Origin of the sequence: Burkholderia sp. Se-20373 (assembly GCF_017104705.1) — a bacterium.
Classification (GTDB): domain Bacteria; phylum Pseudomonadota; class Gammaproteobacteria; order Burkholderiales; family Burkholderiaceae; genus Burkholderia.
Window position 1 is genome coordinate 1 of sequence record NZ_JAAGPH010000020.1, and the last position, 56612, is coordinate 56612.

The 56612-nt window shown below is 65.7% G+C and carries 53 protein-coding genes (1 of these 53 running past the window's edge); 20 read left to right on the forward strand and 33 right to left on the reverse strand.

The window, feature by feature from the left end:
- Positions 1–212 precede the first annotated feature (212 nt).
- Complete coding sequence (locus G3N96_RS09795; RefSeq protein ID WP_206137049.1) at positions 213–1439, reverse strand: amino acid deaminase/aldolase; 1227 nt, start codon at positions 1437–1439, stop codon at positions 213–215.
- 430 nt (positions 1440–1869) lie between these two features.
- Between G3N96_RS09795 and plcR the strand changes: the two genes are divergently transcribed.
- Together plcR and G3N96_RS09805 are read left to right on the forward strand one after the other, a co-directional pair.
- Positions 1870–2601 (forward strand): phospholipase C accessory protein PlcR, encoded by a 732-nt coding sequence (gene plcR / locus G3N96_RS09800; protein WP_206137050.1) that lies wholly within the window; start codon positions 1870–1872, stop codon positions 2599–2601.
- A 66-nt stretch (positions 2602–2667) separates the two neighbouring features.
- Positions 2668–4044 (forward strand): pectin acetylesterase-family hydrolase, encoded by a 1377-nt coding sequence (locus tag G3N96_RS09805; RefSeq protein ID WP_206137051.1) that lies wholly within the window; start codon positions 2668–2670, stop codon positions 4042–4044.
- Between the two features lie 106 nt (positions 4045–4150).
- Here G3N96_RS09805 and G3N96_RS09810 read toward each other — a convergent pair whose 3' ends face one another.
- The 4 genes from G3N96_RS09810 to G3N96_RS09825 all read right to left on the reverse strand — a co-directional run bounded on the left by G3N96_RS09810 (position 4151) and on the right by G3N96_RS09825 (position 9816).
- Positions 4151–4474 carry a DUF4148 domain-containing protein gene (locus G3N96_RS09810; protein ID WP_206137052.1) on the reverse strand — a complete coding sequence of 108 codons (324 nt, stop codon included), beginning with the start codon at positions 4472–4474 and terminating at the stop codon, positions 4151–4153.
- Positions 4475–4748: 274 nt separating this feature from the next.
- The gene (locus G3N96_RS09815; protein ID WP_206137053.1) at positions 4749–5864 is read right to left on the reverse strand and encodes a J domain-containing protein; all 1116 of its coding nucleotides are present in this window, start codon (positions 5862–5864) and stop codon (positions 4749–4751) included.
- A gap of 87 nt (positions 5865–5951) precedes the next feature.
- A complete protein-coding gene (locus G3N96_RS09820; protein WP_206137054.1) occupies positions 5952–8336 on the reverse strand; it encodes a DNA polymerase II in 2385 nt (794 codons plus the stop codon).
- Between the two features lie 490 nt (positions 8337–8826).
- Complete coding sequence (locus tag G3N96_RS09825) at positions 8827–9816, reverse strand: LysR family transcriptional regulator (protein WP_206137055.1); 990 nt, start codon at positions 9814–9816, stop codon at positions 8827–8829.
- A gap of 103 nt (positions 9817–9919) precedes the next feature.
- On the opposite strand from G3N96_RS09825, the gene G3N96_RS09830 reads away from it, so the two are divergent.
- A complete protein-coding gene (locus G3N96_RS09830) occupies positions 9920–10294 on the forward strand; it encodes a nuclear transport factor 2 family protein (RefSeq protein WP_206137056.1) in 375 nt (124 codons plus the stop codon).
- Positions 10295–10467: 173 nt separating this feature from the next.
- Here G3N96_RS09830 and kdgT read toward each other — a convergent pair whose 3' ends face one another.
- The gene (kdgT, locus tag G3N96_RS09835) at positions 10468–11487 is read right to left on the reverse strand and encodes a 2-keto-3-deoxygluconate transporter (protein ID WP_206137057.1); all 1020 of its coding nucleotides are present in this window, start codon (positions 11485–11487) and stop codon (positions 10468–10470) included.
- Between the two features lie 280 nt (positions 11488–11767).
- Between kdgT and kduI the strand changes: the two genes are divergently transcribed.
- The 4 genes from kduI (at position 11768) to G3N96_RS09855 (ending at position 14822) form a co-directional block, all read left to right on the forward strand.
- Positions 11768–12604: a 5-dehydro-4-deoxy-D-glucuronate isomerase gene (gene kduI, locus G3N96_RS09840; protein ID WP_206137058.1), complete on the forward strand. Its 837-nt coding sequence runs from the start codon at positions 11768–11770 to the stop codon at positions 12602–12604.
- Positions 12605–12608: 4 nt separating this feature from the next.
- A complete protein-coding gene (gene kduD / locus G3N96_RS09845; protein ID WP_206137059.1) occupies positions 12609–13415 on the forward strand; it encodes a 2-dehydro-3-deoxy-D-gluconate 5-dehydrogenase KduD in 807 nt (268 codons plus the stop codon).
- Between the two features lie 59 nt (positions 13416–13474).
- Positions 13475–14386 carry a DNA-binding transcriptional regulator KdgR gene (gene kdgR, locus G3N96_RS09850; RefSeq protein WP_206137060.1) on the forward strand — a complete coding sequence of 304 codons (912 nt, stop codon included), beginning with the start codon at positions 13475–13477 and terminating at the stop codon, positions 14384–14386.
- Between the two features lie 64 nt (positions 14387–14450).
- The gene (locus G3N96_RS09855; protein ID WP_206137061.1) at positions 14451–14822 is read left to right on the forward strand and encodes a hypothetical protein; all 372 of its coding nucleotides are present in this window, start codon (positions 14451–14453) and stop codon (positions 14820–14822) included.
- 31 nt (positions 14823–14853) lie between these two features.
- Here G3N96_RS09855 and G3N96_RS09860 read toward each other — a convergent pair whose 3' ends face one another.
- On the reverse strand, positions 14854–16428 hold the full coding sequence (locus G3N96_RS09860; RefSeq protein WP_206137062.1) for an EAL domain-containing protein: 1575 nt from the start codon (positions 16426–16428) through the stop codon (positions 14854–14856).
- A gap of 487 nt (positions 16429–16915) precedes the next feature.
- Here G3N96_RS09860 and G3N96_RS09865 point away from each other — a divergent pair, with 487 nt between their 5' ends.
- Positions 16916–17212, forward strand: a complete 297-nt coding sequence (locus tag G3N96_RS09865; RefSeq protein ID WP_206137063.1) for a hypothetical protein — start codon at positions 16916–16918, stop codon at positions 17210–17212.
- A 37-nt stretch (positions 17213–17249) separates the two neighbouring features.
- Here the strand turns inward: G3N96_RS09865 and G3N96_RS09870 are convergent, their stop codons facing one another.
- Together G3N96_RS09870 and G3N96_RS09875 are read right to left on the reverse strand one after the other, a co-directional pair.
- Positions 17250–17555, reverse strand: coding sequence for a hypothetical protein (locus G3N96_RS09870; protein ID WP_206137064.1), 306 nt, complete (start codon positions 17553–17555; stop codon positions 17250–17252).
- Positions 17556–17629: 74 nt separating this feature from the next.
- Complete coding sequence (locus G3N96_RS09875; protein WP_206137065.1) at positions 17630–18676, reverse strand: AraC family transcriptional regulator; 1047 nt, start codon at positions 18674–18676, stop codon at positions 17630–17632.
- A 94-nt stretch (positions 18677–18770) separates the two neighbouring features.
- Between G3N96_RS09875 and G3N96_RS09880 the strand changes: the two genes are divergently transcribed.
- Together G3N96_RS09880 and G3N96_RS09885 are read left to right on the forward strand one after the other, a co-directional pair.
- Positions 18771–19790: a sterol desaturase family protein gene (locus G3N96_RS09880; protein WP_206137066.1), complete on the forward strand. Its 1020-nt coding sequence runs from the start codon at positions 18771–18773 to the stop codon at positions 19788–19790.
- Positions 19791–19826: 36 nt separating this feature from the next.
- Positions 19827–20507, forward strand: coding sequence for an alanyl-tRNA editing protein (locus G3N96_RS09885; protein WP_206137067.1), 681 nt, complete (start codon positions 19827–19829; stop codon positions 20505–20507).
- Positions 20508–20525: 18 nt separating this feature from the next.
- Here the strand turns inward: G3N96_RS09885 and G3N96_RS09890 are convergent, their stop codons facing one another.
- The 3 genes from G3N96_RS09890 to G3N96_RS09900 form a co-directional block, all read right to left on the reverse strand.
- A complete protein-coding gene (locus G3N96_RS09890) occupies positions 20526–22145 on the reverse strand; it encodes a histidine-type phosphatase (RefSeq protein ID WP_206137068.1) in 1620 nt (539 codons plus the stop codon).
- A 180-nt stretch (positions 22146–22325) separates the two neighbouring features.
- On the reverse strand, positions 22326–22760 hold the full coding sequence (locus tag G3N96_RS09895) for a phosphatase (protein ID WP_039344286.1): 435 nt from the start codon (positions 22758–22760) through the stop codon (positions 22326–22328).
- Positions 22761–23086: 326 nt separating this feature from the next.
- On the reverse strand, positions 23087–24445 hold the full coding sequence (locus G3N96_RS09900) for an NAD(P)/FAD-dependent oxidoreductase (RefSeq protein WP_206137069.1): 1359 nt from the start codon (positions 24443–24445) through the stop codon (positions 23087–23089).
- Between the two features lie 101 nt (positions 24446–24546).
- On the opposite strand from G3N96_RS09900, the gene G3N96_RS09905 reads away from it, so the two are divergent.
- A complete protein-coding gene (locus G3N96_RS09905; protein WP_046548935.1) occupies positions 24547–25500 on the forward strand; it encodes a LysR family transcriptional regulator in 954 nt (317 codons plus the stop codon).
- Positions 25501–25521: 21 nt separating this feature from the next.
- Here the strand turns inward: G3N96_RS09905 and G3N96_RS09910 are convergent, their stop codons facing one another.
- Positions 25522–25716 carry a hypothetical protein gene (locus tag G3N96_RS09910; RefSeq protein WP_206137070.1) on the reverse strand — a complete coding sequence of 65 codons (195 nt, stop codon included), beginning with the start codon at positions 25714–25716 and terminating at the stop codon, positions 25522–25524.
- Between the two features lie 194 nt (positions 25717–25910).
- Here G3N96_RS09910 and G3N96_RS09915 point away from each other — a divergent pair, with 194 nt between their 5' ends.
- Complete coding sequence (locus tag G3N96_RS09915) at positions 25911–26828, forward strand: AraC family transcriptional regulator (protein WP_206137071.1); 918 nt, start codon at positions 25911–25913, stop codon at positions 26826–26828.
- A 264-nt stretch (positions 26829–27092) separates the two neighbouring features.
- Positions 27093–27980, forward strand: a complete 888-nt coding sequence (locus G3N96_RS09920) for an NAD(P)H-binding protein (RefSeq protein ID WP_206137072.1) — start codon at positions 27093–27095, stop codon at positions 27978–27980.
- A gap of 25 nt (positions 27981–28005) precedes the next feature.
- Here the strand turns inward: G3N96_RS09920 and G3N96_RS09925 are convergent, their stop codons facing one another.
- Both G3N96_RS09925 and G3N96_RS09930 read right to left on the reverse strand, forming a co-directional pair.
- Positions 28006–29208 carry a benzoate/H(+) symporter BenE family transporter gene (locus G3N96_RS09925; RefSeq protein ID WP_124580466.1) on the reverse strand — a complete coding sequence of 401 codons (1203 nt, stop codon included), beginning with the start codon at positions 29206–29208 and terminating at the stop codon, positions 28006–28008.
- Between the two features lie 184 nt (positions 29209–29392).
- Positions 29393–30418 (reverse strand): fatty acid desaturase, encoded by a 1026-nt coding sequence (locus G3N96_RS09930; protein ID WP_206137073.1) that lies wholly within the window; start codon positions 30416–30418, stop codon positions 29393–29395.
- Between the two features lie 300 nt (positions 30419–30718).
- Between G3N96_RS09930 and G3N96_RS09935 the strand changes: the two genes are divergently transcribed.
- Positions 30719–31543, forward strand: a complete 825-nt coding sequence (locus G3N96_RS09935; RefSeq protein WP_206137074.1) for a PhnD/SsuA/transferrin family substrate-binding protein — start codon at positions 30719–30721, stop codon at positions 31541–31543.
- Positions 31544–31703: 160 nt separating this feature from the next.
- Here G3N96_RS09935 and dbpA read toward each other — a convergent pair whose 3' ends face one another.
- From dbpA to G3N96_RS09960, 5 genes are all read right to left on the reverse strand, one after another.
- Positions 31704–33101, reverse strand: coding sequence for an ATP-dependent RNA helicase DbpA (dbpA, locus tag G3N96_RS09940; protein ID WP_206137075.1), 1398 nt, complete (start codon positions 33099–33101; stop codon positions 31704–31706).
- Entirely contained in the window at positions 33098–33295 is a 198-nt protein-coding gene (locus tag G3N96_RS09945) for a hypothetical protein (protein WP_011356541.1), read from the reverse strand. The genes dbpA and G3N96_RS09945 overlap by 4 nt, the downstream gene beginning before the upstream one ends.
- Before the next feature lie 277 nt (positions 33296–33572).
- Positions 33573–35234, reverse strand: a complete 1662-nt coding sequence (mqo, locus tag G3N96_RS09950) for a malate dehydrogenase (quinone) (protein ID WP_206137076.1) — start codon at positions 35232–35234, stop codon at positions 33573–33575.
- 492 nt (positions 35235–35726) lie between these two features.
- A complete protein-coding gene (locus G3N96_RS09955; RefSeq protein ID WP_206137102.1) occupies positions 35727–36032 on the reverse strand; it encodes a hypothetical protein in 306 nt (101 codons plus the stop codon).
- A gap of 69 nt (positions 36033–36101) precedes the next feature.
- Entirely contained in the window at positions 36102–36590 is a 489-nt protein-coding gene (locus tag G3N96_RS09960) for an Lrp/AsnC family transcriptional regulator (protein WP_174975480.1), read from the reverse strand.
- 115 nt (positions 36591–36705) lie between these two features.
- On the opposite strand from G3N96_RS09960, the gene G3N96_RS09965 reads away from it, so the two are divergent.
- Together G3N96_RS09965 and G3N96_RS09970 are read left to right on the forward strand one after the other, a co-directional pair.
- Complete coding sequence (locus G3N96_RS09965; protein ID WP_206137077.1) at positions 36706–37743, forward strand: histone deacetylase family protein; 1038 nt, start codon at positions 36706–36708, stop codon at positions 37741–37743.
- Positions 37744–37886: 143 nt separating this feature from the next.
- Complete coding sequence (locus tag G3N96_RS09970) at positions 37887–39020, forward strand: branched-chain amino acid ABC transporter substrate-binding protein (protein ID WP_206137078.1); 1134 nt, start codon at positions 37887–37889, stop codon at positions 39018–39020.
- Positions 39021–39077: 57 nt separating this feature from the next.
- Here the strand turns inward: G3N96_RS09970 and G3N96_RS09975 are convergent, their stop codons facing one another.
- Positions 39078–39947 (reverse strand): mechanosensitive ion channel family protein, encoded by an 870-nt coding sequence (locus G3N96_RS09975; protein WP_206137079.1) that lies wholly within the window; start codon positions 39945–39947, stop codon positions 39078–39080.
- A 341-nt stretch (positions 39948–40288) separates the two neighbouring features.
- On the opposite strand from G3N96_RS09975, the gene G3N96_RS09980 reads away from it, so the two are divergent.
- Complete coding sequence (locus tag G3N96_RS09980) at positions 40289–41653, forward strand: M23 family metallopeptidase (protein ID WP_206137080.1); 1365 nt, start codon at positions 40289–40291, stop codon at positions 41651–41653.
- Positions 41654–41713: 60 nt separating this feature from the next.
- On the opposite strand, the gene G3N96_RS09985 is transcribed toward G3N96_RS09980, so the two are convergent.
- The 3 genes from G3N96_RS09985 to G3N96_RS09995 all read right to left on the reverse strand — a co-directional run bounded on the left by G3N96_RS09985 (position 41714) and on the right by G3N96_RS09995 (position 44058).
- On the reverse strand, positions 41714–42553 hold the full coding sequence (locus G3N96_RS09985; RefSeq protein WP_206137081.1) for an AraC family transcriptional regulator: 840 nt from the start codon (positions 42551–42553) through the stop codon (positions 41714–41716).
- A 148-nt stretch (positions 42554–42701) separates the two neighbouring features.
- On the reverse strand, positions 42702–43535 hold the full coding sequence (locus G3N96_RS09990; protein ID WP_206137082.1) for a fucose-binding lectin II: 834 nt from the start codon (positions 43533–43535) through the stop codon (positions 42702–42704).
- A 133-nt stretch (positions 43536–43668) separates the two neighbouring features.
- Positions 43669–44058 (reverse strand): fucose-binding lectin II, encoded by a 390-nt coding sequence (locus G3N96_RS09995; RefSeq protein ID WP_124580488.1) that lies wholly within the window; start codon positions 44056–44058, stop codon positions 43669–43671.
- A gap of 973 nt (positions 44059–45031) precedes the next feature.
- Here G3N96_RS09995 and leuA point away from each other — a divergent pair.
- Positions 45032–46741 carry a 2-isopropylmalate synthase gene (leuA, locus tag G3N96_RS10000; protein WP_206137103.1) on the forward strand — a complete coding sequence of 570 codons (1710 nt, stop codon included), beginning with the start codon at positions 45032–45034 and terminating at the stop codon, positions 46739–46741.
- Between the two features lie 540 nt (positions 46742–47281).
- On the forward strand, positions 47282–47686 hold the full coding sequence (locus G3N96_RS10005) for a peptide ABC transporter ATPase (RefSeq protein WP_206137083.1): 405 nt from the start codon (positions 47282–47284) through the stop codon (positions 47684–47686).
- Between the two features lie 418 nt (positions 47687–48104).
- On the opposite strand, the gene G3N96_RS10015 is transcribed toward G3N96_RS10005, so the two are convergent.
- Together G3N96_RS10015 and G3N96_RS10020 are read right to left on the reverse strand one after the other, a co-directional pair.
- Positions 48105–48659, reverse strand: a complete 555-nt coding sequence (locus G3N96_RS10015; protein ID WP_241022568.1) for an ion transporter — start codon at positions 48657–48659, stop codon at positions 48105–48107.
- 373 nt (positions 48660–49032) lie between these two features.
- A complete protein-coding gene (locus G3N96_RS10020) occupies positions 49033–49335 on the reverse strand; it encodes an H-NS histone family protein (protein WP_206137085.1) in 303 nt (100 codons plus the stop codon).
- Between the two features lie 336 nt (positions 49336–49671).
- On the opposite strand from G3N96_RS10020, the gene G3N96_RS10025 reads away from it, so the two are divergent.
- Positions 49672–50232, forward strand: a complete 561-nt coding sequence (locus G3N96_RS10025; protein ID WP_206137086.1) for a hypothetical protein — start codon at positions 49672–49674, stop codon at positions 50230–50232.
- Positions 50233–50343: 111 nt separating this feature from the next.
- On the opposite strand, the gene G3N96_RS10030 is transcribed toward G3N96_RS10025, so the two are convergent.
- From G3N96_RS10030 to G3N96_RS10060, 7 genes are all read right to left on the reverse strand, one after another.
- On the reverse strand, positions 50344–50982 hold the full coding sequence (locus G3N96_RS10030) for an acyl-homoserine-lactone synthase (RefSeq protein WP_346778886.1): 639 nt from the start codon (positions 50980–50982) through the stop codon (positions 50344–50346).
- Between the two features lie 284 nt (positions 50983–51266).
- Positions 51267–52460 (reverse strand): LuxR family transcriptional regulator, encoded by a 1194-nt coding sequence (locus tag G3N96_RS10035; protein ID WP_346778885.1) that lies wholly within the window; start codon positions 52458–52460, stop codon positions 51267–51269.
- On the reverse strand, positions 52346–53275 hold the full coding sequence (locus G3N96_RS10040) for a 3-oxoacyl-ACP synthase (RefSeq protein ID WP_206137088.1): 930 nt from the start codon (positions 53273–53275) through the stop codon (positions 52346–52348). The genes G3N96_RS10035 and G3N96_RS10040 overlap by 115 nt, the downstream gene beginning before the upstream one ends.
- Positions 53269–54264 carry a 3-oxoacyl-ACP synthase gene (locus G3N96_RS39175; RefSeq protein WP_241022569.1) on the reverse strand — a complete coding sequence of 332 codons (996 nt, stop codon included), beginning with the start codon at positions 54262–54264 and terminating at the stop codon, positions 53269–53271. The genes G3N96_RS10040 and G3N96_RS39175 overlap by 7 nt, the downstream gene beginning before the upstream one ends.
- A 44-nt stretch (positions 54265–54308) precedes the next feature.
- Positions 54309–54902, reverse strand: coding sequence for a GNAT family protein (locus tag G3N96_RS10050; protein WP_206137089.1), 594 nt, complete (start codon positions 54900–54902; stop codon positions 54309–54311).
- Complete coding sequence (locus G3N96_RS10055) at positions 54899–56017, reverse strand: acyl-CoA dehydrogenase family protein (RefSeq protein ID WP_124819476.1); 1119 nt, start codon at positions 56015–56017, stop codon at positions 54899–54901. The genes G3N96_RS10050 and G3N96_RS10055 overlap by 4 nt, the downstream gene beginning before the upstream one ends.
- A 33-nt stretch (positions 56018–56050) precedes the next feature.
- A protein-coding gene (locus G3N96_RS10060) for a pyridoxal-dependent decarboxylase, exosortase A system-associated (RefSeq protein WP_124819474.1) crosses the window boundary here: on the reverse strand, positions 56051–56612 show its end. 647 nt of this gene lie beyond the right edge of the window; the window shows 562 of its 1209 coding nt (coding positions 648–1209); the start codon falls outside the window, past its right edge — the gene reads right to left on this strand; it ends in the stop codon at positions 56051–56053.

Genomic DNA, 56612 nt, shown 5'->3' on the forward strand with positions numbered 1-56612 from the left:
CTTCCGATCCGCCGGCCGCGCGCACGGTGGCGCCGGCGGCCGCCGCGTCGCGCAGCACGGCCGCGAGCCCGGCGGGCGACGCAGGCGTCGACACGGTTGCATCAGGACTGCAGACATATCCCGACCAGTTGCGCCACATGGCATTGTCTCCGTGGTTGTCGTTTGAATGGATTGAACGGGTTGACCGGTTTGAACGAGGGCCGCGCGGCCCGCTAGAAAAAGCTCTTGCCTTCGCCGCGATAGGTGGGCGCCTCGCCGACCACGCGGCCGCCGCGGATCAGCAGCAGCGTGTTGAAGCGCTCGCACAGTTCGCCGGCCTTCGCGTGGCGGAACAGGATCGGGTCGCCGATCGCCGGTGCGACGCCGCGCGGCACACGCACGGGCGTCTGCACCTCGCCCGCGCCTTCGTTGCCGATCAGCGTGCAGCCGGCCGGCAGCCACGGCCGCGGCAGGCGGCTCTTGCCGGCCGGGCCCGACGCGATATAGCCGCCGCCCGAACAGGTCACGATGCCCGGCTGCGGAATCCGCACGACCGGCAGCGCGAAGCCGGCGGCCGGCTGCGCATGAAACGCTGCGTAGTGATCGAACAGCGCCGGCGCGTAGAGGCCGGAGCCGGCCGCCAGCTCGGTGACCGACGCGTCGCCGAGCGTGCTCTCGATGCTGCCGGTGCCGCCGCCGTTCACGAAGCGCAGCGCGTGGCCCGCCGCTGCAAGTGCCTGCACGGCCGCCTGGCGGCGCGCGTTGATCTCGCGCGCCGAGCGGCGCTTCAGGTGCCGCACCAGCGCGTTGCGTGCGCCGCTGCCAGGCTCCATGTCGGCCACACCGGCGATCTGTCCTTCGTAGCCCATCACTCCGTCGAGCCGCACGTGCCGTCGCTCGCCGATGCGGTGCGCGAGCGCGAGTGCGCCGGCCGCGTCGCGCACCGGCGAGCGGTACATGCCGAAGTACAGGCCCGGATACGCGGACGACATGTCGAGATCGATCGCGAGCGGGATCGTCTCGCGTTCGTCGTGGGCGATGCGGTCGATCGCGTCGATCTGTGCGGCGTCGTCGACCATCAGCGTGATCGAGCGGCCGCGCCTGAGCTGGGCGGCCACCGCGCGCAGGTCGTCGGGCTCGACGGTCGGATACGCGACGACGATGTCGTCGAACCCGCCGTCCGCGAGCCACGCGGCTTCCGCGGCCGAGTAGCACAGCAGCCCCTGCATGAACGGGCCGGCGGCGAGCACCGCGCCGATCAGTTCGCGCGAGCGCACCGACTTCGTCGCGAGCCGGATCGGCAGGCCGCGTGCGCGGCGCTTCAGGTCGGCGAGGTTCGCGTCGAGGCAGTCGAGGTCGACGAATGCGGCAGGTAGCCGGCGGCCCGCGAGCGCGTCGCGATAGGTCGGATAGTCGTGGACGGCGGCGGGTGCGCGATGCGGAAGGTCTGCACGGCTCATGGAGCGGGCTCGGCTGGGTGGGGTGGGTATCGCGCCGACCGTTCGGCGCGTGTCGGAAACCAGCATAGGGCTGGCCAAAATGACGACCAAGCGCTCAGCGGGTCGTTCGACGGGTCTTATCCGGCCATCCGTATCGGTCACGCCGATGTGTGAACACCGCGCGCCGTGCGGCTGGATCGCCGCTTGCTTGGTGTCGCGGCGCACACGGTACGTGTCGGCCCGAACCGCCGCCGGACGGGCGTGACGCGCGACATGGCGCGCCTGGCCGAACGATCGCGAAATGCGTTTCAAACGTCTGGCGGGGCGCGGCCGCCGCGAGCAGGTTTAGTGCCTGCGTTCTAGTGCCGCTTTTGACTGCCTGCCGGATTCGACCTAGAACCTACTCGCGGATGCACCGGCGAAGAACGGCATGACGTGACGAGGAGGCGACGTGAAGAAGAACAGGGCACGCTGGCGGCACACGGGCGCGATCGCGGCGATCGGCGTGGTCGTCGTTGCAGTCTGGCGATATGAAGCGGCGACGCCGGCGCACGCCGCGTCGGCCGGCGCAACGACCACGACGGCGAGCGTGCAGCCAGGCACAGCCGATACGTTCGGCACCGGCACCGGCACCGGCACTGGCGCCGCGATGCCCGGCTCCGAGGAACGGCGGCTCGATGTCGACGCGCTGCGCCGCAGCCTCGCGGGGCGCCCCGATGCGGATGCCGAAGTGAAGCGCATCGTCGCGTTCGCGCGTTTTCGCGACGAGGTTGCCGCGTATGGGGATCGCCGCAACAGCATGCCGCAAGCCGAGCGCGCCGCGCTCGCGCATCGGATTCTCGACGAACTCCCCGACCATGTCGCGCGCAACGAGATCGTGCCGGTGCAGGCCGAGGCGCTGAGCGCGGCGCTGCTGAACGATACCGAAGCCGATCCCGCGACGCGCGGCGCGGCGATCCGGTCGATGCGCGCGCAATGGGACACCTATGCGCAGCAGACGGTCGGCCCGTCGCCGGCGCAGGACCCGCGCTATCGCTCGTACGAACAGCAGAGCCGCGACGTCGTCCGGCAGGTTCAGGCGAGCGTTCCCGATCCCGACCAGCAACAAGCCGTCATCGCGCAGCGCCTGCAGGCGTTGCGGGTCCAGTTGTTCGACGGCGCTTCACCGTCCGGCGCGCACTGAGCGCCGAATCCGCGACGCCGAGGCGAAGCCCGGCGGCCGCGTCATGTCCATCGACAAGGAGGGGAGATGTCCACAGCACGAAGCCTGCTGCGCGCGGCCGTTGCCATGCTGCTCGGTTGCGCGGCACTGAACGGTCACGCCGCCGATACGACGATGCCGGATCCGTCGATTCCCTATTATTCGTGGTACGAAGTGACGTTGCCGGAGAGCACCGGTGCATCGTGCGGCAATGGCACGCCGATGCGCTTCTACGTCAATCGCGCGCAGTCGGACAACCTGCTGTACATGATGGAGCCGGGCGGCGCGTGCTGGGACTACGGCACTTGCACGCAGACGTCGACCGGCGCCGAGGCCGGCCTCGGCGGCTTCAATCCGGACGGGATCCCGCACAACTACATGAACGGCACCGCGAACCAGAGCCTGTTGTCGTCGTTCCTGTCGCCGCTGCTCACGCGGATGGATCTCGCGCATATTCTCGTCGGCGAACCGAAGGTCGAGACGCAGCAGTGGACACAGGTTTTCGTGCCCTATTGCACCGGAGATATCCACATGGGCAGCGCGGTGCGCAACTACACGTCGCCGAGCGGCGACTGGCGATTGCAGCACTACAGCGGGCTGAAGAACATCCAGGCCGTCGCGCAGTGGCTGATGTCGCACGGCTTCGGCAAGCCGAACCGGCTGCTCGTGTACGGGATGAGCGCGGGCGGCTACGGCACGCTCGCGAATTACGCGACGCTGCGCAACACGCTGCAGCCGCAGGCGCATAGTTCGCTGCTCGACGATGCGGGCACGGTCTTCAACACGCCGTTCGATGCGGATGCGGCCACGCATCCGTCGGTCGGCCTGTACGACCGGGTGCGCACCGAGTGGGGGATGACCGGCCCCGACGGGATGATCACCGTGAACAGCCGGCTGACCAGCAAGTTCGATCCCGGCAACATGGGGAGCGCATACGCGGCGCTGTCGGCGACGTTTCCGCACGACCGCTTCGGGTTCTCGAGCTACCAGCGCGACAAGATCATCGCCGCGTATCACTATCGCGCGTTCGTGCCGGCCGTGATCGCGGCGCCCGACGACGCGACGAAGGATTCGCTGTCGCTCGCGATGTTCGACCAGGAGCTGGACGGGCTGAAGCAGACGCTGAACCCGTTGCCGAACTTCGGCTACTTCATGCCGTGGGCGCGCAACGACTTCATCGCCAACCACCAGGTGACGGCGGTCAGCTTCACCGGGTCGGGGATCCACGAGCACGGCATCGACGCGGATATCGGCACCTTCGTCGACAACTTGCTGAACCAGCAGGACCCGGCCGATACACCGGTGATGAAGGCGTTCCGCACGCAGCAGGGGTCGGATTTCACGTTCTCGACGTTTCTGGCGTGGATCGACAGCATCTTCAACCTGACCGGCGAAGCGGGGCCGATCTCGGGGCACCGGGCGTGACGTGAAGTGGCGGTTCGCCCGAGCGGGCGAGCGCGGCGCAGTGCGGCGGCCGGGTGTCGTGGCCGCTCGCCTGCGTCGGTGCGTGGCCGTGCGGAGCGGCGCTACGTTACGGCTTCACCACCGCAACCGCCGGCCCGCCCGAATCCGTGCCGGGCGCACCGTTCGACCCGTAGGCCGCTTCGGCGCCCTTGCGCTCGGCCAGCCGCTTGGCGGCCAGGCGTTCCTGCGCGGCGACGATGTCACCCGGATAGTTGTCGCCATCCGCGGCGATCGGCTCGTAGCCGACCGATTCGAGGTCGAACAATTCCTGGCGCACCTGCGCACGCGTGAGCGTCGAGTGCGACGACTGTGCGTACGACACGGCCGGTGCGGCGAGAAGGGTGGTGGCGGTAGCGGCGACGGTGGCGATGGTGACGATGATGGATTTCACGGTTTCCTCAGACGGTTTCGTTGCGGTTCGGCGCGATGGTGGCTGGCTGAACTGACGAGACAAGTTTAGGAACCCGGATCGGCCGGATAAATGCCGATTCCGGTCCAACTGTGTTTCCGAATCCGTGAGAGTGGGTGACGGACGACGTCCTTGGCGCCCGGTTTTGGGGGGGTGATTCGCGTGAAATGCCGATCGATGCGGGTCACGCAGCCGTTCCGTCAAACCGGCTACGCACGCGATGCCCAGCGGGCAGACGCATGCCTGCCCGGCACGGCTAGTCGTCGAAACGCGGAAAAGCCCGCTGGCGCTTCATGTCCTTCAGCCACTCCTTGACGTTCGCCGGATCGTCGAACTCGCGCAGCGTCAGGTTCAGGTCGTGGATGCCGCGCTGCGTGCCCGCGATGTCGCGCGTGAGCATGCGCATGATGGTATCGGGCGCGACCTTGACCGACGGCGCGATCCCGTAAGTCCGCCGGAATCCGGTCTCGACGTCCTGAATCTCCTGATCCAGCTCGCGAAGCTGATCTTCCAGAATGCCGTTGTAGCGCGCGAGCCGATCCTCGCCGAGGCCGTTGATCGCGTGCCGGTCGATCTGTTCGATCTCCAGTTGCAACTCCAGCAGTTGCAGGAGCTTGCCGTTCGCGTAAGCGTGGTTGACCCGCTGCATCAGCACGGTCTTGCGTTCCTGTTCCTGGGGATCGGTCTCGCGATCGGGGTGCAGCGCGCTCGCCAGCTTCCGGTAGATCTCGCGGATCGACCGGCTCGCTTCCGCCTGCTCGGCTTCGCGCTTCGCCAGCGCAGCCGATTGGCGGGGCGCTTTCTTGCGCTTGGCGCGCTGTGCCTCGCGGGCCGCGTGCTGGGCCATGTCCCGTTCGAACTGCGCATCCAGTTCGGCCTGCATGCGCGCCATGAGCTCCTCGGGCGACAGTGCGCCGAGATCGTCTTCGTTCGTCACGCCAGGCGTCGATTCCGACTTCGGTTCCTGCTCCGGCTCGGTTGCTGCGTTGCTGCCGTGATCGGCGGCGCTGTGCCGGGCGTGGATGGCCTTCAACTGCGCGTCGTCGCTGAAGTCGAGCAAGTCGCGCGCCATGCTGGCGATCATCCCGGACAAGGTGTGCTGCTCGGCCTTGCTCAATCCCTTCTGCAGATACGCGTCGTCGAGCTGATTGAGCAACCGGATCCGCAGTGCGGTGGACGTCTGTTCGAGCGGCAACAGCTCGTCGACGAATTTCTTCTGGAAGGCCGGCATCGCCGCTTCCCACGCGCCGAGCTGCTCGCGCCGCTTCTCGATCTGCTGGACGAGCGTATTGAATGCTTTCTGGGCGTTCGACAGGCTGGCTGCCTCGTGGCCGGGCGCGATGGCGACCGCTGTTCCGCGACGTGCGGTCATGATGAATCTCCTTCGGCTGCGGCAGGACGCGCAGCAGCGCGGTATTTTAACCGGCCCGCCGTGTCTTCCTTGCCCGGCCTGGCGTGGCTACTCCAGGAACAACTGCCCCTGCCCGGAGATCACGCGCTCGAAGTCGTCGCGCAGGAACGGCAGGATCGCGTCGGCCACCGGCTGCAACTGGCGGCTCAGGTAGAACGCATAGTCGATCGGCGAACGCATGGTTTCGAGCGGCTCGGGGCCGGCCGTCGTCATCACGTAGCTGATCCAGCCGCCGCGCTGATACTGCAGCGGCCGGCCCTGTTCCTGGTTGAACGCGTCGGCGATCCGCGCCGCGCGCACGTGCGGCGGCACGTTGCGCTCATACTCGCGCAACGGCCGGCGCACGCGCTTGCGGTAGACGAGCTGGTCGTCGAATTCGCCGGCCAGCGTGCGCCGCACGGTGTCGCGGATGAAATCCTGGTACGGCTCGCGGCTGAACACGCGTCGGTACAACTCGCGCTGGAACTGCTGCGCGAGCGGCGTCCAGTCGGTGCGCACCGTTTCGAGCCCCTTGAAGACGAGGTCCTCGCCGCCGTCGGCCGCTGCCGCGAGCCCCGCGTAGCGCTTCTTGCTGCCTTCTTCCGCGCCGCGCACGGTCGGCATCAGGAAGCGGCGGTAGTGCCGCTCGTACTGCAGCTCCAGCGCGCTCTCGAGCCCGAAGTGGTCGCGCAAGTGCGCCTGCCACCAGTGGTTCACATGCTCGACGAGTGCGCGGCCCTTGGCGCCGGCTTCGTCGTCGTCGTGCGCACGGCCGAGCCACACGAACGTCGAATCGGTGTCTCCATAGATCACTTCGTACCCCTGCGCTTCGATCAGCTCGCGCGTGCGGTGCATGATCTCGTGCCCGCGCATCGTGATCGACGACGCGAGGCGCGGGTCGAAGAAGCGGCAGCCCATCGAGCCGAGCACGCCGTAGAACGAATTCATGATGATCTTCAGCGCCTGCGACAGCGGCGCGTTGCGCTGCCGCTTCGCGTCGTCGCGGCCTTCCCACACGCGGCGCACGATATCGGGCAGGCAGTGCGCGGTACGCGAGAAACGTGCGCCGAGAAAGCCGGACACCGATGCATCGTCGCCGGGATGCGCGAGCCCTTCGATCAGCCCGACCGGATCGATCAGGAACGTGCGGATGATCGACGGATAGAGGCTCTTGTAGTCGAACACGAGCACCGAGTCGTACAGCCCGGGGCGCGAATCCATCACGAAGCCGCCGGGGCTGGTCTGCCCCGTCACGTCGCCGAGGTTCGGCGCGACGTAGCCGAGCCGGTGCATGCGCGGCAGGTACAGATGCGTGAACGCCGCCACCGACCCGCCGGTGCGATCGGCCGCGAGGCCCGTCACGCTCGCGCGTTCGAGCGCGAACGACAGCAGGTCGGCCTTGTCGAAGATGCCCGTGACGAGCTCGCAGTCCTTCAGGTTGTAGCGCGCGAGCGCCGGCTTGTCGTGATCGAAGCGGCGCTGGATCTCCTCCATCCGCTGGTACGGGTTGTCGATCGACTTGCCTTCGCCGAGCAGCGCCTGCGACACGTATTCGAGGCTGAACGACGGGAACGTCCACGTCGCGGATTTCAGCATGTCGATGCCGTCCAGGATCAGCCGGCCGGCCGCGCCCGCGAAGAAGTGGTCGGGCTGCTGGCCGTGCGCGCGCCAGTCGAGCACGCTGCCGCCGCGGCCGAGCTTCAGCGGGATGCCGTATTGCTCCGAATGGGCATGCAGGATGCGCAGGTCGAACTGCACGAGGTTCCAGCCGATCACCGCATCGGGATCGTGTTCGTCGAACCATTCGTTGAGCCGCGCGAGCATCGCGGGCCGGCTGTCGCAGTAGTCGAGGCGGAAGTCGATGGCGTTTGCGGCGTCGCTGTCGCTGCCGTTCGGCGGGCCGAGCATGTAGACCTGCCGTTGCCCGCAGCCTTCGAGCGCGATCGAGTACAGCTCGCCGTGCACGCTGGTTTCGATGTCGAGCGACACGCAGCGCAGTGCCGGGCGATAGCCGTCGGCGGCTTTCAGCTCGGCGCCGGCCAGCGTGCCGTCGGGGCCGGGTTGCCCGCGAAACTGCACGCACGCCGTGATGAAGCGCTCCATCGCGTAGCGGTCGGGCGGCTGCACGTCGGCTTCGTAGACGTCGACGCCGGCTGCCGCGAGACGCTTCTGCAGCCCGGACAGATGGCGATAGCGCTTGCAATAGAGGCCGACGACCGGGCGCTGCCGGAAGTCGCGCAGCGCGAGCGGGCGCAACTCGGCCTCGCGCTCGCCGGCCAGCGCGCGTTCGGCGAGCGCCTGCTGTTCGGCCGGAATGAACGCGACGGCTTCCTGCGGGCGCAACCGTACGCGGCGCGGACCGTGTTCGGTTGCCAGCCAGAACTCGATCTCGATGCCGGATGCGGTGTCCCGCCAGTGGCGGGTGAGGATGAAGCCCTGCTCGAACGCCGTCAAAACGCTTGCTCGTGGTGGATGCCCAGGCGGCGGATTTTAGCGCTTGGGCGGGGGGAGCGGACGGAATGCATTTTTGCGCGCTGTTGACGATACGTATCGGGACACCTGCCGGTCCGATCCCGACCATCCACCGGCTTGCTGACGGTCTGCACTCCCCACCGTCTCCACCCAACCTCGATCCCGGATACCGGCCGGGTAACGCGGGACGTCGTGCGCGTCGCGGTCATCTCCAGCGTGGGCTCGGCGAGCGCGTGAAGTCCGGCGCGCAATCAGGTGACGGCGACCCGTTGCGCGACGCGCCATTCCGTGCGCGTTGAATTGGACGGTTTGAGGGTCCAGCGTCGCGCGGCGATTGCGTGCCACTTTGGCGTCACTATGCGTCGACGGCGAGTTCGAGCACAGAGGCTCGGAGCATGGCTGTTCTAACCTTGATCGACACCGTATCGATCGCGAACCGGCAAACCTGAAACGACACGCTGCAAGGAACGAATCAGGCGGATGACAACCGACGCGGCGTGTCGACCACGGCCGATGGCGGCTGCCGACCACCATCGTCACCTTTCGACCTCAGTCCCGGCATCATCCCGACAACAAAGTCGATGAACGCCCGTACCTTGGCCGGCACGTGGTTCCGGCTCGGATAGTAGACGTAAAGCGGGAAAGTCTCGTCGCACCAGTCCGTCAGTATCGGCTCCAGCGTGCCCGCCCGCAGGTGGGTGTCGATCCCGAGGTCGATCACCTGAGCGATCCCGTAGCCTGCAAGGCAGGCACCGATTTTGGTTCCTGCGTCCGTGACCATCAGCTTCCCGCTGACGGCCACCTTCACTTTCTCGTCGTCACGCCAGAACTCCCAATCGAAGGGCCTGCCGGTCGCCGGGTCGATGGCCAGGATGCATTCATGGCCATCGTCGACCAGATCCTGCGGCGACCTCGGCCGACCGCGCTGCTCCAGGTACGACGGCGCGGCCACGGTCAGGACTCGCGGACTGTACAGCCTGCGGCAGACCAGGGTTGAAACGGTTGGCGGTCCGAACCGGATGGCGAGATCGAATCCGTCGCTGATCAGGTCCGGGAAGTCGTGCCGGGTTTCCAGCTTCACATGAAGCGCAGGGTGATCCTTCATGAACTGGGCGAGCTCCGGCGCCAGCACCAGGCGGGCGAAAACGGCATCGCACGCCACACGAAGCGTTCCGTTGACGGTCGCGGTCTGGTGAGAGGCGCCGGCGGTTGCCTCTTCAATTCCCTGGAGTAACGGCAGCACCTTGGACAACAGTTCATGGCCGGCGTCCGTCACTTCGACATGCCGGCTGGTGCGCTGCACGAGCTTCGCGCGCAGGCGGTCCTCCAGTCGCTGGATGGCGCGACTGACCGCCGGTTGAGTCTTGCCCAGACGGGATGCGGCACGGCCGAAGCTTCCGGATTCGGCGATGGCTGCCAGAACCAGCAAGCCGCTGACGAGCCCTCCATCGAGGTCTTCCATGATCCATGTGTTCCTGTAATGGCAGCGATAACCGTGGCGCCGTAGCCGAGGGCTGCGTGGATCGCTCACTATACGAGCCGTTCACTACCGAGGGAAGCCAGCCATGACCCAGACCCAAGCCGTCGTCGCCTTGATCGACGATTATTTCAATTTGGCTTATGAGCCGAAGAGCCGTGACTTCGACGCGGTCTTTCACCCGAGCTGCCTGATTCAGTGGGTGGATGAAGGCCGGTTGCGCACGCTGTCGTCGCAGGAGTATGCGGCGCTCATCCATGGGAGGCAGAGCCCTCGCGCGACCGGCGCGCCGAGAGATGAAGCGATCCTGTCGACGGAGAATATCTCGGACAGCCTTTCAACGGCCACCGTGCGGGTGCGAATCGGAAACAAGCTCTTCAACGATCACTTCGTCATGCATAAGGTAGAAGGCAACTGGCTGATCGCGACCAAGGCGTCCGCTGTCGTGCATACGTTCGACTGAAACGCCACGCGGCGGATGCACGTCAACGTCCGGATTCGTGAGTGCCCGACAGCATGCACGCAAATACCGACGAACGAAAAGCCCGGGGAACTCATCGATTTCCCGGGCTTGCTACGCCATCGACCATTGACTGACTTGAAGCGGGGCCGGGGACCAGACTCGAACCGGCCCCCTCAAACATGCCCCTCATGCTCGATCGCCCGTCCCGGCGACGAGCGCGCGGCAACGTGCATCGGCACCCCCGACATCCTCGCCGCCCGCTTCGCCCACATCGCCGTCAATATCGGCACGAGAATCGCCGTCACGAGGCAAGCCGTCGCGACGATCGCCGTCGCCGCCGGCACCATCGGCTTGAACTTCGGAATCATCTCGCCGATGATCGCCGGGTTCGCCACCGCGGCGCCGGCCGTCGACGACGCGGCGAGCCCGGCGGTGCCGTTGCCGCCGCCCAGAAGCTTGTCCGCGAGCATCAGCGGCACACCCGTCACGACGATCACCGCGAGCCCGAGCGCGATGCCCGGCAGCCCGCTCTTCGCAATCACGTTGAGATCGATGCCGTTGCCGAGCGCGAAGCCGAAGAACGGGATCAGCGGATGCACGCAGCGCCCGAACAGCTCGCGCAGTTCCTCATCGAGGTTGCCGAGCGTGAAGCCGATCAGGAACGGCAGCACCGCGCCGACGAACAGCCGCGTCTCGAACACCGCGACGCCGGCCGCGCCGAGAATCAGCATGCTGACGAGCGGCCCCGATTCGATCGACATCAGCACGAAGGCGCCCGCCTCTTCCTTGCTGCCGTACTGCTGCATCACGGCCGCGTAGAGGCCGCCGTTGGTCATGTCCATCGACGTCGTGATCGCGAGCAGCGACAGGCCCGCGAACAGGCCGGTCTTGATGCCATCGTCGGGAATGAACTGGGCGGCGATCACGGTCGCGAGCCACGCGACCACGAGCTTCGTCGCGAGCAGCGTGCCCGATTTGCGCAGCACGACGCCGGTCGCGCGCAGGTTGATCGTCGCACCCATGCAGAAGAACCAGACGGCGAGGATCGGCACCGTGCCCGCAATCAGGCCGTTGGTGAACGAGCCGAAGTACTTCCCGGCGTTCGGCGCGAACGTGTGCACGCACGCGCCGAGCAGCATCGGGACCAGCATGAGCCCGCCCGGGATGCGGTCGATGGCCTGTTTCAGCTTCACGTCTCCTCCGTGGACGTCGATGCGTCCCGTTGTCGAATGATGTCTGCTGACTGACTATAGGACATGATTCGGAATGCTGTTCCGTTTTTGTCGATATCGGTGGTAGTCGTATACCCGTAAGGCGATACGAGATTGATTCCAAAGGAATTTATCGACCCCGAGCGCGGAATCAAAAATCCGGATTGGCGTTCCGAATTTGAGGAATGTGTGCTTCAATCTTCGTCAGGGCGATCGTCGGCGCGGGTGTCGGCGGCGCGTCCATTTCCCTCGGAGAACCGGCATGGAAGTGCGGCAAGGCATCCACGGCGAACATGCGAAGACGCTCGACACGGCCGGCCTGCGCCGGCATTTCCTGGTGGAGAACGTGTTCGAGCCCGACGCGCTGTCGCTTACCTACAGCCATATCGACCGGATCATCGTCGGCGGCGCATGGCCGGCCACGCGCCCGGTCGAGGTGCCGGCGTCGCTCGGCGCCGCGATGGGCGTGAGCCATCTGCTGGAGCGGCGCGAACTGGGCGCGATCAACATCGGCGGGCCCGGCTGGGTCGAGGTCGACGGGCAGCGTCACGTGGTGGGCACCGAGGAGGCGGTCTACATCGGGCAAGGCGGGCAGGGTGTCGTGTTCGGCAGCGACGATCGAGCGCATCCCGCGAAGTTCTATCTGAACTGCGCACCCGCACACACGGCCCATCCGACACGCACGATCACGCTCGCGCAGGCGTCGCCCGACACGCTCGGCGATGCGGCCACGAGCAATCGCCGCACGATCTACAAGTTCATCGTGCCCGACGTGCTGCCGACCTGCCAGCTGTCGATGGGGATGACGAAACTCGAGCCCGGCAGCCTGTGGAACTCGATGCCATGCCATACGCACGAGCGGCGGATGGAGGTGTATTTCTACTTCAACCTCGCGGCCGGCGCGGCCGTGTTCCACCTGCTCGGCGAACCGCAGGAGACGCGCCACGTGGTCGTGCACAACGAGCAGGCCGTGATCTCGCCGAGCTGGTCGATCCATTCGGGCGTCGGCACGCAGGCGTACACGTTCATCTGGGGGATGGTCGGCGAGAACCAGGTGTTCAAGGACATGGATCACATCGCCGTTGCCGACCTGCGCTGACACCATGAAACGCGATACGCCCGATCTTCCCGCCAACGACACGCGCACCGCGCTCGCCGGCCTGTTCGACCTGACCGGCAAGGTCGCGATCGTCACCGGCTGCAACACGGGGCTCGGCGCGGCGATGGCCGTCGCGCTTGCGTCGGCGGGATGCGACATCGTCGGTGCGAACCGTTCGGCGCCCGCCGAGACATCGGCGCGCGTCGAAGCGGCCGGGCGGCGCTTCGTCGACGTGCGCGCCGATCTGTCGACGCTCGAGCCGGTCGAGCGGATCGTCGGCGGCGCGATCGATGCGTTCGGTCACGTCGACATCCTCGTCAACAACGCGGGCATGATCCGCCGCTGCGATGCGCTCGAATTCACCGAAGCCGACTGGGACGCCGTGATCGACGTGAACCTGAAGAGCGTGTTCTTCCTGTCGCAGGCCGTTGCGCGCCAGATGGTGCGGCAGGGGCGCGGCGGCAAGATCGTCAACGTCGCGTCGATGCTGTCGTTCCAGGGCGGCATCCGCGTGCCGTCGTACACGGCGTCGAAGAGCGGCGTACTGGGTCTCACGCGCCTGTTCGCGAACGAATGGGCCGCGCGCGGGATCAACGTGAACGCGATCGCGCCGGGTTACATGGAGACCGACAACACCGCGCAGTTGCGCGCGGACAGCCGACGCAGCGACGACATCCTCGGCCGCATCCCGGCCGGCCGCTGGGGCGTGCCGGACGATCTCGCGGGCGCGGTGGTGTTTCTTGCGTCGCGCGCATCGGACTACGTGCACGGTCACACGCTTGCCGTCGACGGCGGGTGGCTCGCGCGCTGACCGTGCCGCACGGCGAACGCGTTATGCTCTCCCGATTTGCCTCTCACGGATTCACGGACATGACAGCAACGCCCAGACAGCGCAAGCGTGATCAGGCGAACCCGGAAGCGGGGGGCGGCCATCCGCGGGCCGGCCATCAGGAGGCCGGCGATTCGCAGGCCGGCGGCGCGGAGAAGGCCGACTCGGTTGCCGCCGTCGGCAAGGTCTTTACGATCCTCGCCGCGCTCGGCGATCGCCGCGAGATCGGCATCAGCGAACTGTCGCAGCATCTCGGCATGTCGAAGACGACGGTGCATCGTTTCCTGCAGACGCTCAAGGCGCTCGGCTACGTCGCGCAGGAAGGCGAGACCGACCGCTACCGGCTGACGATCCGGCTGTTCGAGCTCGGCAGCAAGGCGCTGGAGAGCGTGGACCTCGTGCGCGAAGCCGATCTCGAGATGCGCCGCATCGGTCAACTGACGCGCGAAGCCGTGCATCTCGGCGCGTTCGACGAGGACGCGATCATCTACATCCACAAGATCGACGCCGATTACGGGCTGCGCATGCAGTCGCGGATCGGCCGGCGCAATCCGCTGTACAGCACGGCGATCGGCAAGGTGCTGCTCGCGTGGATGGCTCCCGGCGAGGCGCGCGCGGTGCTGGCCGGCATCGAGTTCCGGAAGTCGACCGCGAAGACGCTCGCGTCGGCGGATGCGGTGATGAGCATCCTGCCGCACGTGCGACAGCAGGGCTATGGCGAGGACAACGAGGAGCAGGAAGATGGCCTGCTGTGTCTCGCGGTGCCCGTGTTCGACCGTTTCGATCGCGTGATCGCGGGCTTGTCGCTGTCGTTTCCGACGATGCGATGCGGCGCGGACACGAAGGCGCATTACGTCGCATTGCTGAAGGAAGCCGGGCAGGCGATTTCCGCGCGGCTGGGACATCGCCAGGAGGCGGCTGGCGTCGAGCAGGCGACGGTCGCACAGGATTGAGCACGTGCCGGTAGAGAGCCGGCAAAACGAAACGACGATACGACGTCAAGAACGGATCATGCAGATGACAACGACGATGCGCATCGGTATCGCGATGCTTGCGATCGGCGCGTGCGTGGGCACGAACGGCGCCTACGCAAAAAACGCAGTGGACTGCGCCAAGCTCGACGCGGCAACGAGCGGCCCGGACGACAACTTCCGGCCGCCGGCGTCGGGCACGGTCATCGGCGCGGGGCGCGCGTACTTCTACTCGGCGCCCGATGCGCAATGCATGACGACGCGGACCTTCATCATTCCCGGCGATTCGGTAACCGTCTACAAGTCTCACGGGCGCTGGTACAACATCATGTACATCAACGGCAAGACCGGCGAAGACTTCGAAGGCTGGGTCGAGCAGGGCCGCGTGCGCCTGGACGGTCAATACGGCGCACAGTAGCCGTCGATGCGAATGTGTCGGCGGCACACTCCTACACCGACACCCACGCACGATCCTGCCTCAAATGCTCCACCCGCTGCGGCCGTTGATACAGATAACCCTGCGCATACTGAATCCCGACCGCATGCAGCGCCCGATGCTGTACTTCGGTCTCCACACCTTCCGCGATGATCTTCAGGTCGTAGTGATCCGCCACGGACGCGATCCCTTCGATCAACCCCGCACTGCCGCCGTTCAGTTGCGAGACGAACTGGCGATCGATCTTCACGTAGTCGAACGGAAAGCGTGACAGCAAGTCGAGATTGCTGTGATGCGTGCCGAAATCGTCGATCGCGAACTTCGCGCCTTTCGCGCGCAGCGCATGGAACATCGCGGTGGTCCGCGCGTTCTTCTCGAGCAGGATGCGCTCGGTCACTTCGAGCACCAGCGTAAAGCCCGGCGGCAGCGCGCGGATCGCCTCCTCGACGACGGACACGAACCGCGTGCGCTCGAGATCCTTCGGCGCGATGTTGATTGCGATGCGCAGCGGCGCGCAAGGCGTCAGCGCGGACAGTTCCGTCACGGCTGTCCGCAGCACGAATTCGGTCACTTTCGGCAGCACCGCGCTCGATTCGACCTGCGGGATGAACACGGCCGGGCTGATGGCCCCCCACTTGGGGTGCTGCCAGCGCAACAGCGCTTCGACGCCGACGGTCCTGCGCGTTTCGACATCGACGATCGGCTGGTACACGACGTGGAACTCGTCGCGCCTGAGCGCATTGCGCACGGCCTTCAGCAGTAGCCGGCGCGGCGCCATCGCGAGCAGGTAGGCCGCCATCACGAGGCCGTCAGCCAGTAGCACGATCGTGATGCCGATCAGCCGATAGTGCTGCCGGACCTGCGACGCATAGTGCGCGGATGCGGCAACCCGCACCGTGAACGGCCAGCGGGGCGACACGATCGTGCTTCCGCCTGCTGGTCCGGTGGCCGACTCCGGCGTGAATGTCCCGCGCTGGTCGAGATGGCCCGAACCCGCGATCGACAGCGTCGCGGTTTCCGTCCCGTAGCGGGCGCCGTGCGCGAGCGCATCGGCCACGTAGTCGCCTTCGATCAGGTAGAGCACACCGGCGCCGGGTGCGGTCGCGTAAAACACGGGCAGCACCGGGATGCCTTGCTGGAACGGCGTCTGGCGCAGCAGCGTGACGAGCGTCGAGCCGGGTTCCGGCTCGTGGGTATACGCACCGAGCGGCAGGTCGATCGCCCCCAGCGCCGACGAGCACATGACACGGCCCTCGTGCACCAGCGCGACGGCGCGCAGATAGCGCAGGCGCGTACCTATCTCGGCGAGCGTCCGGAATACCGCCGGGCATGGCCGCCCGACGAGCGCGGTCAGTTCGTCCACATGCCGCAGGCGCGCGCCGTCCAGGATGCGGTCCACCGAGGCCACGATGTCGTTCGCGATGACGCGTTCATGCTCGGTGACGGTGTCGCGCGCGTAACGGTCGGCAAGTGCGATCGCGAATGCCGGCACGAGCACGCAAACGATTACGGCGGCGAAAAAGGCGACCCGCGGCCATGCGCCGCTGCGCTGGAAAACGGCCTTCGAGCCTGGCGTGAACGCTGACATTCCCGCGGTCGCCTTGGGTGTTGTGTGTATGGAGAGGCGAGTCGAACCGGTCGATACACCGCCGGCGCGTGCGTCATGCCGGGTTCGGGCCATGCGCGGTGCGTGCCGGTATCGCAATGCGATCTATGCGACGGTCGCGACGGGCATCTGCGGCAGACCCGGCGCAATCGGCCAATCATTCCGGAGGCTTGCCTTTATGAACATGTGCATGCAGCACATGTATATAGACGTAGCACACCGAAAAAAACCCCCGGCCGCATGGTCTTGCGGCCGGGACAAAAAACACCGTCTCTTGGCACGAGGATGGTGCGCGGCAAGTATAAGATGTGATGAGAGATTGCGAAATATTGTTATTCAACTATTGGTGTAGTTTTGTCATTGTGTCTCGACAGGAAACATTCTTTCGGGATGCTGTCTTCGTCGACCTGCCGGCGGCCTGCGATCGGTCGCCGCGCGATACGGTCGTACGTCTCGCCGGAGCTTCGGGATGGAAGAAAATACCGCGCCCACGGTCATCGTGACCGATGGCGCAGCCGCGGCCGACGGCGGTTCGCTGTGGATCCGGATTGCCGTGAACGGAAACCCCAGCAACTACTCGCTCAACCGCTCGCTCGCTGCGCGCGGCACGCCGCGCTACAACACCATCGGCGGTGAACATGGCCCGCTTTCGAAAGGTGAACGAAAGGAATTGCTCGCGCTGCTGCGCAGCATTGCCGCCCCCGCGATGTGGGCCGGCATGGTCGGTACGTTCGTGCAGGTGTTGCAGGCGTCCGAAGACGAGTGAACGACGCGGCGCGTCGGCGCGTCGCGCGGGCCGCGATTCAGAAATCGTTGCGCATCTTGCGCAGCAGGTCACCGCCCGACTGATGCGTATCCACCGCGGTGAGCACGTCGGTCAGGAACCACGGCAGGTTCAGTTGCGTATTGGCATCGCTGACGCATACGCGGATCGGCGGTGCCTTCAACGACGAGCGGGCGTCGGGCGTGGCGTCGCGGGACGGCACGCAGTTTTTCGCGTGCACTTGAACGGGCGCCGGCTCGGCGCTGCCGGCGGGCGCGCCGGCGGCGGCCGGCAAGCTGACGACGGCCAGCAGGGTCAGGACAGCGACAGGGGCAACGCGTTTCATGGGATTCTCCGGCAATGCTCGTTCGACCGCGCGGGCGGACGCGAGTTCGTCGGCGGCACGCTTGCGCGCCGCGCTCAGCCGCGCGCGACGTTCGCTGCCCGCGCCGGTTGCCGGCTGCGCCACTGCTGCGGCGATTCGCCGGTCCAGCGCCGGAAGGCGCGCGTAAAGGCGCTGTGTTCCGAATAGCCGAGCAACCAGGCGACTTCCGCAAGCGTCAGTCGCGGATCGTTCAGGTGGTCGATCGCGAGCCGCCGCCGCGTGTCCTCGCGCAGGATCCGGAAGTTGAGCCCGAGTTCGGCAAGCCGTCGATGCAGCGTGCGCGACGACACATGCAGGTCCGCTGCAATCTGTTCGAGGCTCGCTTCGCCCTGCGTCAGCAGGCGCGCGACGGCTTCGCGCACCGACTGTTCGAGATCGTCCGTCTGCCGCAGCTCGGCAAGCAGCGCGCTCGCCTGGCGTTCCATCATCTGCAGCAGCGCGTCATCCGGCTGGCGCAGCGGCTGCATGAGCAGGTGCAGCGGGAACGCGAGGCGGTTCACCGGCTGGCCGAATCGCACCGGGCAGCCGAAATAGTCGACGTACGGTCGTTCGTCGCCGGGCGACGGATGCACGAAGCAGACTTCGTCGGGCCCGTGGTGCGTGCCGGTGATGTTGCGTGCGAACTGGACGATGGCCGTCAGCGCCACTTCGTCGACGAGCGGGCCGAGCGGTTCGGGCGCGTCGTGCCATTCGATCGCGACCGACGTCGCCTCGACCCGCACCTCCATGCGCGCGACATTCGCGATCAGGTGTTCGTATTGCTGCCAGCGCGCGAGTGCGGCGCCGGCATCGCGGCACGCATGCAGCGCATAGCCGAGCGCACCGAGATGGGCGGGCGTGATTCGCTGGCCGACGTGCAGGCCGAGCAGCGGATCGTCGAGCGCGTGCACCGCGCATTCGAGCAGGCGCCGCCAGTGAGCGCTCGCATACAGCGTGAGCCCGCGATCGTGCTCGGGCGGCCGCGCCTCGCCGAGCACGCGCACGGCATCCTTGCCCTGCTCGGACAGATAGTCGAACAGCAGCCGCACGTAGGTGCTCGAGTAGTAGACGCGCTGCGTCGATAGCGGGGAGGCGGCGGGCATGGCGGAAAGTGTCAAGTAATCGTCGGCAAGTGTCAACGCGGGACGACCCGCGCGCGACCATACTGCCGGTCAGTTCTTGATCGAGGCCGCGAACATGCCGACCGAGTTGATGACGTGGCTCCATGCGTTCCTGGGTAACGACGTGGACTGGAAGCAGGTGCTGTTGATCGGCATGACGCCGGTCTTCCTGATCGCGTTCGCGATCGAATACGCGGTGATGACCGGGCGCGGCCGCCGCGAGCCGTTTCGCTGGAAGGAGATCGTCGCGAACCTGTCGCTCGGCGCCGGCTATCAGGTGGCCGAGACCGTGATGGGGCTCCTGTTCACGGGCGCGATCTTCGCGTGGGTCTATCGGCACCGGCTGTTCGACGTGCCGGTGAACGGCATCACGATCGTGCCGATCTTCGTCGTCGTGGAGTTCTGCTACTACTGGTTTCATCGCACGTCGCATCGCGTGCGCTGGTTCTGGGCCGCGCACGTGCCGCATCACAGCGGCGAAGTGATGAACTTCACGACCGCGATGCGGCAGTCGCTGCTGAACGCGTTCGTCGGCGTGTTCGTGTTCTACCTGCCGCCGGTGTGGCTCGGCATCCCGCCGGCCGTCGTGCTGTTCCTGCTCGCGGTCGATCTCGCGTACCAGTACTTCGTGCATACCGAGGCGATCGGGCGGCTGCCGCGCTGGTTCGAGTACGTGTTCGACACGCCGTCGAACCATCGCGCGCATCACGGCCGCAATCCGCGTTACATCGACCGGAACTACGGCGGCGTGCTGATCATCTTCGATCGCCTGTTCGGCACGTATGTCGAGGAGACGGAGCCGGTCGACTACGGAATCACGCAGCAGATTCGTTCGTACAACTTCATGGTATTGAACCTGCACGAATTCGTCGACATGTGGCGCGACGTGTTCGCGCCCGGGCCTGTCCCGCAGCGGCTGAAACACCTGTGGATGCCGCCCGAATGGGAGCGGCCGGGGCATCGGCCGATCCATACGTGGACTGTCGAGCGCAAGGGCGACGAGGAGACGGCCACAACCTCGTGTGCGATGCCCGACGAGAATGCGTCGGCGGCAGGGCGCAAGATCGTACAAGCCGCCGGTACACGATCCGGCTAACCTGCGTGCTTTCCTCGGCGAAAGGCGCGGCGGGCAATGACGAAGAAAGTATTCTGGGACGATCCCTACCGGACGACGCTGGATACCGTCGTCAGCCACGTCGACGGCGACCGCGTGCGGGTGGACGCCACCATCTTCTTTGCGCTTTCGGGCGGGCAGGAAAGCGATGCGGGGTCGCTGGGCGGCTATCCGGTCATCCAGGCCGACAAGCAGGGCCTCGACATCGTCTATACGTTGCCGCACGATCATGCGCTGAGCGTCGGCGATCGCGTGACCTGGCGCATCGACTGGACGCGGCGGTACCGGCTGATGCGCCTGCACTTCGCGGCCGAAATGGTGCTGCAGCTGGTCTATCGGCTCAGGCCCGGCATCGAGCGCATCGGCGCGCATATCGGGCCGGACAAGGCGCGCATCGACTTTGCGAGCGACACGAGCGTGGCGCCGCTGTTTCCCGAGATCGAATCGGCCGCGGCCGATCTGTCGAAGCGCGACCTGCGCATCGTGACCGACTTCAGCGATGTCGACACGCAACGGCGGTTCTGGCGTGTCGACGGCTTCGCGACGATGGCGTGCGGCGGCACGCATCCGGCGTCGACCGGCGAGGTCGGCATGCTGACACTCAAGCGCAGGAACACCGGGAAGGGCAAGGAGCGGATCGAGGTGATGCTGGTCGAGCCGGAGACGGCCGGCGGGCAGCGGGGCGAGCGGGTTGCGTAACCCGCTGCCCGCGTCACCTCACTGATACCCGTAACACTGCTTCAACCCCGCGTAGTCATAGAAGTGACTGCCCGGCGCGATTTTCGCGCCGTCGCACGCGGCCTGGAAATCCGTTTCGCGCTCGTTGTACAGCATCTTCACGATGAGCCGCGAGCCGTTGCGGTAGACATCCCACTGCATGTTCGCGGCCATCGGCGACACCTGATCACCGCGCCACGGATTGTTCGCATACGTGTAGGTCTGCGCCTGCGCTGTCGGCACGAACACGTTCTTCAGGTTCATGATCGACGCGAATGGAATCACGATCTCCGCGTGCGTGAAGCGCAGCTTCGCGGCGCGGGTCAGGTCGCCGCGCGCGATCGCATCGACTTCGCCGAAGAAATCGTCCTGCAGCACCTTCGCCATCCGGTACGTGACGGGGTTCGCTTCCTGGATGCCGGGGCCCTTCTGGTAGTAGTCCTCGGCATCCTGCAGATACGCGAGATACTGCGCCTGCTCCGCGCCGATGTACTTCTCCATCGTGACGCCGCCGGTTTCAGCCGTCATCGCGGGCGCGACCTGCAGCAGGTTGTACAGCACGCTCACCGCATCGACGGGCGTCGCGATCTTCGTCTTGCCGTCGCCCTTCAGCGTGTTGGTGAACTTGCCGTCCGCCGACGTGAATGCATAGGTCCCCGTGTTCGCGAACGAGTAGCCGTCGGTGCCGAGCTTCGCGATGAAGGCCTGCGACACGAGCGCGGACAGCACCGTCTGCGCGACGTCGGCCGCTTGCGGCGCGGCCTTGATCGCGTTGAGCTTCGCGGCCACCGTCGCGTCGTTCGCATACGCCTGGTATGCCTGGCTTGCCTGGTAGGTCGCGTAGTACGGATTGCCCGTATCGGTCACGAGATCGGTGGCCGGCTTCAGCGCATGGAAATACAGCAGGAAGCGGTTGGTGCCGGCCGGTTGCGCGACCGGCGCGTTCGCGGGATAACCGGACGGCGCGGCGGGCAGCGTGATCGCCGTGGCCAGTGCCGGCTGAGCCGCCACGAGCGACGCGGAGAAATACGTCGAGCTGTCGACCGCGCGATCCTGGCCGGAGTTGACGACGACGACCTGCCGGTTGCCGGCCGCGAACAAGGCGGGCAACCGCTGCGCGAGCCGTGCGGCGAGTTGCTGGTGTTCGCGGATGCCGGTTTGCGTGAGATTGCCGTACCCGGGCGTCGAGATGCCCGCCACGCCATAGCCGAGCAGCGCATTGGCCTTCATCATCGCGACCGTGTCGGCCTTCAACTGGGCGCCGAGCGCGGTCAGTGCGCCGTCGGCCTCGGCCTTGACCAGCATCGCGTAGATCGCGCCGTCGTACTTGAAGCCCGACAATCCACGCGAGCCGTGGCGCGCGACGAGTTCCGTATAGACGGGCGCGTAGCCGGCGGGTGGCGCTTCGTACGTCGCGGCGTCCTGCTGCGGACGGTACGGCGTCTTCGTCTGGTAGTAAGTCGCGGGTGTCGGCTTGGGCTGAGGCTGCGGTTGCGGTGCGGGCGTCGAACCGCTGTTGTCGGCAGAGGCCGCGGGTGGTGTCGAGTCGTCCCCGCCGCAGGCAGCGAGCAGCAGGCAGGTAATCGTGAGGGTGGTGGCGGTGCGGATCGGGCGTGTCATCGTGGCGTGCAACGGGCGGGACGATGCAGGTTCGCGTCGTCCCGTCTCCGGGAGTGATCGGTCAAGCCCCGAAGTGTTGCAAGCGACTTTGACAGCAGAATGTCAGGATCGAGTCGGGCAATCGTCGGATTGCCGTCCGCGTGGTACATGGCCGGCCACCGCCGGCCGGTGTGGCGGCGTTCAGTGCAGCCCGGCCGACGCGATCGAGCGCACGGTGTCGGTGATGTTCACGCAGCGCGACAGGCCGAAATGCTCGGCTTCGCGGCGCTCCGGTTCGCTGCTTGCAATTGCCACCGCGCGTTCGGGCGGCACGCCGAGTGCCTGCAGCGCGACGTCGAAGGGATGCTGGTTTGATCTGGAGTCCTGCTGATTGGCGTCCGTGACGACGACCGAGAAGCGGTCGAGGTTCGCGCGGCCGAACTGGCCTTCGAACATGTCGCTGAGCCGTGCGGCCGGCAGCGTCGTGACGAGACCGAGTCGATATCCTTCTTCCGATGCTCGGTCGAGCCACTGGATGATCGCGTCGCGTTGATGGCGCGATTCATGCGAATCCGGTGTTGCTTCGATTTGCGCGAATGCTGCGTCGAGACGGGTGACGATGGCTTCGATGACCACGGTGATTCCTCTTCAGAGACGTGATGATCCGTTCGCCGACGGGAATGCCACACACCTTAGCGTCGATCCGGAAATCACGACCAATTAATATTTATATTCGACCCATACGATTCGCCTAATGAATGGGACGTCGAGCCAATGTGGGCGCGGGATGCATGTCGCACGGCCTGTTTCGCGCGAATCGCATCGTATCGACGGCCTTCGATGTGATGCACCAGATTCGCGCACGCAGTGAATGCACCGCGCCTGTGCAAATGAAAAAACGGCATATCGAGCGATGCACGCCCGATATGCCGTCTTGCAATCCCGCGTATGAACAGGCGTGATCAGTGCAGCTTGATCGACGGCTGGTTGCGGCTTTGCAACCAGTGGCTCAGCGACTGGAACAGCGCACGCTTCACGCCGACCACGCTGAACAGGTGCTTGCGATACAGGAACTTGTACAGCCCGATCGCGGCCAGTCCGTCGACGATCAGCGAACGCGAACGCACGCTGATGTCGGCCTGGTACACGGCGCCCGCATGCCCGAGCGACACGACGGTGCCCGCATCGCGGAACGTGAAGGCCGCCACCGGCTTGCCGGCGACGCGCCGCGCGAACGCGTTGACCAGGTACACGGCCTGCTGATGAGCGACCTGCGCACGCGGCGGCAGGAAGCCGTTCGCGCCGCTCGTCGGGCAGGCGGCACAGTCGCCGAATGCATACACGTGCGGGTCGTCCGGCGTCTGCAGCGTGTCGGTCACGATCACCTGGTTCGAACGGTTGAGCGCGATGTCGCCGATCTGCCGCAGGAACGCGGGGCCCGCCACGCCGGCTGCCCAGATCGTGATGTCGCTCGCGAGCCGCTCGCCGGTCGAGGTCGTCACGGCATCCGCGCCGACTTCCGCCACGCGGGTATCGGTCAGTACGTCGACGTTCAGCGCGCGAAGCTGCGCGTGCATCTTGCCGGACAGCCGCTCGTCGAGCGCCGGCAGGATGCGCGGGCCGCCTTCGATCAACCGGATGTGCACGTCGCGTGCGGACACCAGCGCCTTGAAGCGGTACGTCGTCAGCTGCTGGATCGCGTCCCGCAATGCCGCTGCCAGCTCGACGCCCGTCGCGCCCGCACCGATCACGTTGATGCAGATCGGCGCCGCGCGCCGCGCGGGCTGCTGCTCGGCGAGGTGATTCGCCTTCGTGCACGCCGCGAGGAACTTCCGGCGGAAATCCTCGGCCTGGTCGAGGTTTTCGAGCGGCAGCGCGTGGCGCGCCGCACCCGGCACGTTGAAGAAGTTCGTCACGCTGCCGACGGCGAGCACGAGATCGTCATAGTCGAGCTCGCGCTGCGGCAGGATTTCCGTGCCGTCCGCGTCCTGCACGGCCGCGATCGTCGCGGTGCGTGCCACGCGGTCGACCTGCTGCAGCGCGCCCTGCACGAAGCGGAACCCGTGGCGCTTCGCTTGCGCCGCGTATTCGATCGTGTGCGAGGCCGGGTCGCGATGGCCCGATGCGGCTTCGTGCAGCAGCGGCTTCCAGAAGTGCGTCGGATAGCGGTCGACGAGCACGACTTCGGCTTGTCCGCGGCGTCCGACCGTATCGCCGAGACGCGTGGCGAGGTGCAGGCCGCCGGCGCCGCCGCCGACGATCACGATGCGCGGCAGGCGCGGGGCGCGGTCCGTTGCAAGGTTGGGCGTGGTGTTGTCCATGTAGGGCTCCCGCTTTAATGACGATTCGGATGACATTGCTCAAGAACCGACGATATAGTTTCGAACCTACACGAACAATTTAATGTTTATAAGCGACTCATATGTATTCACTTATAGGAAAGACCGCGACGTTCCGGCAGCTGAAGGCGCTGGACATGATTGCGCGGCTCGGCAGCGTGTCGCGGGCGGCCGAGGAACTGAACCTGACGCAGCCGGCCGTGTCGCTGCAGGTTCGCCTGCTCGAGGAGGCGGTCGGCGCCGCATTGCTGCAGCGGGTGGGGCGCGGCGTGCAGCTGACCGCGGCCGGCGAGATCGTGTCGCGTTACGCGCGCGAGATCCTGCATCTGTGGAGCGAGGCCGGCGACGAAGTGGCCGCGCTGACGGGCGATCTCGGCGGCACGCTGCGGATCGGCGCGATCACGACGGCCGAGTACCTGATTCCGCCGCTGCTCGTGAAATTCACCGCGACGCGTCCGCATGTGAAGACTTATTTCAAGGTGGGCAATCGCGATGACATCATCCGCATGCTCGCCACGCATGAAATCGATCTCGCGGTGATGGGCAGCGCGCCGAAGGAGTTGCGCACGCATGCGGTCGAGTTCGCGAAGCATCCGATGGTGTTCGTCGCGGCGCCCGGCCATCCGCTGATGCAGCGCAAGCGCGTCGCGCTGAAGGATCTCGAATCCGCGCACCTGCTCGTGCGCGAACGCGGCGCGGGGACGCGCTCGACGGTCGAGAGCCTGTTCAAGAACGCGGGCTACCGGTTCCATGTGGGCTCCGAACTGTCGAGCAACGAGGCGATCAAGCAGATGGCCGAAGCGGGGCTCGGCGTGGCGTTCCTGTCGTTGCACGCGTGTGCACTCGAACTGCGCACCGGGCTGCTCGGGCAACTGCCGTTCCCCGGCAACCCGATCGAGCGCGAGTGGTATGTGGTCACGCTCGCCGACCGGCGCATTTCGCAGGTCACGGGGCTGTTCCGCGATTTCCTGATCAAGCAGGGCGCGCCGGTGATCGACGGCGCGACGGTGGCGCCGCACGAGCGGCGGCGCAAGTAGGCGGATGCGTCGGCCGGCCGCTCAGACGAGCCCGAAGTCGTCGTTGCTGTCGGGGATCGATGCGAGCAGCCGTTCGAGCCGGGTCCAGCCGACGATGCGCAGGCACCAGGCGGCGATCGGGGTGCGGTCGTTGCGGGGGCCGGATGAGGGGCGATTGGCGGAGGAAGGCGAGCGCGCGGTGAACGCGGCGCGCGGCGCAAGGCACTGATGGGGCATGACGGTCTCCGTAGGTGTCGGATGGGGCCATCGTAAGCGGCGCGGCGCCCGCCGGCGCACACGCAAGGATGACCCTGAGCAGGAATGGATGATCTTTTTCTGCTCGACCCGGGCGGGCCGCCGGCAGGCCCGGCAGGCGGCTTGAAAACGCGTCACAATGCGCGTTCGACATTCCGATCCACAGGAGGAAGGCCATGAGCGATGCGATTCTCGCGGCGCCGACGGACAACGGCGTCCCGGTCAGCCTGCGCTCGAGCCGCGGGCTCGGCTGGCAGGGCTTCGGCGCGTCGCTGCTGGCCATCCGCGCGGGCACCTACCGGATTCCGGCGGCCGAGCATCACCGGATCGGCGTGCATATCGGGTCGCCCGTTCGCGCGGATTGCGTGTGCGACGGCGAGCGCGTGTCGCGCATCCAGGCGCATGGCGACGTCGACGTGATTCCAGCCGGCCTGCCCGGCCAGTGGACCGACAGCGCCGATTGCCAGATTCTCCATATCGCGCTCAGCGACACATTCGTGCGGCGAACCGTCGAGCAGCTCGAACTGAAGCCGTCGCAAGGGCAGATCCGTCGCCGGCTGCAGGTGCGTGATCCGCGCCTGCAGCACATTGCATGGGCGATGGCCGCCGAACTCGAAGCGGAAGACGCGTCGGATCCGCTCTACGCGGAAAGCCTGTGCACGGCGCTCGTCGCGCGGCTGGTCGACGGCCAGCCGGCGTTCCGCGAGCGCCGCCGCACGCTCGCGCCGAAGGCGGCCGCGCGCGTGATCGACTACGTCGAAGCGAATCTCGAACGGCGCATGACGCTGGCCGAACTCGCGGCGCTCGTGTCGATCAGCGTGCCGCATTTCAAGGTGCTGTTCCGCGAAACGCTCGGGATGCCGGTGCACCAGTACGTCGTGCGGCGCCGGGTCGAGCGTGCGAAGGCGTTGCTGCTCGAAGGCCGGCTCAGCATCAGCCAGATCGCGCTCGAAGCCGGGTTTGCCCACCAGAGCCATATGGCGAACTGGATGAATCGCGTGCTGGGGGCGACGCCTACCGAGATTGCGCGGTCGGGGGCGCGGGGCGTGCTGCGGCTGGCGTATGACGGCGAGGGCAGCGGGCGTGACGCGTAGCGGAGCGATGGCGCCGCACCGGAGATGAGTTGTCGCGTCGGATTTCGGGGCCATTCTCCAGCAGGCTTCTGGACTGTTTTCGCCTGCACTCTCGGCTAGCAGGCAGACCGTACGATTCGACGCGGAAGGCGAGGCAGCGGACGGCCAGCATGACAGCCGCCAGCCAATCCGTCATCCTTTCCTGCTGGTTTCATCCCTCCGTGCGCGCCGCTCCCTCCGCGCAAACCGACAATCACCGCACCTTCATCCCCTCAGGAGCGAATCGTGTTCGTGATCTTCGGTGCATCCGGCAACGTCGGCCAGTCGACCGTGACGGCCCTACGCAACGCCGGCCATCCCGTGCGCGCGGTATTGCGCGACGCACGCCATCGTGAGCGTTTCGCGCAGCTCGGCTGCGACGTCGTGATCGCCGAGCTGACGGACGCGAACGCGGTCGCAGCGGCAATCGACGGTGCGCGGGCCGTGCAGATCCTGTGCCCGGTGCCCGTCGCCGATCCCGATCCGGCCGCGACGATGACGCGGACGATCGACGTCGCGACCGCCGCGCTCGCCGCCAACCCGCCGCCGGTGCTGCTCGCGCTGTCGGATTATGGCGCGGAGCGCGACGGCAATACGGGCATCACGCGTCTGTTTCATCACTTCGAGGAGCGGCTGCGGACGATCCCGACGCACCTGACGCTGCTGCGTTCGGCCGAGCATCTGCAGAACTGGACGCGCATCCTGCCGGTCGCGCTCGGCACCGGCGTGCTGCCGAGTTTTCACCATCCGGTCGGCAAGGTGTTCCCGACGGTCTGGGCGCCCGATGTGGGCGTCGTCGCGGCGCGGTTGCTGCTCGATGCGCGGGAAGGCGGCAACGGGCCGCGCATCGTCAGTGTCGAAGGGCCGCGGCGGGTGAGCGTGACGACGATCGCCGATACGCTCGCCGCGGCGGCCGGCCGGGCAATCGTCGCGCATGAACTGCCGCGCGACACGTGGGCTGCGACGCTGCTGCGCGCGGGCCTCAGCGAACGTCATGCGCAGTTGATCGTCGATCTCTACGACGTGCACAACGCGGGGCAGATCGACGTCGAGGAGGGCGTGTCGGAGCGGCTTTACGGCACGACGGCGCTGACCGATGCGCTTGCACAACTGGTGCGCCAGCACGCGCGGTGACCGAGGCGGCGACGCGCGTTACCCCTCACGCCCGCCGCCGCACCTTGTTTAGTACCGCATACGAAAACGACCCGATCACGATCCCCCAGAACGCGGAGCCGAGCCCGAGCCACGTCATGCCCGACGCGGTCGCGAGGAATGTGATCAGCGACGCCTCGCGGTGGTTCTCGTCCTCGAAGATCCCGTGCACGTTCGCGCCGATCGCACCGATCAGCGCGAGCCCCGCGAGGATCGCGACGAACGCCTTCGGCAGCGCGAAGAACACCGTGACGATCGTGCCCGCGAAGAGCCCGCCGATCAGGTAGATCGTCCCGTTCGCGAGCCCGGCGATGTAGCGCCGGGCCGGATCCTCGTGCGCGTCCTTGCCGGTGCACAGCGCGGCCGTGATCGCCGCGACGACGATCGTGATCCCGCCGAAGCACGCGACCACGAGCGACATCACGCTGGTCGCCGTGATGATCGGCCGCGCGGGCGTGTGATAGCCGGACACGCGCAGGATCGTCATGCCCGGCAGGAACTGGCCGGTGAGGCTGACGACGACGAGCGGCAGCGCGAGGCTGAGCGTCGTGCCGAGCGTCCATTCGGGCGCGATGAAGATCGGGTGCGCGAGGCTCGCCGACACGTTGCCGAGGTGCGTCATCCCGAGCAGCGTCGCGAGCGCGGCGCCCGTCAGCAGCACGAGCACGATGCTGTAGCGCGGCAGCAGGCGCTTGAAGATCACGTAGGCGGCGATCATCCCGAACGCGAGCGCGGGCTGCTCCGATGCGGCAGCGAACGCATGCGTGCCGAACGGCAGCAGGATGCCGGCCATCATCCCGCACGCGATGCCGCGCGGAATGTGGCGCACGAGCCGGTCGAAATAGCCGGTCACGCCGATCAGCAGGATGATCAGCGCGGCCGTGATGTACGCGCCGACGGCCTGGTTGAGCGTCAGTTGCGGAAACAGGCCGACGAGCAGCGCGGTGCCGGGCGCCGACCACGCGGTGATGATCGGCACCTTCAGCTTCCAGCTCGCGAACAGGCCCGATACGCCCGCGCCGATCGAGATCGCCCAGACCCACGACGACACCATCGCGGTCGACGCATGGGCCGCCTGTGCGGCCTGGAAGAAGATCGCGAGCGGGCCTGCGTAGGAAATCAGTACCGCGAGAAAGCCCGCGGTAATCGCGGAAACGGACCAGTCGTTGCCGATCGCGCGGATTGCGCCGGGCGGGGTGTTCGGTTGCATCGTCGTGGGGGCGTGCGGCGCGCGGCCGGGAGTAGAGCCGGGGCGAATGATTGTTGGAAGCCCCGGACGAGCCGCCATTCTGGGCATTGCCGGCGCAATTGGCAATGCGCGGGTGGGAGCAAGGATGTTGGAATTTCGTAAGGAACGTGCGGCGGGGCGGACGAATCGTCGTCTCCACCGAACGTCACGTACTGATCTGCAGCACCTTGTCGACCACCGCGACCTTCACCCCGCTCCCCGTCGACAACGACGCCGTGCCCTGATCGAACGGATGCACGGGCGTATCGGTCGGCGTCCACGCATGGCGCGCGAGCAGTTCGCGATACCCGCCGCGAATCACGAAGCCGCCGCATTTCCGCGCATACGCGTCGCGTCGCATCCGGTACGCGCGCGGCAGGTCGTACCACGGCAGCTTCGGCAGGTCGTGATGGACGAGGTGATAGTTGTTGTTCAGGTACAGCAGTCGCATCGCGAAGCCGGCTTCATTGATCGCGATGCGTGCCTTCGGATGCGGTGCGGCACGGTGCTCGTACAGCGAGCGGATCATCGCGATCGACAACGCGGGCCACGTGATCACGAGCAGGTAATACCACCACGGCACGCCGATCGCCCGTTGCAGCCACGCGAGCAGCGCAACCACGCAGGCGATATGCATCGCCCACATCGGCAGATAGCGGAAGTCGCCGCGACGAAACGCGGCGAATGCATCGATGCACATCGCAACGATGCTCAACGGCGGCCCGGCGACGAATCGTCCGATGAAAGTCTTGCGTGCGACCGTCAGCACACGGCGCCAGCGCGGCAACCGCGCCCAGCGTTCGCGTGTGACGTAGTTCGTTTCGGGATCGACACCCGGTACGGTCAGGTCTTCGTCGCGGTGGTGGTCGAGGTGTGTGTCGCGATACAGCGTGTACGGATACCAGACCGTCAGCGGCGGATAACCGAGCAGCTTGTTCACGAGGGCGGAGCGTGTCGGGTGGCCGTGCAGCAGCTCGTGCTGCAGCGACAGGTGCCACGCGCCGAGCAGGATCAGCGGCGGCGTCGCGGCCGCGAGCGACAGCGTGCCGTCGCGCACGAGCAGCAGCACGGCGAGCCAGCCGCCGTAGATCGCGACGACCAGCAGCCAGGTCGGCCACTCGGTGCGGGCGGTGAAGCGGGTGTCGAGCGCGGCGATCGCACGCGCGTGGTCGACGTCGAAGTATTCGGCCATGGCGTTGAGGCGGATTGAACGGGCAGTGCGGGGAACGAGCGGTTGAACCGGTGCGCTCGGCCCGGGTGCGCAGGTGTCTCGCGGATCACGGTCGGCCTGTCCGTTATCACATGCGGTAGCGATGCTCGGGCAGGCATCAGGACGGTACCGGGATCGCGCCGCCCGGCCAACCAATCGATTCGCATTTGCTTATCGCCGCGCGGCCGATAAGCTTCAGGCGCGCTGCACGACGATCGGCCCCCGTTTTTGCGGGATCGAACCAAATTCCGCGGCGCGAGCGGCGATGCGTAGAATGCCCGCATGAACCCAGGGATCGCAGTACTGCCGATGTACAACGTGACGCCGCGCCACGACGCGCTGTGGCGCGCACTATTGCGCGACGCGCTCGATGCGTTCGCGAACGCGGGCGGGCCCGCCGATGTCACGCTTCCCGACGAACCCTTCGACGACCTGCACGCGCTGTGGCGGCGCGACGATCTGTTGCTGTCGCAGACCTGCGGCTACCCGTACCGGATGCTGGGCCTGCGCGATGTCGTGCGACTGATTGCAACCCCCGTGTTCGATGCGGAGGGTTGCCACGGCGCGCACTACAGCAGTGTGCTGGTCGTGTCGGCCCGTGCGTACGCGGACGGCGCGACGACGCTCGCTGCATGCCGGGGGCTGCGGGCCGCATTCAACGGTCGGGATTCGCACAGCGGGATGAACGCGCTCCGGCATGCGGTCGCGCCGCATGCACGCGACGGACGATTCTTCGGATCGGTTGCCGCGCTCGGCTCGCACCTGAACGTGCTGCGTGCGCTGGCTTCAGCGGAAGCCGATTGCGCGGCGATCGACTGCGTGACGTTCGCGTATGTGCGCGATGCGTTGCCCGATCTGCTGCAGGACATCCGGATCATCGGGACGACGGCCGCTGCGCCGGGATTACCGTTCATCGCATCGCGCGCACTCGAAGCTACACAGGTCGCTGCTTTGCGAGATGCGCTCGACCGCGCGGTGGCGACCGATGTGGAGCGGGCGCGCGTGCTGCGGCTGAGAGGGTTCGAACGGCTGTCGCCGGACGACTATGAGGCGATTGCGCGGTTCGAGCAGGAGGCTGCTGCGCACGGATATCCGGCGCTCGCGTAGCAAGCAGGCGATGCGGGCGGCTTGGCTGGGCGGCGGCCGATTGCCGAAAGAGGGGCGACGACCGCAGGTTGCCCGGGGCGATGCAAGGTCAGGGACGGATTCAGGTTCGGCTTAGGCGCCACGGCACGGCGATGCCGCCGCGACGCCTCCACGTTACCGCTTATTCTTCGTCCATCAACCGGACCTTGACCCGCTTGCCCTTGATCTTCCCGGCATTGAGCTTGCGCAGCGCGTCGCGCGCCACGCCGCGCTCGAGCGCGACATAGGTCGAGAACTCGGTCACGTTGATCTTGCCGATCTGCTTGCCGTCGAATCCGGCGTCGCCGGTCAGCGCGCCGAGCACGTCGCCCGGGCGGATCTTGTCCTTGCGGCCGCCGAGGATCTGCAGCGTTTCCATCGGCGGCGTCAGCACGCCGTCGTCGGCCGGCTTCAGTTCCGCGAGCGGATGCCATTCGACGTCGCGTTTCTGCGCCTGCTCGATCGCACCGACGCGGCCCATTTCGTCCATGCTCGCGAGGCTCAGCGCCCAGCCGTCCTGATCCGCGCGGCCCGTGCGGCCGATCCGGTGCACGTGCACTTCGGGGTCGGGCGTCACGTCGACGTTGATCACGGCTTCAAGTTGCGCGATGTCGAGTCCGCGCGCGGCGACGTCGGTGGCCACCAGCACCGAGCAGCTGCGGTTCGCGAACTGGATCAGCACCTGGTCGCGTTCGCGCTGGTCGAGCTCACCGTGCAGCGCGAGCGCGTGGAAGCCCTGCGCGTGCAGCACGTCGAGCAGGTCGCGGCATTGCTGCTTCGTGTTGCAGAACGCGATCGTGCTCACCGGCCGGTAGTGGTTCAGCAGCTGGCCGACCGCATGCAGCCGCTCGTCTTCCGTCACTTCGTAGAAGCGCTGGCGGATCTTGCTGTTGTCGTGACGCTCTTCGAGCTTGATTTCCTTCGGGTTGCGCAGGAACTGCTGGCTCAGCTTCGCGATGCCGTCCGGATAGGTCGCGGAGAACAGCAGCGTCTGGCGCGTGGTCGGACACATCCGCGCGACCTTCGCGATGTCGTCGAAGAAGCCCATGTCGAGCATCCGGTCGGCTTCGTCGAGCACCAGCGTATTCAGCGCGTCGAGCTTCAGGTTGCCGCGATCGAGGTGATCCATGATGCGGCCCGGCGTGCCGACGACGATATGCGCGCCGTGCTCGAGGCTCTGCGCCTGCGGGCGCATCGGCGTGCCGCCGCACAGCGTCAGCACCTTCACGTTCTCTTCGGCGCGCGCGAGGCGGCGCACTTCCTGCGCGACCTGGTCGGCGAGTTCCCGCGTCGGGCACAGGATCATCGCCTGCACGTCGAAGCGGCGCGCGTCGAGGCGCGCCAGCAGCGCGAGCGAGAACGCGGCGGTCTTGCCGCTACCCGTCTTCGCCTGCGCGATCAGGTCCTGGCCGGCCAGCGCGACCGGCAGGCTCGCGGCCTGGATCGGCGTCATGTCGACATAGCCGAGCTGCGCGAGGTTGGCGAGCGTGGCGGGCGTCAACGACAGCGCGCTGAACGGCGTGGCGGTCGGCTGGGTCATTCCAGGTCTCCGAGGTAAGGGCGGCCTTCCATCTGCTCGTAGACGACCTTGCCTTCGTCGTCTTCGAAGCGTTCGAGGTAGTTGCGCGCGCCGCACAGCGGGCAGCGGAACAGCAGCCCCTGGCCTTCGTCCTTGATGACGACGTCGGACTGCTCCCACGGCGTGCCGCAGCTCTGGTTTCGGCAGGTAAACACGGTCTTTCTCCAGCTGAATTCGGTTGATGGCGCGCCCGGGCGGGCGCGGCAACGGCGGGCGGCGCTCGCGCGGCTTGGGCGCGGGCCGCACCGGGCGTCGCTTGGATTGCGTCGATGCGGATGATGGATCGGGCGGCGACAGGGTCGCGCGTGCCGCAATTCTAGCGGAAGCGGGCGGCCCGCCGGGCGGTTTCGCCCGCGACCCGCCAAGAAAAACGGCCGCCCCGTAGGGCGGCCGTGACGTGCGGCGCGAGGGTGTCGCGCGGCGCTCGGTGCGTTACAGCGCCATGTCGGTCGCCGCCTTCGCCGGGCGGGCCGGCGCGTTGCCGGTGGCCTGCGACGGCGTGCTGACGTCGATCTTCGGCGGCGGCGACAGCTGCAGCACGTCGCTGGTGGTCGTCCATTCCTCGACGACCTTCGCCGGGCTGTCGTTCAGCTTCGTGCCGTAGCTCGGCACGATCTGGCGGATCTTCTGTTGCCACTCGGGCGATGCGACCTTGTCCTTGAACACCTTCTTCATCAGGTTCAGCATGATCGGCGCGGCCGTCGACGCGCCCGGCGATGCGCCGAGCAGGCCGGCGATGCTGCCGTCCTGCGACGCGACGATCTCGGTGCCGAGCTTCAGCACGCCGCCCTTGACCGGGTCGCGCTTGATGATCTGCACGCGCTGGCCGGCTTGCCACAGGCGCCAGTCTTCCTTCTTCGCGTTCGGGAAGTATTCCTTCAGCGCGTTGAAGCGGTCGTCGTCGGACAGCATCAGCTGGCCGGCGAGGTACTGGACCAGCGGGAATTCGTCGACGCCCACGCGCATCATCGGCGCGACGTTGTGCAGGTTGGTGCTCTTCGCGAGGTCGAAGTACGAACCGTTCTTCAGGAACTTGGTCGAGAACGTCGCGAACGGCCCGAACAGGATGATCTTCTTGCCGTCGATGATCCGCGTGTCGAGGTGCGGCACCGACATCGGCGGCGAGCCGACCGACGCCTTGCCGTAGGCCTTCGCCAGATGCTGCTTCACGACGTCGGGGTTGTCCGTCACGAGGAACGAGCCGCCGACCGGGAATGCGCCGTAGTCCTTCGCCTCGGGGATGCCCGACGCCTGCAGCAGGTGCAGCGCACCGCCGCCCGCGCCGATGAACACGAACTTCGCGTCGACCGATTGCGCCGGTTCATCCGAGTGCAGCTTGACCCAGCTCACGTGCCACGTGCCGTCGGCATTACGCGAGATCTCGCGCACTTCGCTCGACAGCGACAGCGTGAAGTTCGGCTGCGTCTTCAGGTAGCCGACGAACTGGCGCGTGATCTCGCCGAAGTTCACGTCGGTGCCGATCGGCGTCCACGTCGCCGCAACCTTCTGGTTGCGGTCGCGGCCTTCCATCATCAGCGGCACCCACTGCTTGATCTGGTCGTAGTCTTCCGAATACTGCATCCCGCGGAACAGCGGGCTCGCCTGCAGCGCGTCGTAGCGCTTCTTCAGGAAGCGGACGTTGTCGTCGCCCCACACGAAACTCATGTGCGGCGTCGAGTTGATGAACGAATGCGGGTTCTTCAGCACGCCCTGCTTGACCTGCCACGCCCAGAACTGGCGCGAGATCTGGAACGACTCGTTGATCTCGATCGCTTTCGAGATGTCGATCTTGCCGTCCGCCTTCTCCGGCGTGTAGTTCAGCTCGGCGAGCGCCGAGTGGCCGGTGCCGGCGTTGTTCCAGCCGTTCGAGCTTTCCAGCGCGACGCCGTCGAGGCGCTCGACCATCGTCATCGACCAGTCAGGTTGAAGCTCGTGCAGCCAGACGCCGAGCGTCGAACTCATGATGCCGCCGCCCACCAGCAGGACGTCGACCTTCTTCGTATCGGCGGCATGCGCGGACGATGTCGCGACGCACAGCGCGAGCGCCGACAGTATTACCCGTAACGTTTTGATCACAGCAGATCCCTTTTTCAACTTGGATGCATCGGTTTGCCAAGCCGCCCGGCGCGGGTATCGATCGCGGTGAAACACGGATCCGGAGATCCGGACATGCGAATCCGGAATTCCGGATCGACGCCGCACGCCGTTGCATTTGCGCACGCGAAGCCGTCGGGAAGGACACCTTCGGATCGGCTGCCTGCGGGCAGGCAAGCGCCTGCGTCACAGTGGCGCATGACGCGCCCGGGCCCTTGCGGCAAGCCCGAGCGGAAGACGCTTCAGGCTGCGTGGAAAGAGGCCGTGCGCGACGCGTTTTGCGGAGGCGGGGTGGCAAGGGGCGCGTAATGTAACCGAACTCGTTTGCTGTGTCACAAACGAAAAATCCCGTTGTTTTTGTGGGGTTTTTTGTGTGTCCGGGTTTCCGGAATGACGATCGCGGGAAGCGGGAAAGCTGGGGATAACTGCGCGGGATCGCGGGTGTCGGGCGCGGCGTTGCACCGCGTCCCGATCACGTCATGCCATGTTGCGTCACTTCGCGAAAGTGTTACGGCAGAACTGCTCGTACGCCAGCGCCGAATTCGCGAAGCCCTTCTGCTTCGCGAGTTCCCACGGGCGCTCGCATTGCTGCGTTTGTTCGCACCACGAATAGCCGGCCGACGGGATGCAGCCGTGCGGATCGCGATCGCTGCCGGGCATCGGCGGCGCGGGCGAGGCGACAGACTCGGCCGGCGCCGACGCGGCGGCCGGCACGGTGGATGGCGCCGCACAGGCGCTCAACGCGAGCGCGCAGGCCATGGCGGCGGCCAGCGAAGCAGACGGAAAAGGACGTTTCATCAGGTAGCGCTCCATGGGATGACGATCGACAACGGATGCCCGGGTACGGGCGAGGAACGGCATGAACGGTCAGTCGCCCGGCACCGGCACGCGCGACGAGAACTTCACTTCACGCAACGCGAGGCTCGACTGGATCGACGATACGCCGGCCTGCTTGCGCAGCACGTGCTCGACGAATTCCGCGTACGCGTCGAGATCGGCCGCGACGACCTGCAGGATGTAGTCGGCCGCGCCGGTGATCTTGTGGCAGGACGTCACTTCGTCGTGACGCCGCATCACGTCCTCGAAGTGATCGGAATCCTGGCCGGAATGCATGTTGAACGTCACCTGCACGAACGCGAACACGTTCATGCCGAGCGCGCGCCGGTCGAGATTCGCCTGGTAGCCGGTGATCACGCCTTCGTCCTCGAGCCGCTTGCGGCGGCGCCAGCACGGCGTGACGCTCAGCGACAGCTTCTCGCCGAGCGTCGCGTTCGACAGCGCGCCGTCGTCCTGCAGCAGGCGCAGCATGGCGCGGTCGACGCCATCCAGTTCGACCGAAGCGCGATTTTTGCTCATTTCCGGAAATCCGTAGGCGGTTTTCTCAAAATTGTACGAAACGTGCGCGTCGAAAGCAAAGCTATTGCCGGTTGCCGTCAATAAACTGTTGCCACCCTCACTGCAACGGTCAACCATGCTCACGGTCTACAGCAGCGATCACCACCTGCATCGCGGCGTCGAACTGAAGGACGGCGCGATCACCGATTCGTTCGAAAACCCCCTTCGCGCCGAAACGGTGCTTGCGCAGGTGCGTGCCGCGGGCCTCGGCGACGTGATCGCGCCGAAGCCGTTCGACCGCGCCCACTACGTGGCCGCGCACAGCGCCCGCTACGTCGATTTCCTCGCCGGCGCATGGGACGAGTGGACCGCGACGGGCCGCACCTGCCAGGCGCTGCCGCTCGTGTGGCCGGTGCGCGCGATGCCGGCGGCCGCGACGCCGCCCGCGTTCATCGACGGCAAGCTCGGCTTCTACGCGATGGACGCGGGCGCGCCGATCAACGCCGGCACGTGGGATGCCGTGAGCGCGAGCGCGAACTCGGCGCTCACCGGCGCCGACCTGCTGTCGAGCGGCGCGGCGCGCGCGGCGTTCGCGCTGTGCCGCCCCCCCGGCCATCACGCGGGCCGCGAGTACATGGGCGGTTATTGCTACCTGAACAACGCGGCGATCGCGGCGCAGCACTGCGTCGCGCAGGGCGCGGCGCGCGTCGCGGTGCTCGACGTCGATTTCCATCACGGCAACGGCACGCAGGACATCTTCTACGACCGCGCGGACGTGCTGTTCGCGTCGATCCACGGCGAGCCGCCGGTGTCGTACCCGTACTTCTCCGGCTACACGGACGAGCGCGGCATCGGCGCGGGCGAAGGGTTCAACCTGAACCTGCCGCTGCCGAAGGGCACGCTGTGGGACACCTACTCGGCGGCGCTCGACCACGCGGCCACCGCGATCGCCGCGCATGCGCCCGACGCGCTCGTCGTGTCGCTCGGCGTCGATACCTTCGAGCACGACCCGATCAGCCATTTCCGGCTGCGTTCGCCCGACTACCTGCGCATCGGCGCGGCGCTCGCGCGCCTGAACGTGCCGACGCTGTTCGTGATGGAAGGCGGCTACATGGTCGACGAGATCGGCATCAATGCGGTTAACGTGCTGCTGGGATTCGAAGGGCGCGCATAACGCGCGGCGCCGCGGCCGTGCCGCCGACAGGGATGGGGCCCGCAGTGCAGGCGCGCTGCATCACCGACCGAAACCGATTCGTCATCCGAACCGCAACACGTCCCGCATCGAACGGGGCCCACAAGACTGACCAGGAGACAGACATGCATCGACATTCCATGACGACATTCGCGGCAGCGGCGGCGCTCACGTGCGCGCTGTCCGCATATGCGGACGAGATCGTGCGCATCGGCCACGTCGCACCGCTGTCCGGCGCGATCGCGCACCTCGGCAAGGACAGCGAGAACGGTGCGCGCCTCGCGGTCGAGGAAATCAATGCGAAGGGCCTGACGATCGGCGGCAAGAAAATCGCGTTGCAGCTCGACGCGCAGGACGACGCGGGCGATCCGCGCACCGCGACGCAGGTCGCGCAGCGGCTCGTCGACGACAAGGTCGTCGGCGTCGTCGGCCATCACAACTCGGGCACGTCGATTCCGGCGTCGCGCGTCTATCGCGACGGCGCCGTCGTGCAGATCTCGCAGGCCGCGACCAATCCGACCTATACGCAGCAGGGCTTCAAGACGACCTATCGCGTGGTCGCGACCGACGCGCAGCAGGGGCCGGCGCTCGCGATGTATGCAGCGAAGAACATGGGCATCAAGACGGTGGCGGTGGTCGACGATTCGACCGCGTACGGGCAGGGCCTCGCGACCGAGTTCGAGAAGGCCGCGAAGGCCGCCGGGATGAAGGTCGTGTCGCGCGACGCGACCAACGACAAGGCGATCGACTTCCGCGCGATCCTCACGAAGATCAAGGGCGCGAACCCCGACGCGATCATGTACGGCGGCATGGATGCGACGGGCGGCCCGCTCGCGAAGCAGGCGCGCCAGCTCGGCATGCGCGCGAAGCTCCTCGCCGGCGACGGCGTGTGCTCGACCGATCTGCCGAAGCTCGCGGGCCCGGCGTCCGACAACGTCGTGTGCTCCGAGGCCGGTATCGCGCTCGAGAAGATGCCGGGCGGCGCGGCGTTCGCGAAGCGCTACGAAGCGCGCTATCACCAGCCGATGCAGGTGTATGCGCCGTTCTCGTACGACGCCGTGTACATCATCGTCGACGCGATGAAGCGCGCGAACTCGACCGACCCGGCGAAGGTGCTGGCGGCGATGCCCGCGACCGACTACAAGGGCGTGATCGGCGAGACGAGCTTCACGCCGCAGGGCGATCTGAAGCACGGCGCGATCTCGGTGTTCACGTACAAGAGCGGCAAGAAGGCGCTGCTCGATATCGTGAAGATGTGATGGGGCGGTGACGTCGCGAAGGCCGCGAAGCAGGCAGTGCTTCGCGGCCTTCGCCGTTTACAGCGCGTGCGTTTGCGCGCGTTCGGCACGACGCTCCGCGTCATGCACGATGTGCAGCTCGCGCGTACGGATCGGCAACGCGCAGTTCGCGTCCGCGAGTGCCTTGCGAGCCTGCCGCGCCAGACGCCAGCGCATGTCCCAGAACTTGTCGGTGTGCGTCCACACGCGAACGTTCGCGATCGCGGTGCTGTCGTCGAAGCGCATCACCATCACGTTCGGCTCCGGATCCTGCAGCACGTCGGGGTCGGCGAGCGCCAGCTTGCGCAGCGCGTCGAGCGCGCGATCGATATCGTCATGCACCGACACTTCCACTTCGAGATCGAGGCGGCGCGTCGGATTGCGCGTGTAGTTGCGGATCGAACTGCCCCACAGCGCGCTGTTCGGCACGTATTCGCAGATGCCGTCCGGCTTCGTCAGCCGCGTCATGAAGAGCCCGACCTCGTCGACGGTGCCCGCGACGCCCGTGCCGCCGTCGATGTAGTCGCCCACCTTGAACGGCCGCAGCAGCAGAAGCATGATGCCGGCCGCGATGTTCTGCATCGTGCCCTGCAGCGCGAGCCCGATCGCGAGGCCGGCCGCGCCGAGTACCGCGATGAGGCTCGCGGTTTCGATGCCGAGCTGCGACAGCGCGCCGACGATCGCGACGATGCGGATGCCCCACACGGCGACGTCGCAGAGGATCGGCCGCAGCGTGTCGTCGACGCGCTCCTTGTTCGAGAGCAGACGGTTCAGCCAGTTGCCGATGCGTTTCGACAGCCACCAGCCGGCGACGAGCAGCGCCAGGCCGGCGGACAATTTGAGGGAGAGCGTGGACAGCGCGTTCCACAGGAACGTCCAGCGTTCCGGATGGAGTTGATCGCGAAACATTAACGGGATTCCGGGTTGAAGAAACGATGCGTGACGCGTGGCGTGCCCGCCGTCATCGGGCAGGCTTGCGCTCACGCGCCGGGCAGCGTTCGACTGGTCGCGGGGCACGATGGTTCGCGCGAATGAGTGGGGTCGAATGCCGCATGGCCGTGCCGCCAGGCCGCCAAATCGCGATTTCGATTTAGTACGAAGCGGCTTTTACATCAAATGAGACTAGTCCTATTCAGCCGCGTCGATCGCGCCGCTACACTCGTTTTCACGTTGCCGGGTCGCGACGATCGTTCCTCCGCGATGCCCGGTTTTTCCCGATTTTTTACTGACAGACAGCGAGTGACGACGTCATGCGGTTAGACCTGCGTTTCCGTCTCGCACGCGAACAAGGTCAACCCGCACAGCGCGGCGTTCATGGTTTCCCGATGCGCCGCGCGCTGCTGCGCGGTGTCATCGCGGCGGCCTGTGTGGCCAACGCACCAGGTGCGGTGGCAGATGCGTCGCACGACGCCGCGCCGTTTTCGCCCGTGATGGCCGACCTTGTCGACGTGCCCTTTTTCAATGCCGCGCGCACGACGTGGGGCGGCTTGCATGCATCGACGGCCGCGCCGCTCGACGTTGCCTACACGTCGCATGCGTTGACTGCGCCGACGGCCGGCGAACCCGACGATCCCGTGGCGCGCTTCGGTGCCTGCGTGGCTTATCGCGTGCTGTGCGATGCGGCGCGCGGGGCGGTCGAACGCGCGTACGCGTCGCGGTTCGATTACGGTCTTGCGTCGGCGTTGCCCGCGACGGGCGAGCCCGCCGCGTTCGAACGGCGCCCCGTCGATCTTGCCGCTGCCGAGCCGTTCGTGTTCGCGCAAGCCGAGCGCGGTGCGCGGGCCGGCACGATCGTCGGCAGCCTGCAGGCGTCGCTGGCGCGCGCGGATCTGCCGGCCGGCGTTGCCGCGCAGATCACCCGCCTGCTCGCCGGTCGCATCGACCTGAAACAGCACGGTGCGCTTGGCGATACGTTCCGCGTCGCCTACGAACCGGACAGTGAGGCCAAACTGCCGGGCGGCGTGCGCGTGACGGCGCTCGAGCTTCGCTTGCACGGCCAGCACGTCGCGGCCGTGTGGTTTGCGCCCGATGCCGGCTCGCCGGGCGCCTATTACGACCTCGACGGCATGCCCCTCGCCGGCGCGCGGTTTGCGATGCCGGTCAGCGCAAACCGGATCAGCTCGCATTTCGGTACGCGCGTGCATCCGGTCACCGGCGCACGCCACGTGCATTCCGGCGTCGATCTCGCGGCGCCGGCCGGGCGCGAGGTTCATGCGTCGGAGCGCGGCGTCGTCTCGTTCATCGGCACCGAGCCGCGCGGCTACGGCAAGTACGTGGTGATTCGTCATGACGGCGGTTATGCGTCGTACTACGCGCACCTGTCGGCATTCGAGCCGACGCTGCGAACCGGCATGCGGGTCGCGCGCGGCCAGCGTGTCGGCGCGGTTGGCAGCACGGGTACGGCCACGGGGCCGCATCTGCACTTCGAGGTCCGGCGGCATGCCCGTCTCGTCGACCCGGTCGCGCTGGTCCAGGCAGGCAAGGCGGCGAAGCTGAGAGGCGAACAGCGCGTCGCGTTCAATCGCGTGGTGCTCGATGCACGCACGCGCCTGGCTTCGGCGGGGTGGTCGCAGCCGGTGGCGATGTCGGAGCTTGCCGGATCGCGGGCCGGTTGACGGTTGGCGAGATGCCGCCGGCCGTGGCGAGCCACGCCGCGGCCGATCAAGGCAAACCGCTTACGCAGCCGGTTCGACAGGCAACCAGATTTCCAGCACGCCGGCGCCCGTCACCGGATCGTAGTCCGCGCTGTAGCGCTCGAACTCGGGCGTGTCGACCGCCTTGAATCCTGACGTCGGCAGCCAGCCGTTCCAGATGCTGTAGAACGTCTGGTGCAGCGTGGAGATATGCCCGACGTGTTCGAAGACCGCATACCGCTGCGGTTCGAGTTCGATCCAGCGAAAGGGGGCGGGCAACCGGTCGCGGCTCGTCACTTCCACGCCCGCGATGTATTCGAAGCTGCCATCCGCATCGGGGTTGCAGCACACGCCGTAGGTCACGTCGTCGACCTGGCCGGGAAGGGTGCCGATGTATGGGATGAACGCTTGCCACAGCGCCGGAATGCCTTCGTTGGTTTCGAAGGTGTAGCGGTCGCTCATGCCGGCGATCAGCCGCTTGCCGGCGGTTTCGAAGCGTGAGGGTATGACGTCGATGATCTTCAGTTCTTTCATGCGAAGCGGCTCCACAAGAGACAACCCGTCAAGCGTGCGGCGTGCCCGCACGTCTTCGGGCGTCGTGCCGAAGCAATCGCGGAAGGCGCGCGTGAACGCCTCATGGGAGCCATAGCCGGCATCGAGCGCCACCTGCAGGATGTCCGGCGCGCCTTGGGCCAGTGCGCGTGCCGCACGCGTCAGTCGCCTCGACCGCACATAGCGCATCACCGGCCAGCCGGTGTTCATCGAGAACAGGCGCGAGAAGCCGAAGCGCGTCATGTCGCAATTGGCGGAAATCCTGTCGAGCGTCAGTTCGTGGTCCAGTTTGGTTTCGATAAACCAGAGTGCTTGTCCTACCGGATTCATGGCTTTCCAATGAGCGTGTCGGGCGGACTATATGGTATCGGCGGCGGGGGCGTTTGATCGTTCTTGCAGGGGCGGGGGCGGGCAGGGGCGTCCACGCGGATCGCCACGCCGGGCGGCGTGGCGATGATGGGTTGCAGCGTGACACTGCTTAGCCCAGCGGCCAGTTCAGGAACACGATGCCGTCGTTGTAGTCGTCGTCGGCGCCGTCTTCCGAGCCGACGATCCCGAAGTACGACTTCTTGAAGAGATCGACCTGCCGCGAGCCGAGCCGCGACGGCTTGCCGTTCGCCATCACGATCACGCGCACGCGCCCCTTGCCGGAGTCGAGCACCTTGGTGCCGAGGTTCTGGTCCTGCACGCCGGCGCCCTTGAACGTGGCGACCGGTTTCGGGTTGTCGTCGACGTAGATGTCGATCGTCTGGTCGTTCGCCGCGTTGGTGAGCGCGGTGACACCGAACTTGATGTTCGGCGGCAGGTTGAACGTGCCGTCGCGCTCGCCGCCGCCGCCGATCGTGCCGCTATCCGTGCCGCCCGAGTTGCCGCCCGCGCCGGTTTCGCCGCTGCCGCCGCCGGACGACGACGATTGCGCGGACGTATCGCCGATCGCAGACAGGCTCGCGTACGAATCGATGTGCATCGCGCTGCCGCGCACGCTTTTCCACTGGCCCTTCACGAACGTGACGCCGGTGCCGACGTCGATCGTCGCGACGAGCGTGAACGGCATGCGCCCGGTGGCCTCGGGCACTTTCGACGAATAGGTGAAGCAGCCGTCCGCGACGACGCCCTTGTTGGTCGCGATCGCGAAATAGATGCCGGGGAAGTTGTTGCCGGTCGCATAAGGCGTCGGCACGTTGAGGATGACCTGCAGTTTCCCGTCTCGAATCTCTGCCTTGGCGATGTCGATGTACAGGCCCGGGATGTCGACGTAGGTTTCGGAGGTCGCCACGGGGGCGCTGACGATCGAAGCCGAAAGGAGGGGCATGGATGTCTCCGTTGGTTGGGCGGGTTTCGATGCAAAAGGGGGCGGCGCCCCTGGAGGCGGCGCGCAACCGCCGGCCGGCCCGGAGGCGGCCGGCGTGGGTGGGACGTCAGATGCGCGTCAGACGCGCTTCAGGTCAGCCGATCGGCCACTGGAGCACGACGATGCCGTCGTTGTAGTCGCTGTCGTGGCCGTCTTCCGACACGACGATCCCGAAGTTGACCGTGTACGGCGAGCCGTCAGATTTCTTGCCGTTGATCGGCGCGAGGCGCGCGTCGGTGGCCGACGGCTTGCCGTTCACCGACACTTCGAAGCGGATCTTGCCGTTGCCGGAATTCAGCGTCGCTTCACGCGTGCCGTCGCGCGTCGTCAGCTTGTGATACGCGGCGGGTTCCTTGCTGTCGCCGATAAACAGCTTGATGTGCTGTTGCTCGGCGGCATTCGCGAAGAAAATCGCGCGGAATGCGGTATTCGGCGGAATCGAAAACTCGCCGGCGCGATTGGATGACGTTTGAGAATCGGCCATGCTTTCCTCCTGAGGAATGATGGGTAAGGCTTAGAGCCATGTCGCGCAAACGTTTGCTGTTTGAAATGCGACGTACCGAGCATGCCGAAAAATAAATAAGAAAATAATCGCCTGGGAATGGCTATTGTTCAGTCAATAGAAAATGACGGTTAATCGATTTAATGAAATGCGTTTAATCGAATGTATTTCGATATATTCGATAAATTATATCGTCGGGCGTATCGATTTTCTGAACGATGCGTGGCTGCGCAGGCGGGGCGGGCTGGGGGTGGCGGGGGCAATCGGGCTTCGGCGCGGACGCTCGGCGTTCGCATCTGGCAGCGTTGGTTTCAACATCAGCATCTCGGTCGTGGCCGCGCCCACCGGCCACCACCGAACGCCCACACCGAAACCCGATTGTTTGCAACAGGAGGGGGTGCGGCAACCGGCGAAGTACGTAGACCAACTCACTCCGAACGTGAACAGGGGCCTCACCGGCGCCGCACCCATGAAGGATATCGACGGGGCGGCGCGCCGCCTATCGGACAGGACTGATTCTGAGCGCTCAAATTCGGCGTCGTGTGCACTCAGCCCGTTGACAGTCCCCATCGCCCTGTGATTTGATTTCGGCCATGCAAGCCGCCCAGCCCCTCTTCTCGCTACGACTACTAGCCCGTTTCTCCGGGCTGGGTCTGCGGCTGCGCGCTTTCCATCTGCTTCTTTCCTGAAGCGCCAGATTTCCCCCGCATCACCGACCTGGCCCCGGTTGTCGACCGGCGCCTGAGTTCGTCCTTCTTCCGAATCGCTCCGCTCCGTCCCGGTCGCTCAACCGTCAAGGCTGTCGTTCGCCGTACCGCTTTGCCGTTGTGCCGTTTGCTTGCCGCTTTCACCCGCTTTCACCCGTTTCCACCGCTGCGCGTGCAGCCTGCCACCCCCGACGGATGGCCAGCGCGCCGCGGGTTCCCGACCAATCGACCGAGGACCGACCATCATGATGCTGAAGAACCCCGCGACGAAGTACCGACCGTTCACGCCCGTCAACCTGCCGAACCGCATGTGGCCGACGCGCACGATCACGCAAGCGCCGATCTGGATGAGCACCGACCTGCGCGACGGCAACCAGTCGCTGTTCGAGCCGATGGACGCCGCGCGCAAGATGCGGATGTTCAAGATGCTGGTCGCGATCGGTTTCAAGGAGATCGAGGTGGCGTTCCCGTCGGCGTCCGAGACCGACTTCAACTTCGTGCGCGAGCTGATCGAAGGCGGCCACATTCCCGACGACGTGACGATCGAGGTGCTCACGCAGGCGCGCGACGACCTGATCGAGCGCACCTTCGACTCGCTGCGCGGCGCGAAGCGCGCGATCGTGCACCTGTACAACGCGACCGCGCCGGAATTCCGCAAGATCGTGTTCGGCCTCGACCGCGACGGCGTGAAGACGCTCGCGGTGAACGCCGCGCGCACGATCAAGCGCTTCGCCGACGCCGCGACCGACACGCATTTCACGCTGCAATACAGCCCGGAAACCTTCACGGCGACCGAGCTCGATTTCGCGAAGGAAGTGTGCGACGCCGTGTTCGACGTATGGCAGCCGACGCCGGCGCACAAGGCGATCGTGAACCTGCCGGCCACCGTCGAAGTCGGCACGCCGAACTTCTACGCGGACCAGATCGAATGGATGCACCGCAACCTCGCGCGCCGCGACGCGCTGATCGTGTCCGTGCATCCGCACAACGACCGCGGCACCGCGGTGGCGGCGGCCGAGCTCGCGGTGATGGCCGGCGCGGACCGGATCGAAGGCTGCCTGTTCGGCAACGGCGAGCGTACCGGTAACGTCGATCTCGTCACGCTCGCGCTGAACCTCTACTCGCAGGGTGTCGATCCGGGCCTCGATTTCTCGCAAATCAACGAAGTCGCGCGCACGGCCGAGGAATGCACGCAGTTGCCGATCCATCCGCGCCATCCGTATGTCGGCGACCTGGTGTTCACCGCGTTCTCCGGCTCGCACCAGGACGCGATCAAGAAGGGCTTCGCGGTGCAGCGCCCCGATGCCGTATGGGAAATGCCGTACCTGCCGATCGATCCGAGCGATGTCGGCCGCACGTACGACTCGATCATTCGCGTGAACAGCCAGTCGGGCAAGGGCGGTATTGCGTACCTGCTCGAACAGAGCTATGGCGTCGCGCTGCCGCGCCGCCTGCAGGTCGACTTCAGCGCAGCCGTGCAGCGTTTGACCGACGACAGCGGGCTCGAGGTGACGAGCGCGCAGATCTGGTCGCTGTTCCAGCAGGAATATGTGGAGGGCGATGCGCCGCTGCGTTATGTCGGCCATGAGCTGACCGAGCGCGACGGCCGCGAGACGATCGTGCTGACCGCCGACGTGCACGGCGAGCGCCGCGTGCTGCGGGGTGAAGGCAACGGCCCGCTCGATGCGCTGATGCATGCGTTGCGTACGCCGCTGCGGATCCAGCACTACGAGGAGCGTGCGTTGTCGCAAGGCGCCGATGCGAAGGCGATCGCGATCGCGGAACTGGCCGGCACGGGCGTGCGCGGCAGCGCGTTCGGCGTCGGCATCGACGCGAACCTGACGACCGCGTCGATCCGTGCCGTGATCAGCGGGATCAACCGCGCGTATGCGCGTGCGGACGAAGCGGTGCAGGCGACGTTTTTTGGGGTGCAGGCGGCGGTGAAGGCTGTCGCGTAACAAGGGCGTTGGCGGCCGCGCCGGGGGTGTCCGGCGCGGCCGTGTATTGGGTGTCGATGTTGTCGCCGGCACTGCAACGCGGGGCGTCACGGATCAAGCCGGCTGTCGATCGTGGCGGCCGGATTTGCACGACGGCGTGATTGGGGGACTCAACGCGATTTGATGTCCTCGATCAATTGATCAAAGCCTTGTTGGCTGCATGGGCGTTTGCCGGGAAGCGATGCCCTTCCTCGTCACGTGAAGGCCCGATGACGCGCTGCTCAGCGATGCGGCCCTGATGTCTGAATAGGGTAGGTTCCAGATAGTGAGCCTGACATACCCGACAGGCGACGAATGCCTGCAATGGGCGTATCGTTCCGTCGGATCGGGCAGGCACCGTCCGAACCGTTCGCACACTGATGCCGGCGCGTGTCGCCGGCATGTCGTTTGGGGCAGCCGCGAACGTTGGGGTTGAAGCGCCCCGTGTGTCAGCTCGCTCGCTCTCCGAAGTCCTTGTCCATTCAACCGGCCCGCTGCAGGGCCCCTCACGAGGAAAGCGTCATGTCGAAACCCGATTTCCTGAAAGGCGACATCAAGGGCCAAGCCCAGGCTGCGGATCGCCACGACCTGGAGCGGCCCGATGGTGACAGCGCGCTGTGGGCGCGCAGCCTGACGACGCAGCGCGTGGCCGACCTGTTCCGGACCTTGCCGGGCCTGCCGGGTCACTGGATGCAGTTGCAGATGCAGGTCAACGCCGGGAATCGCCATTTCTGCGGCGGCCAGACCGGCCATCAAACCACCGAAGAGGGCAAGGTGCTGATTCGCTGGATCGCCGATGCCGTGATCAAGGCGGCCGAGCGGGCCGCGTTCGATTTCAACTTGCAGCAGCTGCGTTTTACCGCCGATATGGGCTGGCTCAAGCTGCATCGGGTGGGTGGGCGCGTGCTGGTGTTGTCGCGGCCCTGAGCGAATCGGCGCGAGGCACTCCACATTGGCGCGGGCCAGCCGGAAGTTCGACGAAGTGCTCGGACCGGTCTGATAGTGAAGCGAGGGGCGTTCTGCAACAATCGACGCCCGATACCCTGGCGAGGCGGCGCACATCGGCCGGCCACCGCCATTCGCTTACCCCTACCGTCGAATCGCCGATGCCCACGCTCCGGATTCCACCGCCGCTCATCGCCACCGCACTTGCTTGCGCGGCATCTGCATCCTTGTCGGCCACCGCTGATCGGCTTCGCTTGCCCACCGCTTCGCTCCAGAAGCCGCGCATCGGCGTACAGGTAAAGATCCAGTCATTCACGGCGGACGATGCACGACGGATCCGCCAGACTGGATTCGATCTCGTGCGCTTCGGCGTGTGGACCGATCGTCTGGATCGCGACGACTATCGTCGCCAGGTTGACGAGGCATTCACGGCGGCCCGGTAGATGCCCATCGGAATGCTCGTGATCCCGCGCTCGGGCCCTTCGACGAGAAAGATCACCGTGCCAAGAATCACGACGAGCACGAATATCCCGCAGATGAACACGAAGATCTTGCGCCGCGCGCGGGCGAGTGTCCGCATCAGCAAATGCCCTTCCTCGCGATAGATCGACAGCCCGAGGATACGGAACTCGCGCAGCAGCCGGAGCGGCCGTACGTCGATCAGCGCACGCAGGCCGGGGAAATAGAACGCGAGATAGGTCGGCAGCACCGACACGAGATTGACAATGCCGAAGAAGCTGCGTGCATATGCGGCTGGCTTCTTCGCGGTGCAAAAGCGCAGTAGGTACTTGGCCGAAAACAGCAGCGTGAACGCCTTTTCTGCCGCATAGAGCGTGTGGCCGTACTGCGCGTGAAAATCCCGCGCGATGTCGGCCATCACGACGAGTACGCTCGCGACGATGAGCGCGAGCACCGCGATGTTGAGCTTGCGCAAGAACGAAGGGAGGCGCGACATGCGTGAGGGCATAGCACGCCGTATCGAAGGAGGACTGGATCAGCGAAATCATGTGCATCAGTGTACGGACGGCGTCTTGCCGGGCCATTCGGACCTGTCCGATATGAGTCGGTCTGGAGCCTGGTCTAGCGCCTCATTTGTAGGGATGCGCCGGAAACCATCGAGGTTGACGCAATGAAGCATATGAAGTTGGCGTCGCTCAACCTGTCGGTGCTGTTCTCCGTCGTCAACACTTGTGCCTCGCAGACTTACACCTGGTCGTAGCGATGCTCGTCGAGCGCCGTCCTGTGACGTCGTGTGCGGTGCTCGATCAATGCAACTGATACCCTGCGCGCACGGGATGAGTCGGAACGGAAAACCACCCGATGCCCCTCTAGGCCTGTTCGATCAGGAATCGCTCGCGCTTTTTCCCCTTGATCCAGCCGGGTTCGCGACCGCGGCCATTCCACGTCGCGCCTGTTTTGGGATCGCGATACCGGGCCGGGATAGGATCTTGGCCGACCCGCGTGGCAGATGCGCTGCGCCGACGCCCAAAGATCTGCTCGGCAGTCAGCGCGTATTCGGCCACACGCGCGCGAACTTCCGCGAGAACGATGTCAAGCTCCGCCAGGCGGGCCTGTTCCGCTTGTTGTCTGAGCTGTTCAGCTCGCGCCTTCAATTCGAGATACGTTGGCATCGAATCGACTCCTATCGGGTGAGCTCGCGTCGCCTCGCAATTGAAAAAACGGCTCGCTCGGCTGACTAGACCGGCTGGCGAAAGCGAGGGTGCGTGCGTTCGAATGGATTGTCGCGGAAAACTTGAGGCTTCTGACCTCCATAGTCTCCTAGTTGACGACGCGTCGTTCTGCAATAAACACTGCATTGGCGGACCGGCCAACGATATGCGACGACGTCACACATCGAGTGCGTAGTGCTTCAGCCAGTTCTTTGCGCGCGGTGTTGGCGCTTTTGAGTAGGTTGGCCCCGTTGTGGCTCTGTGCCGAGGTGATCATGGTCGTGAAGAGGTGGACGCATGGAATGCCCCGAGAAGGCTGACTACACGAACGAGCGGTGTTCGCCACCGCTCGACGAACACTCGTCGCTGCAAGCGCGGGTGCGGCGAGTAGAACAGGAAGTCGGTCGATTGCACAATCGCCTCGAACTGAAAACCCAGGAACTCGCCAAACTGACCCGTGTAATTGTCAATTCTTCGATCAGCCATTGCGACGTCGAGACGCGCTTGCAACGCGAGCTTCACGCGATGTATATGGGCATGGGCGACACCGCAATGCCAATGACCGATTTGCCCATGCGAGCTGACTCAACCGGCAAGCTTGTCACGGTCGAATTGCCTTATACGACCACGATCTTGGGCGTGCTGTTCGAGAGCATGTTCACGTTTTGGGCTGATTGTGATCCTCGACGCCTGCCCAAATCGTCGACCGTGGCGCGCGCCATCGACGAGCGACTTGGGTTTTCTGCTCAGCCCAATGGCGAAGCGTCACGCAGTGCTCAGGCCTATGCATCTGCGATTCGGCCGGACTGGGTGAAAGACGCGGATCGCCGACATCATCGCTCGGGCCCACGCATGTAGCAGGTTCGCGCCGAGTGGGCGTTTTCAAACCGGGCGCGGTGCGGCATCTCGCCGAGATGCGGCATCAGTTTCTGCTCAGACACGGAGTCCGGCGCCGGCCAGCGGCCTGGATCAATGGCCGCTGGTTTCAGGTGGAGGCGCCAACGTCGAAAGTCCCACTCGCGCGTGACGGGCATCGAGCCATGTCACGGCACCCAGTAGCGCGTGAGCGTCGCACCCCAGGTTCGTGAACGTCGATCGGCTAAGTTCGATTGCACCGATCAGGTAGGCTGGACGACCTGCATTTTCGACTGTGTTGACGAGTTGGAGCGCCAGACCGCAACGCTGGTAAAGCCGTGCCACGGCACGTGTCATGGCACCAATGACGCATGTCGCGCCCAGCGACGCCGCAATCGCGAGAATCGATGGAAATAGCTGCATGCCAGTTGAGGCGCGTGTGGTTGGACTTACCCCGCAGCGCGCGGCAAACCGCGACAGTTCCCAGATCGTGGGTGCGCACGGCAAGTCCAGAGCCGCTGAAGGCGCGCATAGTGTCTGGAGCAAATACGGCTGTGTGGTCGGTATCAATCGTGCACACCCGCAAATGCGCTGAGCCTGATCGACCGAGACAACGTGAATCGTACGACCGCGATCAAATTGATCCCATTCGGTCAGGCTCGTCGCGTCCGCTCCGGGCAACTGCCAACCCAGTCGACCTACGAACACGTCGTATCGGAACGCGCCAAGGCGTCGATGCATCGTGGTTGGCATGTCGTCGAGACCGCCAGCGAAGATGGATGGCACGGTTTTCCCCTCACGCAAAATAACCGATGCCACGCTATCAAGCGCGTGAGGTGAGGTGAACTAGTTAGGTGGGGAGGTGCGACGCTGCTGAAGTTGACAGGACGCTGGTTGCGAGTCGCCCCCGCGCCGCATCCGATTGCGTGAGCACGGGGGACAAGCCCGAATGTGCTGATGGCGCCACGAGTCCACGCGAGACCCAGTCGTTGGTGGGGTTGCCGGCAGGAACTGCGGTCGATGGCCCCGCTGGCCGCTTACACCTGGATCAGGCCGGTTGCGACGGCATGCACGGCTGCCGCGGTTCGACTGTTGATGCCCAGAATCTTCATTGCTTCGGCGATATGGTAGTCAACGGTATGAGGCGATATGCCGACAATGGCGGCGATCGCCCATGAAGATTTACCCCGCGCGACCCAGGCAAGGCACTCTTGTTGGCGCGGAGAGAGTTGAAGTGACGGCTCAGGCCGACGTGGCTTCATCAATCGATGAAGCTCTTGATGAAAGAGTGCGCCAATTAAGCTCGCGAGCCGCAGGTGGACTTCTGTCCTGATCTCCGGTGACGGACTGGCGAGATTCACCAGCAGGATGTCGCCGTTGGCCTCGCGAAGCGGGATACTCACGCCACTGGTTAATCCCGCGTCGCGTGCTTCGCCTAGCACGCGTTGCTCGATGCGATTCAAGCCTCTGATGTCGGTCCATCGATAGGGTGTGGCACGGGCAAACGCCATTCGATGGACCGGATCGACCGGACCGTAGTCTCGTTGCGCGTAATGCGCGACCCAATGATCCGGATAGCATGCGCAAAGCGTCTCGACCGCCATTGCCCGGCCGTTCCCTGCGTGTCTTCGCGATACTCGGCTAATGGCAAAGCGTGGGAAGCCCAACGAAGCGGACACGTCACCGAACAACTTTAGCAAAGACGATAGGTCCACGGTATTGAGAAAGGCAGTGGCCAGCGGTGCCCATCGGCTGGCCAGGTTTGATGTTGAAGGCAGCGGTACGATGGGTGGGTTACCCGCGCCGCATTGACAGACTCGATCCACTGGGGCCCTCTCGCAGGAACTTCGCGCGCTGGCGCACGGCGCGGTGGTCGTGCGTGCGTTGATTGAGATTGAAGTAGCACAATGCGTGGCGATTGAGGTGACGCTTGTTTTGCTAGTGACTGCTCGATGCGCCGTGCAAAAAAGTGTAGTCGCTTGTCGCCAAATCACAGCCATAAAAATGTAATGTTTTGATACATCGGCCAACACACTCGCGTATATCGCATCGACTCGCCGCTGCATGGCATGGGACCGTGGGTTTCCAGGGCCGACCGGGTGTGGAGTGTGCGCGTCTAATGAATCAGCAACGCGGTAGCTGAAAATCCTCCTACGCCCTGTGCATAGAGCAACAAGGGGGCGCCTGGCGCGAGTGGGCCGCAGTCGGCCAGGTTGATAAATGGATCGCATACGGTGACGTGCGCGATACGGGAAAAATTGTGCGCGAAAAGGCGTTCGGGTGGCAGACCCATCGATTGGACGAGACGCCGCCAGGCAGGCTTATTCAGATGAGGCGGCAAGATGCGATAGAGCTCGGTGAGCGCAATGTGTGCATCCTGAGTGACTTGCGTGATGAGTTTTCGCGCGACGAGCTGGTACTGCGCAAGGAAACTCGCTTCGGTCTGCCCTAGCATTCCGCGCCAGCCGCGACCACTTGCGTGTGTGGCCAGTGCGACGAGGCGATTGGTGCGCGCGTGGCGCTCGACCAACGCGGCGAATGCGCCGTCGCTGAGCAGCGCTGACGCGCCCATCGCGCGTTCGGTCTCCATAGGCATCACGTCTGCCCCGACGAGCAGTACGCGATGGAGGGCGGAGTGTGCGATGAACATTGCACGGATGATGCGCAACGCACCGAGCGAGGACGCGCAGTGTTGCTGGGCAAACGAGAACGACTGGACGCCTACAAGGCCAAAATGCTCGCATAGCTGCCGAGGCAAAGATGCTGGTGGCGGCGCGATGCTGCCCTGTAGCGTGTGAGTGTAGACCAGGCAGTCGATTGACTCGGCGGCGATTGGTGCATTGCGCAGCAGCGAGTCGACAGCTCGGATCGCGAGGCTGAAGGCACTTTGCCCGCGTGCCACGTGAAAATTGCGTACGCCGGCCTGCTCGAGCTTTGCCACCACAGCAGCGGGTTGACCGGTGCGACGTGCCCAGTGGCGAACGGAGTCGACATGTTCAGGAAGATGGTAGGCGACACACGGGATGCCGATTGTGGTGTCTACCATGAGGAGTTCGCGCCAAGGGAGCGCGCGAGCACAGGCGCACTATGTGCGTCGAGTAGCGCGCAGCCTACATAGCCGCACGAGGCGATATTCCATAGCAAGAGGATGCCTTGCGACGGCAAGGTATGCGTCTGGACCATGGTCGTCAATTGTTCGATCGAATCTGCTGCACCGAGATTCGCATCGTGCGTGCGCACGCCTGCAAGCGAGGCGATGCCGAGTTCCTGCTGCAGTGCCGCTGCAAGCGCGTGCGTGTGGCCTTGTCCGACGGCGGTGACGTTGCACGGGGCGATCGCGTGTTTTGCGAGCAGCGCGGTGACCAATTGCATCATCGTTTGAAGTAGATGTGGGTCAGGGTGCGCGTGGCGATGCGGCGAGTCTCCGCGTGGTGCCGGACAAGGGTGTGTTTGAGCGTCGATGAGGCGTAAGCCGCGCGTGCTTGCACCAAAGCGCTCCAGAAGGACGGCGGCGGCCGCGTCACCTTGCAGTGGGCCGATTCCATGATGGCGAGAAAACGGTGCCACCCACTTCTCCGCGGCAGCAATCAGGATCGTACGCACGTCGGGTTCGGCGAAGAACAGGTCCTGCGCCACCCGCAAGGCCGTGAATGGGGCAGCGCTGCCCTGCTGCGAAATTGAGAAGGAGAAACAGGGGCTACCTGGAGCGCCTACCACGCTTGCCAGACGCCCCGCGGTCGTTGTCGAGACATGTTCGTCGACACTGCTGTGGCAAAAAATGACAACGTCAACCGGCGCGGCAGCGCGAGGCCGAGCGGCACCGATCGCCCGCGTGACGTATGCCGCAAGCCCCGACAAATCGGTGGTGTGGGCGACCGGTGCACGCTGGGACCTATCCCCGGGACCGATGCGAGGCATTGCTGTCGGCCCGAGCGGCGTCCATTCCGTGCGCCACAGTGTCATCCATGCATCCCAGCCGACAAGCGGCCTCGCCACGGTGGACTCCACGGCCGATACCTGTCCGTCGAGCTCCATGACGGACGGCACGTAGGAGCACAGTGCGGTGACGACCGGGGACCTCATATTGGCGTCGGAAAGCTTAGGTCGTGCGGGAGCAGGTCGTAGAACAGACGCCCCATGCGTTGGCCGTCGACGACATGGCAGTCGCGTTGCAAACCGATGAGGCGAAACCCCAAACGTGCGAGCAGTCGCTGTGACCGAATATTGCTTTGCGCCGCCCACGCACCAATGCAATGCAGTTGATCACGCTCGAAACCTTCTCGAAGCACCTGTCTCGACGCTACGAGCGTCATGTTCGCGCAAGCGGCGCGAGTCGGGTCGCGCAGCACCCAGAAGGAGCCGAGACCAAACCGGTGAGTAACATCGCTGATCGCGACCAGTCCGCTTGGGCGGTTCGTGCCGTGTACGCCAAATACGCGTAGTCGATGTCGATTACTTTGCGTCATCGCCTGGACCGCGAGTAGGGTAAGCGATTGTCGACCGAGCCCGAAGTCAAACCACTGCGCAATGGCTGGACGCGCAAGCCAGTCGGCGATATCGCGCATGTCGTCACGATTTGCTTCGCGCAGCCAGCACTCATGTGGCGACATCGCGGATCTAGCCGAATGGGATTTGCACAAGCGGCGATGGCGGGAGCACTGGTACGCATTCATGTCGATGCGCCAGTGGTGGAGTCGAACGTATGTCGAGCCGTGAGTTGACCGAGCGCCGTATCGACACGCATGAGCAACATCGCGAACCAGTGACATGTCGTCAGACGCGCAGCGGGCGGCAACCCTGATACATAACCGTGTGCGCCGCAAAATTGAACAAGCTCGTGGGTGAGCTCCACGGATTCGGCTGCAATGTGACGGATCAGCTGGCGCACGAGCGCGATTGATATGTTCGGCTCGGCAAGCGTGAGCGCGCGCAAGAAAAGATGCGTGCCTTGCGTTGCAATGAGCATGTCGGCCAGCCGGGTGGCCACGCGCTGATGTAGCATGATCGGCTTGCGAAATGCGCGTCGCTCGGCTCCGTAGCGAAGTGCAAATGCAACGTCGTGCTGCATGGCACCGTTGAGCAAGGCCGACAAGTACAGGGCGATGTCGGTGAGCCATGTCTGCGCGGGAGAATCGCTTTGCGCATCGCACTGATCGATCGAGGCAAGTGCGGCGGCCTGCAGTGTTCCTTTGCAGCGCCATTGCTCAAGTGAAAGGGTGCCAAGCGCAACGAGGCAGCGACGCCGTGCGTCAGCGCTCGCCTGAGTCGAGTCAATGAGACCGAGGCCGCAGGCGTGCGGCGCGATCATCAGCGGTGCAACGGGCGTGCAGTCTTGATCGTGCAGATGCCAGAGCGTGGCGGTGTGAAAATCTGGCACCGTAAGCGCGATCACGCACGTGCCGTTAAAGTAGTCACCGATGGGATGGGGCGCGAGTGCGTCGAGTGCGTGGTATGCGCGTAGCGTCATGAGCGCCGGAATGCTCTGAGTGAGTTGTACGGCGCGTTCAATCGGGCCACAGGCCAACGTGCTTACAATACCGCACAGATCGTGCTGGCCGATGGCCATGCCACCCAGGGACGTCGGCAAAATCATGGTTCCCAGATCCAGCGAGCTTGCATGTGTGACGATATCGCGCCAGTCCGCTTGCGACGGCGGGGCAGCGAGCAAAGGCTCGAGCTGGTCTTGAGCGAAGCGTTGGCAGGCGGTGACGAGTGCGCGCTGATCGTCAGATACGGTCCATGTGGGCGGCACCAGATCGGACGATGACGGTACAGGGTTGCGCATCATGGCTCTCTCCGTATTGGGTGTGAGGCATCGGTGTCAGACGAGCATCTCGATTGCTTCGGGATGACCGAGGAAATCCCGGGGACTTGCCGAGCGCGCGTAGGCACCCGATTGCAGAACGACAACGAAGTCGCCAATCTGAGCTTCGGGAAGCAGCACGTCATCGGCGATGCGATCAAGCGGAGTACACGAGCAGCCGACGATGTGACATCGTTCAGTTGGCGTATCGCCGAACCGATTGCCGAGTACTACTGGGAAATTGCGGCGCAGTACCTGACCGAAGTTGCCCGAGGCCGCGAGGTGGTGGTGCAGGCCACCGTCGGTAACAAGGAAGGTGGTGCCGCGTGAAACTTTTCGATCGATGACGCGGCATACATAGGCACCGGCCTCGCCGACCAGGTAGCGCCCAAGTTCGAGCACGGGGCGCACACCGGGCAAAGCCCGTTGCATGCGCGAGAGCCAGGCATGCATCGGCTGGGCGACGGCATCGAGATCGAGCGGCACCTCGCCTTCGAAATAGGGAATGCCAAAACCGCCGCCCAGATTCACGTACCGGGGCGGCAGTGGCAAATCGGATGCGAGCTGCATGACGAGCTCG

Bases quoted from the DNA above. Each gene is read 5' to 3' on its own strand.
- leuA (WP_206137103.1), top strand. From the start codon at position 45,032: ATGCTGAAGAACCCCGCGACGAAGTACCGACCGTTCACGCCCGTCAAC.
- G3N96_RS09805 (WP_206137051.1), top strand. From the start codon at position 2,668: ATGTCCACAGCACGAAGCCTGCTGCGCGCGGCCGTTGCCATGCTGCTC.
- G3N96_RS09925 (WP_124580466.1), bottom strand. From the start codon at position 29,208: ATGCAACCGAACACCCCGCCCGGCGCAATCCGCGCGATCGGCAACGAC.
- G3N96_RS09855 (WP_206137061.1), top strand. From the start codon at position 14,451: ATGACAACGACGATGCGCATCGGTATCGCGATGCTTGCGATCGGCGCG.
- G3N96_RS39175 (WP_241022569.1), bottom strand. From the start codon at position 54,264: ATGGAGCTCGACGGACAGGTATCGGCCGTGGAGTCCACCGTGGCGAGG.
- G3N96_RS09935 (WP_206137074.1), top strand. From the start codon at position 30,719: ATGAACCCAGGGATCGCAGTACTGCCGATGTACAACGTGACGCCGCGC.
- G3N96_RS10025 (WP_206137086.1), top strand. From the start codon at position 49,672: ATGGAATGCCCCGAGAAGGCTGACTACACGAACGAGCGGTGTTCGCCA.
- G3N96_RS09860 (WP_206137062.1), bottom strand. From the start codon at position 16,428: ATGTCAGCGTTCACGCCAGGCTCGAAGGCCGTTTTCCAGCGCAGCGGC.
- G3N96_RS09875 (WP_206137065.1), bottom strand. From the start codon at position 18,676: ATGCCCGCCGCCTCCCCGCTATCGACGCAGCGCGTCTACTACTCGAGC.
- G3N96_RS09990 (WP_206137082.1), bottom strand. From the start codon at position 43,535: ATGCCCCTCCTTTCGGCTTCGATCGTCAGCGCCCCCGTGGCGACCTCC.
- G3N96_RS10055 (WP_124819476.1), bottom strand. From the start codon at position 56,017: ATGATGCGCAACCCTGTACCGTCATCGTCCGATCTGGTGCCGCCCACA.
- dbpA (WP_206137075.1), bottom strand. From the start codon at position 33,101: ATGACCCAGCCGACCGCCACGCCGTTCAGCGCGCTGTCGTTGACGCCC.
- G3N96_RS10040 (WP_206137088.1), bottom strand. From the start codon at position 53,275: ATGGTAGACACCACAATCGGCATCCCGTGTGTCGCCTACCATCTTCCT.
- G3N96_RS09960 (WP_174975480.1), bottom strand. From the start codon at position 36,590: ATGAGCAAAAATCGCGCTTCGGTCGAACTGGATGGCGTCGACCGCGCC.
- kduD (WP_206137059.1), top strand. From the start codon at position 12,609: ATGAAACGCGATACGCCCGATCTTCCCGCCAACGACACGCGCACCGCG.
- G3N96_RS09865 (WP_206137063.1), top strand. From the start codon at position 16,916: ATGGAAGAAAATACCGCGCCCACGGTCATCGTGACCGATGGCGCAGCC.
- G3N96_RS10030 (WP_346778886.1), bottom strand. From the start codon at position 50,982: ATGCCAACCACGATGCATCGACGCCTTGGCGCGTTCCGATACGACGTG.
- G3N96_RS09880 (WP_206137066.1), top strand. From the start codon at position 18,771: ATGCCGACCGAGTTGATGACGTGGCTCCATGCGTTCCTGGGTAACGAC.
- G3N96_RS09975 (WP_206137079.1), bottom strand. From the start codon at position 39,947: ATGTTTCGCGATCAACTCCATCCGGAACGCTGGACGTTCCTGTGGAAC.
- G3N96_RS09900 (WP_206137069.1), bottom strand. From the start codon at position 24,445: ATGGACAACACCACGCCCAACCTTGCAACGGACCGCGCCCCGCGCCTG.
- G3N96_RS09955 (WP_206137102.1), bottom strand. From the start codon at position 36,032: ATGAAACGTCCTTTTCCGTCTGCTTCGCTGGCCGCCGCCATGGCCTGC.
- G3N96_RS09890 (WP_206137068.1), bottom strand. From the start codon at position 22,145: ATGACACGCCCGATCCGCACCGCCACCACCCTCACGATTACCTGCCTG.
- G3N96_RS10015 (WP_241022568.1), bottom strand. From the start codon at position 48,659: ATGTCGCGCCTCCCTTCGTTCTTGCGCAAGCTCAACATCGCGGTGCTC.
- kdgR (WP_206137060.1), top strand. From the start codon at position 13,475: ATGACAGCAACGCCCAGACAGCGCAAGCGTGATCAGGCGAACCCGGAA.
- G3N96_RS09970 (WP_206137078.1), top strand. From the start codon at position 37,887: ATGCATCGACATTCCATGACGACATTCGCGGCAGCGGCGGCGCTCACG.
- G3N96_RS09980 (WP_206137080.1), top strand. From the start codon at position 40,289: ATGCGGTTAGACCTGCGTTTCCGTCTCGCACGCGAACAAGGTCAACCC.
- G3N96_RS10005 (WP_206137083.1), top strand. From the start codon at position 47,282: ATGTCGAAACCCGATTTCCTGAAAGGCGACATCAAGGGCCAAGCCCAG.
- G3N96_RS09910 (WP_206137070.1), bottom strand. From the start codon at position 25,716: ATGCCCCATCAGTGCCTTGCGCCGCGCGCCGCGTTCACCGCGCGCTCG.
- G3N96_RS09905 (WP_046548935.1), top strand. From the start codon at position 24,547: ATGTATTCACTTATAGGAAAGACCGCGACGTTCCGGCAGCTGAAGGCG.
- G3N96_RS09795 (WP_206137049.1), bottom strand. From the start codon at position 1,439: ATGAGCCGTGCAGACCTTCCGCATCGCGCACCCGCCGCCGTCCACGAC.
- G3N96_RS09885 (WP_206137067.1), top strand. From the start codon at position 19,827: ATGACGAAGAAAGTATTCTGGGACGATCCCTACCGGACGACGCTGGAT.
- G3N96_RS09830 (WP_206137056.1), top strand. From the start codon at position 9,920: ATGACCCAGACCCAAGCCGTCGTCGCCTTGATCGACGATTATTTCAAT.
- G3N96_RS09995 (WP_124580488.1), bottom strand. From the start codon at position 44,058: ATGGCCGATTCTCAAACGTCATCCAATCGCGCCGGCGAGTTTTCGATT.
- G3N96_RS09915 (WP_206137071.1), top strand. From the start codon at position 25,911: ATGAGCGATGCGATTCTCGCGGCGCCGACGGACAACGGCGTCCCGGTC.
- G3N96_RS09930 (WP_206137073.1), bottom strand. From the start codon at position 30,418: ATGGCCGAATACTTCGACGTCGACCACGCGCGTGCGATCGCCGCGCTC.
- G3N96_RS09965 (WP_206137077.1), top strand. From the start codon at position 36,706: ATGCTCACGGTCTACAGCAGCGATCACCACCTGCATCGCGGCGTCGAA.
- G3N96_RS09815 (WP_206137053.1), bottom strand. From the start codon at position 5,864: ATGACCGCACGTCGCGGAACAGCGGTCGCCATCGCGCCCGGCCACGAG.
- kduI (WP_206137058.1), top strand. From the start codon at position 11,768: ATGGAAGTGCGGCAAGGCATCCACGGCGAACATGCGAAGACGCTCGAC.
- G3N96_RS09985 (WP_206137081.1), bottom strand. From the start codon at position 42,553: ATGAATCCGGTAGGACAAGCACTCTGGTTTATCGAAACCAAACTGGAC.
- G3N96_RS10050 (WP_206137089.1), bottom strand. From the start codon at position 54,902: ATGAATGCGTACCAGTGCTCCCGCCATCGCCGCTTGTGCAAATCCCAT.
- G3N96_RS09825 (WP_206137055.1), bottom strand. From the start codon at position 9,816: ATGGAAGACCTCGATGGAGGGCTCGTCAGCGGCTTGCTGGTTCTGGCA.
- G3N96_RS10035 (WP_346778885.1), bottom strand. From the start codon at position 52,460: ATGCGATCCATTTATCAACCTGGCCGACTGCGGCCCACTCGCGCCAGG.
- G3N96_RS09870 (WP_206137064.1), bottom strand. From the start codon at position 17,555: ATGAAACGCGTTGCCCCTGTCGCTGTCCTGACCCTGCTGGCCGTCGTC.
- G3N96_RS10020 (WP_206137085.1), bottom strand. From the start codon at position 49,335: ATGCCAACGTATCTCGAATTGAAGGCGCGAGCTGAACAGCTCAGACAA.